Consider the following 57289-nt stretch of genomic DNA (forward strand, 5'->3'; position numbering starts at 1 on the left):
GGAGGACCATGCGGCCAGCGTGAGCCCCAGGACCACCGACGCCGCGACCACCGAGCCGACTTTCCCTCGCTTCACGACCTTCTTTCCGCTGGTGTCCGAAAGGCGTTCCACGATCTTGTTCTCGTCGACCACGAGTTCCTCCTAGGGGTACGGGACAGTCAGTGGAGATCACTTCTCCACTTAGTGGTCAGCCTAGCACTAGGTGGAGATCGAGCCTCCACTTACTGTCGTGGGGCGGACCCGTCCCGGCCGCCGACGGGGGCTGCGCTATAACATGAGGCGGAAAAAGCTCCCATGTCAGGAGACACGGCGACCCCTATGGCGGAGACTCCCCGGCCCGAGCGGCCCCCTCTGCGGCGCGACGCCGAGTTGAACCGCCGCCGCATCATCGCGGCCGCGCATGAGCTGTTCCGTGAACGGGGCCTCGGCGTCACCCTGGACGATGTGGCCCGCCATGCCGGAGTGGGTGTCGGTACCGCCTACCGGCGCTTCGCCAACATCGAGGAACTGATCGACGCGGTCTTCGACGACATGATCGACACCGTCGAGAAGCTGGCCCAGGAGGCGCTCGCCGACCCGGATCCATGGCACGGGCTGGTGGACTCGCTGGAGAAGGTCTGCGAGCTCCAGGCATTCGACCGGGGCCTGCGCCAGGTCATGCTGGGCACCGGTCGCGGCCCGCAGCGGCAGGGCCGCGTCCAACAACGCGTGAAGCCGGCGGTCGACGTCCTGATCGCACGCGCCAAGGAGCAGGGCACGCTGCGCGAGGACGTCCAGCCATGGGACCTCCCGATGATCCAGCTCATGGTCGCGTCCGTGACCGAGCAGACCGGCCACCCCGAACTCTGGCGCCGGTATCTGCACCTGATCCTCGACGGTCTGCGGAAACACCCCGACAGCAGCACCCCCCTCGTCGACGTCGGTTTCGACGAGGCTGTGCTGGTCGCCTCCCTCGACAGCGGCGCCGCACGCCAAGCACCGGCAACCGAGGGCGGACTGCGCGGACCGGCAGGCCGTACGCTCGGAAGCGCGGGACAGCGGGACAGCGGGAGGTAGGCGATGCGGGACGCGGACCCCGGGCTTTTCGGGCCGGATTCGGTGACCTGGCAGATGCACGGCGACCCGATGATGTGGATCGCCGGCGTCCGGGCGCTGTATCTGCAGGCACTGCACCCCCGTGCCGTACGCGGGGTCTTCCAGAACAGCGACTTCCGCAAGGACGCCTGGGGCCGCCTGCTGCGCACCGCCGACTTCGTGGGCACCATCACCTACGGCACCACGCTGGAGGCGGAGCGCGCCGCGGCCAAGGTCCGGGCGATACACCGCCGGCTGACGAGCACCGACCCGGCGACCGGGGAGCGGATTCCGGTGGATGCGCCGGAGTTGCTGATGTGGGTGCACTGCGCCGAGATCGACTCGTATCTCGCCGTGGCCCGCCGCTCCGGCTTCCCGCTCACCGACGCCCAGGCGGACGCGTACGTCGGCGAGCAGCGCACCGCCGCCCGGCTGATGGGCCTGGACCCGGCGGGCGTGCCGGCCGACACCGCCGAGCTCGCCGCGTACTTCGACAAGGTCCGCCCGGAACTGGCCGCCACGAACGAGGCCTTGGAGGTCTTCGCCTTTCTCCAGGCACCGCCGGTCCCCGGCGCCCTGCTGCCGGCCCGGGCCACCGTGTGGCACGGCGCGACCGCGCTCGCGTACGCCGCGCTGCCGCCCTTCGCGCAGGAGCTGTACGGCAGGCCGGTGCCGTCCGCGCCCACCGTCACGCGGCGGCTGCGGGCTACGGGCCGGGGTCTGCGGGCCGTACCGGCCTTCCTGCGCTGGCAGTTGCCGCCGGGACACATCGTGAAGGCGGTGGGCAGGCTCGGCCCGGGCACGCATCCGTCTGCGTACAGGTTGCGCAAACAGGAGAAAACGTGGCTCGCGCGTCCATACTGAGTGTGGGGAAGAAGCGGGGCGGAACGACGGGGGCGGCGGGCGCGCGATGGCGGCTGGGGCGTTGATCCAGGGCCGGTACAGGCTGCAGGAGCTGATCGGCCGGGGCGGGATGGGAGAGGTGTGGCGGGCGGTCGACGAGTCGCTCGGGCGGAAGGTCGCGGTCAAGTGCCTGAAGCCGGTGAGCACGTCGGCGGACGCCGGCTTCGCACGCGTGCTGCAGGAGCGGTTCCGGCGTGAGGCGAGGGTCGCGGCGGCGCTGCAGCACCGGGGAGTGACCGTCGTCCACGACTTCGGGGAGCACGACGGGGTCCTCTACCTCGTCATGGAGCTGCTCGACGGCCGCAATCTGCTGCAGGTGCTCCAGGACACCCAGGGCAATCCGCTGCCGGTGCCCGACGTGATGGACATCGCCGAGCAGGTCGCCGCGGCCCTCGCCTACACGCACGCGCAGGGCATCGTCCACCGCGACCTCAAGCCGGCCAACATCATGCGGCTCTCCGACGGCTCGGTGAAGATCTGCGACTTCGGCATCGCCCGGCTCGGCCACGACATCGGCTTCACGTCGCGGCTCACCGGCACCGGCGTCGCCATGGGCACACCGCACTACATGTCGCCCGAGCAGATCGGCGCGGACGAGGAGATCGACCACCGCAGCGATCTGTACTCGCTGGGCTGCGTTCTGTACGAGATCACCACCGGCGCCCCGCCGTTCGACCTCGGCGACGCCTGGGCCGTGCTCGTCGGGCACCGCGACACCGTGCCGGAGCCGCCCAGCGGCCACCGCGTCGGGCTGTCCGACGAACTGGACCGGCTCATCCTCGACCTGCTCGCCAAAGCCCCCGACGACCGCCCGCAGAACGCGGCCGACGTCGCCGGCCGCCTCAAGGCGATGCGGGCCGCGCCCTTTCCCACGTCCGTCCCCGCCGCCGCCCCCGCCGCCGGTCTGCCGTACTGGGCGCGGGACTCCGCCGTCCGCGCCGGCGGTCGGCGCACCACCGCCCCGCGTGCCGCCCGCACCCCGCCCGAGCTCACCGGCGCCTGGTCCACCCGCGCCGCGGTCCGGTCGGGCGCGCCCTCGCCGGGGCTGCTCGGCGTGCTCGCCGGACGCCATGACGCGGGCATCAGCCTCGCGCGCCTCGGCCGCTGGCAGGAGGCGGAGGAAACGCACCGCGCGGTCGCCGCCGAGCGGGAGCGGGTGTTCGGCGCCGACCACGAGGACACTCTCGCCAGCCGCTACGAGCTGGCCTTCTGCCTCAGCCGCCTCGGCCGCGCGGAGGAGGCGTTGCGCATGTACGAGTACGTCGCCGCCGCCCGGCACCGCCTCCTCGGCTCCGACCACCCCGCCACGCTGGCCGCACGGCAGGAGGCCGCGTACGTCCTCGGCCAGCTCGGCCGCCACGTCGACGCCCACCATGGCTACTCCGCCGTCCTCACCGCCCGCGAGCGCCTGCTCGGCGCCGACCACCCCGACACCCTGGCCTGCCGCCACAACCTCGCCTTCAACCTCGGGCGCCTCGGCCGGCTCGACGAGTCGTACATCATGGCCGCCGAGGTCGCCGCCGCCCGCGCCCGCGTGCTCGGCCCCGCCCATCCGGACACCCTGGCGTCGCGCTGCGAGGCCGCCTACCTGCTCGGGCAGCTCGACCGCTGGGCCGACGCGCTCGAGGCGTACCGCCAGGTCGCCGCCGTACGGGCCGAAGAGCTGGGCGACGAGCACCCGGACACCCTGGCCGCCCGCTACGAGATGGGCATCGCTCTCGGCCGCCTCGGCCGCAGCCCGGAGGCGTACGAGCTCTACCGCGACCTCGTCGCCTCCCGTACGCGCGCGAGCGGCGCCGCCGACCCCGAGACCCTGCGCGCCCGGCACGGCCTCGGCGTCAACCTCGGCCGCCTCGGCCGCTGGGAGGAGGCCCTCACCGAGGCCCGCGATGTCGCCGCCCTCCGCGAGCGGGTCCTCGGGCCCGACCACCCCGACACGCTCGTCAGCAAGCGCGAGATCGCCGTCGCCCTCGGCTGGCTCGGCCGCTGGACCACGGCCCTGTCCGTCTACCGCGACGTCGCCGACGCCCGCGAGCGGGTCCTCGGCCCCGCCCACCCCGACGCCCTCGCCAGCCGCAACGACGAAGCCCACTGCCTCGAACAGCTCGGCCGCGCCGGCGAGGCCCTCGCCCTCTACCGCCGCGTCGCCGCGCAACGGCGGGCGGAGCCCACCGGCTGACGCCGCCTACCCCCGATCCGGTGACCCGGGGTCGGGCAAAAATCTGACGCAGCGTCAGAAAAGGGGTTCCGATCACGCGCCGGCTGCGGCATCCTGCCGGGCATGGAGACGTCGCTGAGCAAGAGGCTGGGCATAGAGCACGCCATCTTCGGCTTCACGCCGTTCCCCGCGGTGGCGGCGGCGATCAGCCGGGCCGGGGGGATGGGGGTGCTCGGGGCCGTGCGGTACGCCGAGGCGGACGAGCTGGCGCGGAGCCTGGAGTGGCTGGACGCGAACACCGGGGACAGGCCGTACGGGCTGGATGTGGTGATGCCGGCGAAGAAGGTGGAGGGGGTCACCGAGGCGGACGTCGAGGCGATGATCCCGGAGGGGCACCGGCAGTACGTACGGGAGGTGCTGGCGAAGCACGGGGTGCCCGAACTGGGGCCGGACGACGTGTCGGGGTGGCGGATCACGGGGTGGATGGAGCAGGTGGCGCGGTCGCAGTTGGACGTGGCCTTCGAGCACCCGATCACGCTGCTGGCCAACGCGCTGGGCTCGCCCCCCGCGGATGTCGTCGAGCGCGCCCATGACCACGGCATCCTGGTCGCCGCCCTCGCCGGGAGCGCCCGGCACGCGAGGCATCACCAGGACGCCGGGATCGACATCGTCGTGGCGCAGGGCTACGAGGCCGGCGGCCACACCGGTGAGATCGGGAGCATGGTGCTGGTCCCGGAGGTCGTACGGGCCGTGGATCCGCTGCCGGTGCTGGCCGCCGGGGGTATCGGGACCGGCGAGCAGGTGGCGGCGGGGCTCGCGCTGGGAGCGCAGGGCGTGTGGCTCGGCTCGGTGTGGCTGACGGTCACCGAGGCCGAACTCCCCTCCCCGGCGCTGATAGCGAAGCTGCTGGCCGCCGGCTCCGGGGACACCGTCCGGTCCCGGGCGCTGACGGGCAAGCCGGCCCGGCAGTTGCGTACCGAATGGACCGAGGCCTGGGAGGACCCGACCGGCCCGGGGCCGCTGCCGATGCCACTGCAGGGGCTGCTGGTGGCCGACGCGATCAGCCGGATCCAGAAGTACGAAGTGGAGCCGCTGCTCGGCACACCGGTCGGCCAGATCGTCGGCCAGATGACCGAACAGCTCAGCGTGCAGGCCGTGTTCGACGAGCTGACGCGCGGCTTCGAGCGCGCCATCGACCGCCTGAACCGCGTGGCGGGCCGCTCATGACCGCCCCCCGGACCGCCCCCAACGGCTTCTGGGCCCAGGCCGCCGCCGACCCCGACCGCGTCGTGCTGACCGCCCCGGACGGCGAGCAGTGGACCGCCGGCCGCCTGCACGACGACGCCAACCGGCTCGTCCACGGGCTGCGAGCGGCCGGACTGCGGCCCGGTGACGCGGTCGCCGTCGTCCTGCCCAACGGGGTCGAGTTCTTCACCGCCTATCTGGCCGCCTTCCAGGCCGGGTTCTACCTCGTTCCCGTCAACCACCACCTGGTCGGCCCCGAGATCGCCTGGATCGTCGCCGACTCCGGCGCCAAGGTGCTGATCGCCCACGAGCGTTACGCCGACCAGGCCCGCGCCGCCGCCGACGAGGCCGGACTCCCGGCCGACCGCAGGCACGCCGTGGGCCGGGCCCAGGGCTTCCGCCCGTACGAAGACCTCCTGGCCGGCCGGCCGGCCACCCCGCCGGCCGACCGCACCAGCGGCGGCATCATGAACTACACCTCCGGCACCACCGGCCGCCCCCGCGGCATCCGCCGCCCGCTGTCCGGAAAGCCCCCGGAGGAGACGTATCTCGGCGGATTTCTCGGGGTGTTCGGCATCAAGCCCTTCGACGGCAACACCCACCTGGTCTGTTCGCCGCTCTACCACACCGCCGTGCTCCAATTCGCGGGCGCCGCCCTGCACATCGGCCACCCCGTCGTCCTCATGGACCGGTGGACCGCCGAGGAGATGCTGCGGCTCATCGACCGCCACCGCTGCACCCACACGCACATGGTGCCGACCCAGTTCCACCGCCTCCTCGCCGTCCCCGACGACGTCAAGCGGCGATACGACGTCTCCTCCATGCGCCACGCCATCCACGGCGCCGCGCCCTGCCCCGAGCACATCAAGCGCGCCATGCTCGACTGGTGGGGCCCCTGCGTTGAGGAGTACTACGCCGCCAGCGAGGGCGGCGGCACCTTCGCGCCCGCCGCCGACTGGCTCAAGAAGCCCGGCACGGTCGGCAAGGCCTGGTCCTTCAGCGAGATCGCCATCCATGACGACGACGGCAACCGCCTCCCGCCGGGTGAACTCGGCACTGTCTACATCAACATGAAGACCGGAGGCTTCCGCTACCACAAGGACGAGGACAAGACCCGCAAGAACCGCATAGGCGACTTCTTCACGGTCGGCGACCTCGGCTACCTGGACGAGGACGGCTACCTCTTCCTCCGCGACCGCAAGATCGACATGATCATCTCCGGCGGGGTCAACATCTACCCCGCCGAGATCGAAGCCGCCCTCCTCACCCACCCCGCCGTCGCCGACGCCGCCGCCTTCGGCATCCCCCACGCCGACTGGGGCGAGCAGGTCAAAGCCGTCGTCGAGGCCGCCCCCGGCCACACCCCCGGCCCCGAACTCGCCGCCGCCCTCCTCGCCCACTGCGAACAGCGGCTCGCCGGCTACAAGCGCCCCAAGTCCGTCGACTTCATCGCCGAGATGCCCCGCGACCCCAACGGCAAGCTCTACAAGCGCCGCCTGCGCGAGCCGTACTGGGCCGGCCACGACCGTCCGCTGTGAGCGGACCGTCGGTCCGGCCCCGGGCCGGGTGGGTAGCGTCAACCGTGTGACAGATCTTCCGACGGTCGAAGCGAACGGCATCAAGCACGCCTACCGCGTCTCGGGCGCGCCCGACGGACCGCCGGTCCTGCTGCTGCACGGCCTCGGCGGGAACGGCGCCGACTGGGACGAGGTGGTGGCCGCACTCGCCGCGACCCACCGCGTCCACGTCCTCGACCAGCGCGGGCACGGCCGCAGCGACTGGCCGGGGGAGTACTCGCCGGAGCTGATGCGCGACGACACCCTGGCCTTCCTCGACGCGCTCGGCCTCGGCGAGGTGGCCCTGATCGGCCATTCGATGGGCGCCCTCGTCGCGTATCTCGTGGCGGCCGCCGAGCCCGCACGGGTCACCCGGCTGGTGCTGGAGGAGCCGCCCGCGCCGGACCCCGTCCACCCCAGGCGCGTCGTGCCCACCGGGCCCGCCGCCGACGACACCTGCGACTGGCGTGCCGTAGCCGCCGTACGGAGCCGGCTCAACGCCCCCGACCCGAGCTGGTGGAAGCTCTTCGACGCCATCACCGCGCCCACCCTCGTCGTCGCGGGCGGCGCGGCCAGCACCCTCTCGCAGGACGGAATGGCCGCGATCGCCGACCACGTCCCGGACGGCCACCTGGTCACGATCGAGGCCGGCCACCTCGTCCACGCCACGCGCCCCGCCGAATTCCTCGCCGAGGTGAAGGGGTTCCTTCTTGTGACGGCCTAACGGACCGGCAGCCCCGCCCGCTGCCACGCCTGGAATCCGCCTTCCAGGTCGGTGGCCCGGGGCAGGCCGATGTCCAGCAGCGAGGCCGCCGCCAGACTCGACGTATAGCCCTCCTGGCACGCCACGATCCACCGCACGTCGTGCCCCGTCGCCTCCGGGATCCGGGCGTCGCTCAGCGGGTCGAGCCGCCACTCCAGCACATTGCGCTCGATCACGAACGCCTCCGCGAACTCACCCTCCGCCGCCCGCTGCGCCGCCGGCCGGATGTCCACCAGCAGGGCCTCCCCGGCCGCGAGCTCCTTCGCCGCCTGGTGCGGCCCGACGCGCTCCAGACGGGTCCGCGCCCGCTCCAGCATCCGGTCGATTCCCGAGGTGGTCATCGTGCGCTCTCCAGCAGGGGCTCGGGCTCCGGCTCGTCGGTGAGCACGGTGCGGGTGCGGCGCAGCGAGCCGGCCTCGTCCACCGCGTAGTACGACATCGCGGTCAGCGGCGGCGAGTACGCGTGCACGCTCACCGCCGGTTCGCCGGCCGCGTTCACCACATCGTGCACATGGCCGAGCGGAAACGCCGCGCCACGTCCCGCGCCCAGTTCCCGGGTCACGATCCCGCCGCCGCCCCGGCCGTCGTAGGCCCAGCGGTGCTCGGTGAGGCGGCCGCGTACGACGCTGAGCGCGCCGAGCGAGCCGGCGTGGTCGTGCAGCTCGGTGGAGGTGTCGCCGGGCCAGGTGATCAGCCATACGTCGACGTAGGGATCCCGGTGCAGCCGGGTGAACCAGCGGCGGGCCGGGTCATGGGTCGGCAGGTGCGCGCCGCCCTCGACGGCGGCGGCGTAGCCGCGCACGAGTGTCTGAAGCTGGGAGAGGACGAGCGGGGTGGGACCGCCCGCCCGGTCGGACAGGGCCATGGGCATTGCTCCGGAGCGTTACCGCGACACGCCCGGCCGGCCGCGCTTCGGCGGTGCGGGACACGGGGGAGGTCGCTGGGTGGTCGGGGGGCGGAATCAGCCCCGACGACAGCTCTGGTCGAAATGATGCGCACGACGACCTGGCCACAGCGGCCCCAGGTTCCAGATGTTCGTACGCATAGTGCTTATGAAAGCACACCTCCGGCCGTTCGCAGGGTCAGGTCCGGATGGTGGTCAGGTCCTCCGCTCAGCCTCCGGCGACACGCGAGGCGATCTGCCGGGCGCACTCGAGGGATTCCGTATGCCCGGTGTCCACGACCAGGTCGTACGACACGCCCCGGTGCACCAGCTCCGCCTGTGACCGTGCCATTCCCGCCGCCCGGTCGCCCCGGGCGGTCTCGCGTCCCGCCGCGATCGCGGCGTCGCAGCGCACCCCGACCCACAGCACGTCCAGCCCCCGCAGGGCCTTGCGCCACCGCTCCTGCGAGGCCGGGCCGCCGAGGAAGACCTCGTCGACGATGATCCGCGCCCCGGCGTGCGCCATCGCCCCGATGCCTTGCGCCCACGCCTCGTCCAGCGCCTTGAAGGCGTCGCCGATCGTGACCTCGCCGTTCGGGCCGAACTCGATCCCGGCGCCGGAGGACTCCATGGCGGCAGGCATCGCGGCGATGAGCGTGTCGACGCCGAAGGTCAGCCACGGATCCGGCAGCACGACCTGGAGGCATCGCGCGATGCCGGACTTGCCGGAGCTGGAACCGCCGTTCAGAACGATCACTTGGGTGGGCATGGTGTGAGGCTAGTGCTGCTGCCCCGCGCGGTGGGCGGCGACGGTGGTGCGGCCGGCGCAGATGTTGCCGCAGCAGCGGCGGCTGCGGTTGCATGACTGGTCGACGAAATCGGCGAGACGGAGGAGGCCCGGGAACTGCGGGCGATCGTCGCTGTGACGGCGGAAGAGCTGGACCTGGAGTGGCTCAAGCAGAAATGATCGTCGGGTGCGCGTGATGACGTGGAATCTCTGGTGGCGGTTCGGGCCCTGGGAGCAGCGACGGGACGCGATTCTCGCCGTGCTGCGCGAGGAACGGCCCGACGTGGTCGGGCTGCAGGAGGTGTGGGCGCAGGGCGACGACAATCTCGCCGGCTGGCTCGCCGAGCAGCTCGGCATGCACTGGACCTGGGTCGCGTCGGATGCCCCCGAGCGCTTCCACAAGCGGCTGGGGGACTCGACGGTCGACGTCGGGAACGCGGTGCTCAGCCGGTGGCCGATCGCCGGGCGCGACACGCTGCGGCTGCCGGTCGGGGACGGTCAGGACGACGGACGGACGGCGCTGTACGCGCTGTTGGACGCGCCGGGGCAGCGGATTCCCTTCTTCACGGCCCATCTGAACTCCGCACCCCATGAGTCGGACGTGCGGTGCCTGCAGGTCAGGGCCATCGCCCACTTCATCGCGGCGAAGCGTGCGGTGTCCGACTTCCCTCCGGTCATCACCGGGGACTTCAACGCCGAGCCGGACTCCGACGAACTACGGCTGTTCGGCGGCCTCAAGACGGCGCCGGTCGTCAAGGGCCAGGTGTTCATCGACGCGTGGCGGCTGGCCGATCCGTCGGCGCCGGAGGTGACCTGGGACCTGGTCAACCCCTATGCCGCGCAGACCTTCGAGTGGGGCTCGCGCATCGACTACGTCCACGTCGGCACGGCAGGTCCCGGCGGCATCGGCCACATCCGCACCGCCCGCCGCGCCGCCGACGCCCCGGTCGACGGCGTCTGGCCGTCGGACCACACGGCGGTCATCGCGGAGCTCGCCCAGTGACGTACGTACTGGAAGCGCTGGTCGCCGACGCCGACCTGCTCGACGTGCTCACCCAGGACCTCGCCGCCTCCCGCCTGGCACCCCTCGCCCAGGGGCTGGCCCTCATCCCGATGACCCGGGCGCTCGCCCACGCCCTCGACGACGGCCGCGACGACCGGCCGCTCGGCTTCTGGCAGTTGCCCAGCGGCTTCGACCGGGTCCTCGCCGACCGCTCCCAGGACGGTCCGATCGCCTACGTCGAGGCCGATTACTTCGGCGGCACCGGCGAGCAGCGCTCAGCCGTCTGGGACGCAGGCGCCCTCGTCCTCGGGCCGCTCCACCTCCCCGAGTACCAGCCCTTCCCCGCCGACGGCAGCCCGATCTCCCAGGCACTGCGGCGCCTCGGCGCGTCGGCGGGGGACGCCTTCGACGAGTTCGCGGCGGTGAGCCTCGCGTCGCACCGCCATACGGAGGACTGGGCCGCCGCCTAGCCACCCCGCCGCTCCTCATCCGGCCCCGCGCAAGATCGGCGGGACAGGCCCTCACAGCTAGGGTGGAGCGGTGATCGTTCAAGCCACAGGGGAACGTCGTGCCCGGGGCTGGTACCTCGCGGCCGCCGGGGTGTTCGCGGTCGGGATGGCCGGGACCACGCTGCCGACGCCGCTGTACGGGCTCTACGAGGAACAGATCGGTTTCTCCGAACTGATGGTGACGGTCGTCTTCGCGGTCTACGCACTCGGCGTGATCGCCGCGCTGCTGGTCGCCGGTGACTTCTCCGACATTCTCGGCCGCCGCCCGGTGCTGCTGTTCGCTCTGGGGCTGTCCTTCCTGAGCGCGGTGTGCTTTCTGAGCGAGGGCGGGCTGCCGCTGCTGTTCCTGGGCCGGCTGCTGTCGGGATTCTCCGCGGGACTCTTCAGCGGGGCGGCGACAGCTGCCGTACTGGAGCTGGCGCCCCCGGAGCTGCGCGGACGGTCGGGATTCGCCGCCACGGCCGCCAACATGGGCGGCCTCGGCTGTGGTCCCCTGTTGTCGGGTTTCCTGGCGCAGTACGCGCCGTGGCCGCTCAAGCTGCCCTTCCTGGTGCACATCGCGCTGCTTGTCGCGGCCTTCGCCGTCACCCGCGCCCTGCCGGAGACGGTGGCGCGTCGCGATCCCCGTCCGCCGCTGCGCCCTCAGGGCATGGTCGTACCCCAGGAGATGCGCGGAGTGTTCGTGACGGCCGGGCTGGCCGGCTTCGCCGGCTTCGCCATGCTGGGACTGTTCACCGCGGTGGCGCCGAGCTTCCTCTCCCAGACCCTGGGGGAGGACAATCTGGCCGTCACCGGCCTGGTCGTCTTCTCGGTGTTCTGCTCCTCCACGGCCGGCCAGTTCCTGATGAGCCGGGTGGGCGTGCGGCGCGCCCTGCCCACCGGTTGCCTGGTCCTGACGGCCGGTATGGCCCTCGTGGCAGTCTCCCTCTGGGTGGAGTCCCTGCCCGTGCTGGTCGTGGGCGCCGTGGTCGGGGGCCTCGGCCAGGGCCTGGGTTTCCGCGCCGCCCTGACCAGCGTGAGTGCGGCGGCCCCGGACGAGCACCGTGGCGCGACGATCTCGGCCTTCTTCGTCGTCGCCTACGTCGGAATCTCCCTGCCGGTGGTCGGAGTCGGGGCCCTCACCCTGGCCCTGGGGCTGCGCGACGCGGGTCTGATCTTCGCAGGGTGCGTGATTCTGCTGTCGGCGGGTGTGGGCGTGTTCCTCCTGCGCCGGCCCCCGCAGACGGAAACGGCCTAGCCGATCAGGCTCTTCTTCGGCCGGACCACGCAGAACTCGTTGCCTTCCGGGTCGGCGAGTACGGTCCACGACTCGGTGCCGCCCTGCCCGATGTCCACCCGGCGGGCGCCGAGCGCGAGGATCCGCTCGATCTCGGCGTCCCGGTCCTCCGGGTCGGATGTCAGATCGAGGTGGAGGCGGTTCTTGACCCTCTTCCTGTCCGTCACCGGCATGAAGCAGATACCCACCGGCGCCGTCTCGTCGGGGCCGATCACGACCTCCCGCTCCCGCTCGGACAGGATCCGCCAGTCCAGCACCTGGGCCCAGAAACGGGCCAGGGCGGGCAGGTCGTGGGCGTCGACGACGATGTGATGCAGCGACAGAGGCATGCCGCCAGTGTGAGACCTAGGGTCTGTCTTCCGGATCAGGCTGGATCAGGGAGCGGGGTCTGGTGCGGTGCATCGCAAGGCGGAGGTGGGGGCACCCCCAGCCGTCAGGGCTGGGGGAGGAGACGACGCGGTGGGGGCACCTCCCAGCCGCCAGGCTGGGGGACGTCGGCGACCGACGACAACGCCGCGAGGCGCCGTGCCTGGGGGCACTCCCCCAGCCTTCGGCCGGGGGGACCCCCACCCAGCGTCCAGCTGGGGGAGCGTCGCGAGCCCAGCATGATCCGGAAGACAGACCCTAGAGACGGAAGCCGTAGGCCCGCTCGACGCGCGCGATCTCGATGCTGTACGCCGAGTACCAGCGATCGCGGCCGAGCCGCTGCGCCTCCAGGTGCTCGGGGTGTGCCTTCCAGGCGGCTATGGACTCCTCGTCCGCGTAGTAGATGACCACCAGGTCGCGTCCGTCCGCGTCCGTCAGCGACTCGCGGCCCAGATAGCCCGGTTGGGCCTCACCGAGCTCGGCCATGCGCGTGCCCATGGTGGCGTAGCCCTCGGGGTCCTCGCCGCTGGGCCAGGAGCTGATGATGACGGCGTAGTACGGCGGCTCGGGGCGGGCGAAGGACAGAGGTGAGGACACAGGCCGACGGCTCCATTCGGTAAGGAACGTAGTCCGCTGATGCTACTGGCGGGCGCCCTCGGTCGCGATGTCGCGGGCCCAGCGGTAGTCGGCCTTGCCGCTGGGGGAGCGTTGGATGCGGGGGGTGATGACGAGGCTGCGGGGGATCTTGTAACCGGCGAGGCGGGCGCGGCAGTGGGTCTGGATCTGCTCCAGGGTGGGCCGGGGGGCGCCGGCGCGGAGCTGGACGACGGCGGCGACGTGGTTGCCCCACTTCTGGTCGGGGACGCCGGCGACCAGGGCGTCGTAGACGTCGGGATGGGCCTTGAGGGCCTCCTCGACCTCCTCGGGGTAGACCTTCTCGCCGCCGGTGTTGATGCACTGGGAGCCGCGGCCGAGGACGGTGACGACGCCGTCCTCGCCGACCGTGGCCATGTCGCCGAGCAGGACCCAGCGTTCGCCGTCGCGCTGGAAGAAGGTCTGGGCGGTCTTGGCCGGGTCGTTGTAGTAGCCGAGCGGCACGTGTCCGCGCAGCGCGATCCGGCCGGGCTCGCCCGGGGCCACGGGGGCCAGGGTGGCCGGGTCCACCACCGCGATGTGGGAGTTGACGCGCAGCCGGAAGCCCTTGGCCGGGCCGGAGTCGGCGGTGGCGGTGCCGTTGAAGCCGGATTCCGACGAGCCGAAGTTGTTGAGGATCACGGCGTTCGGCACCAGCTCCTGGAACTGGTCCCGTACGGTCTCCGACAGGATCGCACCGGAGCTGGAGACGCTGAACAGCGACGAGCAGTCGGTGCCCTTGAGCGGCCCGGCGAGCGCGTCGGCCAGTGGCCGCAGCATCGCGTCGCCGACCAGGGAGACACTGGTGACCCGTTCCCGGTCGATGGTGCGGAGCACCTCCTCGGGCACGTACTTACGGTGGATGACGACCTTCTGGCCGAAGTTGAAGGCGATGAACGCGGTCAGCGTCGACGTCCCGTGCATCAGCGGCGCGGTGGGGAAGAACACCAGCCCCTCGCCGCCCGCCGCGACCCGCTCCGCCAGCTCCTCGGGCCGCTTGACCGGTTCGCCGGTCGGGGCGCCGCCGCCGAGGCCGGAGAAGAAGAGGTCCTCGTGGCGCCACATGACGCCCTTGGGCAGACCGGTCGTGCCGCCGGTGTAGATGATGAACTGGTCGTCGGCGGACCGCGGCCCGAAGTCCCGCCCCGGTGAGCCCGAGGCCTCGGCCTCGGCGAACGGCACCGGCGCGACCGCCGGTTCGGGCGTGTCGTCCGGCGCGGCCCCGACCCGTATGAGGTGCCGCAGCTTCGGCGCGTGCGGGAGCGCGGCGGCCACGCGCCCGGTGAACTCGGAGTCGAAGACGAGGGCGGCCAGGTCCGCGTCGCGGTAGAGGTAGGCCAGTTCGTCCTCCACGTAGCGGTAGTTGACGTTGACGGGGACGGCGCGGATCTTCATGCAGGCGAACGCGGTCTGCAGATACTCCACGCAGTTGTAGAGATACAGCCCGACATGCTCTCCTGGCTTGATGCCGCTGTCGGCGAGATGGTGCGCCAGCCGGTTCGCAGCGGCGTCCAGCCCGGCGTAGGTGAGCCGGCGTTCGGCGCCCGTGCCCGGATGGTCGGCATGCACCAGCGCCTCGCGGTCCGGAACGGTGTCGACCACCGACTCGAAGAGGTCGGCAAGGTTGTACTCCACGGCTCCTCCTGACCCGAACACGGTCCCGGCGCCCGTCATTAGAGCGCCCTCCGCGTGGGCTGTGAAGGGGGTTCGCACGAAGAATCTGACTGGTAGTCAGAAAAGTATTGAACTTGACCTGCGCCTACTGCAACCTGTTAGGGCCTGGCCGCCAGGCCCTGGGTCTGCGATGGGAGTACGCCATGGGCGGCACCGAACACCTCACGGTGGAGCGCGTCGGCGCGACACTCGTACTGACCCTCAACCGGCCGGAGGCCAAGAACGCGCTGTCGCTGCCGATGCTCGTCGGCCTCTACGACGGCTGGGTGGAGGCCGACGAGGACGACGCGATCCGTTCCGTCGTCCTCACCGGCGCCGGCGGCTGCTTCTGCTCCGGCATGGATCTCAAGTCCCTGGCCTCGGACGGCGGTCTGGCCGGGCAGCAGTACCGGGACCGGCTCACCGCCGACCCCGATCTCCACTGGAAGGCCATGCTCCGCCACCACCGCCCCCGCAAACCGGTCATCGCGGCCGTCGAAGGGCCCTGCGTGGCCGGCGGCACGGAGATCCTCCAGGGCACGGACATCCGCATCGCCGGGCGCAGCGCGGTCTTCGGGCTGTACGAAGTCCGGCGCGGGCTCTTCCCGATCGGCGGCTCCACGGTTCGGCTCGCCCGGCAGATCCCGCGCACGCACGCGCTGGAGATGCTGCTGACCGGGCGCCCGTACGACGCGGAGGAGGCGGCGCGGATCGGTTTGATCGGATCCGTTGTGTCGGACGGCACGGCGCTCGACAGGGCGCTGGAAACGGCCGAACTGGTCAACGCCAACGGTCCGCTCGCGGTGGAGGCGGTCAAGGCGTCCGTCTACGACACCGCCGAACTCAGCGAGGCGGACGGCCTCCGTCACGAACTCCGGTCCGGCTGGCCGATCTTCGGTACGGCCGACGCCAAGGAGGGGGCCCGCGCTTTCGCGGAACGGCGGGCGCCGGTGTTCCGCCGTGCGTGAGGCGTGCGGTCGCTGTGGCGGGGGCTCATCCCCCACCCCGCCCCTTCCCGAAACCAGGGGGCAAGCCCCCTGGACCCCCGGGTTGCGATGGTGGGGCCGCGCCCCATGCCCCTCGGGGTTGCCGCCCCGGGCACTTCCCGCCGGGGGCCCAATCATCACCCGGCGGCGCCACCTCGGCCGTCAACAAGGAGAAGGACAGGCCCCATGACATCATCCCCCGCGCCGGCGGAGACGCTGCGTGCGCCGCTGGTCGTCGAGTTCCCGTTCACCCGTTCGCTGGGGCCGGTGCAGAGCGCTTTCCTCACGGGCCTCCGGGAGCGCACGGTGCTGGGCGTGCGCACGGCCGACCGCCAGGTCCTCGTGCCGCCGGTGGAGTACGACCCCGTGACGGCGGAGGAGATACGGGAGTTGGTCGAGGTCGCGCCGACCGGCACCGTGACGACGTGGGCCTGGAATCCGGCGCCGCGGGCGAACCAGCCGTTGGGGGTGCCGTTCGCGTGGGTGCTGGTGCGGCTGGACGGAGCGGATACGGCGCTGTTGCACGCGTTGGACGCGCCGGGGGGACCGGAGGCGGTGCGGACAGGGATGCGGGTGCGGATCCGGTGGGCGGAGGAGCGGGGCGGAGCGATCACGGACATCGCGTGCTTCGAGCCGTACGACGGAGAAGAGACCGGCGAAGCCACGCCGCACAGGGGGGAGTTCGCGGATCCGGTGACCGGGATCGTGGCTGCGGCTCGGCTGGACTACACGTACAGCCCGGGCCGGGCCCAGTCCCGCTATCTGAACGCCCTCGTGGCGGAGCGAAAGACGCTGGGGGAGCGCTGCCCGTCGTGCCGCAAGGTCTATGTGCCTCCCCGGGGGGCCTGCCCGACCTGCGGGGTGGCGACGGACGAGCAGGTGGAGGTCGGCCCGCGCGGGACGGTCACGACGTACTGCATCGTCAACATCAAGGCGCGGAACCTGGACATCGAAGTCCCGTACGTCTACGCCCACATCGCGCTGGACGGCGCCGACCTGGCGCTGCACGGCCGGATCGGCGGGATGCCGTACGACCAGGTCCGGATGGGGCTGCGGGTCGAGGCGGTGTGGACGGAGGAGGGCCGGTACCCGGACCACTACCGGCCGACCGGGGAGCCGGACGCGGACTACGACATGTACAAGGAGCTGCTGTGAGGGATGCCGCCGAGGTCGCCGTCGTCGCTTTCGCCCAGACCCGGCACGTGCGCGACAGCGCCGACGTGTCCGAGGTCGAGCTGCTGATGCCGGTCCTGCACGAGGTCCTGGACCGGACCGGCCTGAAAGCGGGCGAGATCGGGTTCACGTGCTCCGGGTCGTCCGACTACCTGGCAGGCAGGGCGTTCTCCTTCACCATGGCGCTGGACGGGGTCGGGGCCTGGCCGCCGATCTCGGAGTCCCATGTCGAGATGGACGGGGCGTGGGCGCTCTACGAGGCCTGGGTCAAGATCCTCACCGGCGAGGCGGAGACCGCGGTGGTCTACGCGTACGGCAAGTCGTCGCCCGGCGACGTGCGCGACGTGCTGACCCGCCAGTTGGACCCGTACTACGTCGCCCCGCTCTGGCCGGACTCGGTCGCGCTGGCCGCGCTCCAGGCCCGGGCACTCATCGACGCGGGCGCGACCGACGAACGCGAATTGGCCGCCGTCGCCGTACGCAACCGCACCGCCGCCACCGGCAATCCGTACGCGCAGCTCACCGGCCCCCAGCCGCCCGGCGACTACGTCGTGGCCCCGCTGCGCCGCGCCGACTGCCCGCCGGTCGGGGACGGCGCCGCCGCCGTGATCCTGGCCGCCGGGGACACCGCGCGGCGGCTGTGCGCGCGCCCGGCGTGGATCAGGGGCATGGACCACCGGATCGAGGCGCACAGCCTGGGCGTACGCGACCTCACCGACTCCCCGTCGACGCGCCTGGCCGCGCGGAACGCCGGGCTCTTCGACGCGCCGGTCGACACCGCGGAGCTGCACGCCCCCTTCAGCTCCCAGGAAATCGTGCTGCGCCGGGCGCTCCGCCTCACCGACGACGTCACCGTCAACCCCTCCGGAGGGCCGCTGGCCGCCAACCCGGTCATGGCCGCCGGGCTGATCCGCCTGGGCGAGGCCGCCGCCCGCATCCACCGCGGGGAGTCGGACCGGGCCGTGGCGCATGCCACCTCGGGGCCGTGCCTTCAACAGAACCTCGTCGCCGTCCTGGAAGGGGAAGACCGGTGAAGGAGCCCGTGGCCGTCGTCGGGATCGGCCAGACCAAGCACACCTCGGCGCGCCGGGACGTCTCGATCGCCGGGCTGGTCCGCGAGGCCGCCGTGCGGGCCCTGGAGGACGCGGGCATGACCTGGCAGGACATCGACGCGGTGGTCATCGGCAAGGCCCCGGACTTCTTCGAGGGCGTGATGATGCCGGAGCTCTACCTCGCCGACGCCCTCGGCGCGGTCGGCAAGCCGATGCTGCGCGTCCACACCGCCGGTTCGGTCGGCGGCTCCACGGCCCTGGTCGCCGCGAACCTCGTCGCCGCCCGCGTCCACCGCACCGTACTGACCCTGGCCTTCGAGAAGCAGTCCGAGTCCAACGCCATGTGGGGCCTGTCGCTGCCCATCCCCTTCCAGCAGCCGCTCCTGGCCGGGGCGGGCGGCTTCTTCGCGCCCCACGTACGTGCCTACATGCGGCGGACCGGCGCGCCCGACAGCATCGGCTCGCTCGTCGCCTACAAGGACCGCCGCAATGCGCTGAAGAATCCGTACGCGCACCTCCACGAGCCGGACATCACCCTGGAGAAGGTGCGGGCCTCGCCCATGCTCTGGGACCCGATCCGCTACTCCGAGACCTGCCCGTCGTCGGACGGCGCGTGCGCCATGGTCCTCACGGACGCGGCGGGCGGCCGCCGCGCCCCGCACGCGCCGGCCTGGGTGCACGGCGGCGCCATGCGCAGCGAGCCGACCCTTTTCGCGGGCAAGGACTTCGTCAGCCCGCGCGCGGGCCGGGACTGCGCGGCGGATGTCTACCGGCAGGCCGGGATCGCCGATCCGCGCCGGGACATCGACGTGGTCGAGATGTACGTGCCCTTCTCCTGGTACGAGCCGATGTGGCTGGAGAACCTCGGCTTCGCCGCCGAGGGCGAGGGCTGGAAACTCACCGAGTCCGGCGTCACCGAACTCGACGGCGACCTGCCCGTCAACCCCTCCGGCGGCGTCCTGTCCACCAACCCCATCGGCGCCTCCGGCATGCTCCGCTTCGCCGAAGCCGCCCTCCAGGTACGCGGCCGGGCCGGCGACCACCAGGTCCCCGGCGCCCGCCGCGCCCTGGGGCACGCGTACGGGGGAGGGGCACAGTTCTTCTCGATGTGGCTCGTGGGATCCGACCGGCCGGGCGCGTGAAACCGGGCCCGGGGCTGGGCAGGTTGTTCCTGGACCTGTCCGGCGCCAGGCGGGCTGTATACGCTGGGCCGGACGACGATGTCGGGAGGAGCGGACGTGTCAGAAAGCACGATCGACAAGCGGCTGCACGGCGAACCGAAGCCGGAGCTCGACCTGACGAACGCGGACTGGCTCTCCAGCGGACGAGGTATCGGCGACGTCCAGGTCGCCTTCGTCGAGGGCTTCACCGCCATGCGGGACCGGCGTGACCCCGACGGGCCCGCCCTGATCTTCACCCCGGCCGAATGGCGGGCCTTCGTACTCGGCGCCCGCGACGGCGAGTTCGACCTGACCTGACGTCATGCGGCAGCTCGCCCTCGTACGACGACGGCGAGCTGCCGGACGAACCGTTACGGCCAGGGCCCCAGCTCCGGGACCTCCGCGCCCGAGAAGGCCAGAGTCCCGGCCGGCTCGCGGCCCGCCATCCACGCGGTGAGATCGGTCAGGGCCCCGCGTACCACCACGGTCTCGCCGCTGCCGAGGACCCGCTTGTCCGGGCCGTCGACCGCCGTCAGCTCCAGCCGGATGCCTTCGGGCGTGCGGGGCGCGAGATGGTCCAGGACGTGGCCGCAGAAGTCCCGCGACCAGTCGGACGAGCCGTACCCCAGATCGGCGTCCGCCGTATGGATCCCCAGCTCCCGCCACCAGGCCGCCAGGACGGCCGCCACGTCCGCGTCGCGGTAGCGCACCGCCCGGCCCCGGTCCTGCGGGCCGACGGCCGACCACGTCTCCCGCGTCTGCGCGAGCGCCGCGCCCACGGCGTACGTCAGTTCCTTGGCCGAACGGGAGGCTCCCGCCTCGATCGCCGCGTCCCGGGCCGGTCGGCCCCCGTCGTACGGGTCGATCAGCTCGCCCCTGAGCGCGAAGCGCGCCTGGCGGGCGAGTGCGAGGCTGACGCCTTCGATGTGCGAGAGGACGTGCGCGCGGCTCCAACCGGGCAGGGCGCTCGGGCCGCGGGCGGTGTCGTCGGTGAGGGCGGCGACCAGGGTGAGCAGCCGGTCGTGGCCCTCGAAGATCGTCGGCAGCAGATTGCCCGGATTCACGGCCACAGCAGTTCTTTCTCCCAAGCGCCGTCCACGCGGCGGTAGTCGAGGCGGGTGTGATTGCGGTACCGATCGCCCTGCCAGAATTCGGCCTGCTCGGCCCGCAGGTTGTAGAGCGTCCAGCCGGGGGCGACGAGCCCCGGGTCGCGGTCGAGGGCGGCCAGGGACTCCTTCACGGCGGCTTCGCGGGCGGGCAGGTCGGTCAGCGGCCGGCTCTGCCGGCCCAGAAGTGCCTCGGCGCGGGCGGCGGCCCCCCGGGCGAGGAAGTCGGCGGCGCTGTCGGTGGGCGGGGCCGTGGTGACGCGGCCGCGCACCCGCACCTGGCGAGCCTGGGCCGGCCAGTAGAAGGTCAGTGCCGCGGACGGGCGTTGGGTGAGATCGCGGCCCTTGCGGCTGCCGGAGTGGGACGCGAATTGCCAGCCGTGCGGCGACACGTCCTTGAGGATCAGCACCCGCGCCGAGGGTTCGCCGTCCCCGTCCGCCGTCGACAGCGTCATCGCGTGCGGCTCCGGCACCCCGGCGCGTACGGCGCGGAGCAGCCAGTCGGTGAACAGTTCGACCGGATCGTCCGGGGCGGCCCCGGGATCGAATCCGGGAAGTTCACCCGCGAAGACCTCCAGACCCCGCAGTAGTTCACGCATGGTCGGCGACGACATGCGGCCCCCCTCCTACGTAATGGTTAGTCGAGACGATAGCATTAGCCTCATGCCAGGAGAACGCGATCTGACCAAGCTGCTGAGCGGCATGAAGCCCCAGCTCAACCCCGGCCGGTACGTCTTCACGACGGTCCCTGGCAGCCGTGAAGTCCCCGGCGGCGTCCGGCCCGTGGCGACCGTCGCCGAGGACGAGGGGCTCACGCTCGTCGTGCCGCAGGAGGAGGCCGACCGGGCGGGTCTGGGCTACGACTACGTGGCGGCGTGGATCACGCTGCGCGTGCACTCGGCGCTGGACGCCGTCGGGCTGACCGGCGCCTTCGCGACCGCGCTGGCGGAGGCCGGACTGAGCTGCAACGTGGTGGCCGGCTTCCATCACGACCACCTTTTCGTGCCGTACGAGCACGCTGAGGAGGCTGTGGTGATCCTCAAGGCCCTCACCGGACAAGGCGCCTGAAACAGCGTCAAGATTCGGCCACCAACACCTCACGGACCGTGCTCCCGGGCGTTACGCTGAGGCGCACCGGAGCTGGGGGTGCACGATGTCGCAGCGGGCGACGACACCGGGACAACGGCGGCTGCTCGAACGCGAGGCAGAGCTGGTAGCCGTGGACGAGGCGCTGAGCGCCCTCACCGGTGCGGGAGGCAGCGACGGCGGAGCGAGGCCGCGCGGCGGACTGCTGGCGTTCGCCGGACCGGCGGGGCTCGGCAAGACCACCCTGCTGGCCGAGACCCGGCGCCGGGCGGCCGCCAGGGGCTGCACGGTGCTGTCGGCGCGCGGCGGCGACCAGGAACAGCGGGTCGCCTTCCACGTGGCCCGGCAGTTACTGCAACCGCAACTCGCCGGCACCGGCGAGGCCGCGCTCCGCGCCACGCTGGGCAGTTGGTACGGGATCGTGGGCCCCGCCCTCGGGCTGTGCGTGCCGGAGACGGGCGCACCGCCGGACCCGCAGGGCATCGGCGACGGCCTGGCCTGGGTGCTCACCCATATCGCGGTGCAACGCGCCCCCGTCGTCCTGGTCCTGGACGACGCGCACTGGGCGGACCCGGAGTCCCTGGCCTGGCTGGTGGCATTCGCACCGCGCGCCGAGGATCTCGCGATGCTGATCGTCGTGGCCTACCGCCCTGACGAACTGCCGCCCGCTGCCGAGTCGTTCCGGGGCCTGCCCGGCCGGGCAGGCACCCGGCCCATCGACCTCGAACCGCTCAGCGCCCGGGCCATCGGCCGGCTCGTACGCGACTCGGTCGGCCCGCACGCCGACGACGCCTTCTGCCGCGAGTGCTGGGCGGTCACCGCGGGCAACCCCTTCGAGGCCGTCGAACTGACCGCCAAGGTCCGCGACCGTGGCCTGCGGCCCGACGAGTCCAGCGCCCACCTGCTGCGGGACCTCGCCGCCGCCGTCAAGGGACACGGCCTGATCACCCGTCTGGAACGGCTCGGACCGTCCACCGTGCGCCTCGCCTGGGCCGCCGCCGTACTCGGCACCTCGATCCCGCCCGCGCTCGCCGCGAGCGTCGCAGGACTCGGCGGCGAGCAGGCGGCCGACGCCGTGGACCGGCTGCGCCAGGTCCGGATCCTCACCGGCGGCGACACCCTGGAGTTCGTCCACCCGCTCATCGCCACCGCCGTCTACCGGGCGATCCCGGACGCCATCCGGGTCGCCCTGCACGGCCAGGCCGCCTGGTCGGTCGTGGACGCCGGCCTCGGCCCCTCGACGGCCGCCCGGCACCTCCTGGAGACCCACCCCGAGGGCGACCCCTGGGTCGTACAGCAGCTGCGCAAAGCCGCCGGCGAGACCCTGCGGGCCGGGGCCCCCGCCGCCGCCCGCCGCTACCTGGCCCGGGCGTTGCGCGAGCCGCCGTCCTTCGACGAGCGGGCCGCCGTCCTGTACGAACTGGGCTGCTCGTCGCTGCTCACCGAGCCCGCCACCACCGTCAACCACCTGCGCGCCGCCCTGGAGGAGCCGATCGCCGACCCGGCGCTGCGCGAAGGCATCGTCTACCGGCTCTCCCAGGCCCTCGCCCACAGCGACCGGCTCGGCGAGGCCGCCGACACCATCGGCCTGGCGGCCCGCACCGCCACCAGCGCCAGGGCCCGGCTGCGGATGAAGTCCGAGCAGTTCATGTGGGACGCCTTCCGCGCCGACGAACCCGACTCGCCCGCCCGCTCCCGCCGGCTGGCCAATCTCGCCGACCGCCTCACCGGCCGCGACCTCACCGAGCGCTACATCATCGGGCTGCGCGCCTGGGACGCCACCCTGCGCGCCGAGCCCGCGCACGTGGCCATCCAGCACGCCGAACGCGCCCTGCGCGGCGGCCTGCCCTGGGCCCTTGAGGACCGGGGCTTCGAGGTCCCCGTCCTGACCGCCCTCACCTTCATGTACGCCGACCGGCCCGGCCGCGCCGAGGAGCTGTTCGCCGCCGGCATCTCCGACTTCGAACGCCAGGGCTGGCGCGGCGCCCACCTCGCCTTCGGCTACGCGCTCCTCGGCTACATCCGCTACCGGCGGGGCCGCCTCACCGAGGCCGAGGACTTCGCCCGCGACGGCCTGCGGCTGGCCGAGCGGGTCGGCCGGGGCACCCCCGTCCAGTGGTACTGCGTCGCCATCCTCGTCCAGGTCCTGATCGCCCGGGGCCGGGTCCGCGAGGCCGGACAACTCGCCGAGGAGTACGACTTCGGCGCGCCCTTCCCGGCCGCCGTGGTCTTCCCGGACGCGCAGGCCGTGCACGGCGAACTGCTGCTCGCCCAAGGCCTGCACCGGGAGGCCGCCACCGAGCTGGCCGCCGTCGGCCGCCGCCTCGACCCGCGCGGCATGCGCAACCCCGCCTGGTGCCCCTGGCAGCTCCACCTCGCGCTCGCCGAGGCGCACGACGCGCCGGAACGGGCCCGCGTCACCGCCGGGGAAGCCGTCGAGCGCGCCCGGCAGTTCGGCACCGCCTCGGCGATCGGCACCGCGCTGCGGACCGCCGCCGAGGTGGCCGCGGGGCCCGCCGAACGGGCCAAGACGCTGGAGGAGGCCGTCGGGTACCTGGAAGGCTCCCCCTCCGGCTACGAACTCGCCCGCGCCCTGGTCGACCACGGCACCGCCCTGCGGCGCACCGGCAGCGTCCACGACGCCGCCGAGCAGCTCTACCGCGGCCTGGAGGGCGCCCTCCTCTGCGGCGCCGACGGCCTCGCCGAACGCGCCCGTGAGGAACTCGCCGCCGCCGGACTGCGCCCCCGCAGGCTCCGTACCACCGACACCGACACCGACGCCCTCACCGCCCAGGAACGCACCGTCGCCGCCCGCACCGCCCGGGGCGCCGGCCCGGCCGACATCGCCCACGAGCTGGGCACCGACGAGCGCGCCGTGGCCCGGCTGCTGTCGGCCGTCTACCGCAAGGTCGGCACCGACGCGTCCGGCCTGGCCCAGGCGCTGGGCGAGGGGATCCTCGATCCGCCGTAGAGGCTGCCCGTCCCGGCCACCCGGGGTCACCACCCCGGGGCACGCAGGGGCGCGGGCCACGTACGATGGGCCCATGTCGTTCCTCCGCCGCCGCAGCGCCGCCATGCCGACCGGACCGGATTTCGACGTCCTGGCCATGGACCCCGGAGACTGGCCCGGCAATCTCGGCGCCGGGCTGCTGCCCGGTGAGGACGGCAGCTGCCAGGGCATCTTCCTGCGGTACGACCTCTTCGGCGGGCGCGGCCCCGCCATGCTGATCGGCAACCTCCCCGAGGGCTCCCCGGCCCGCGAGCTGGAGGAGGGCCAGGTGCCCTTCGAGGTGGCTCAGCTGCTGGTCGCCCTCGGCAACGAGGAGCCGGTGACGGTCGTCGGCACCGAGGACACCCCGGTGATGCAGGGCGACAATCTGCTCATCGTCCGCCGGGTCAAGCTCTCCGAGGGCCGCATCGCCTGCTCCCAGTTCGACCGCAGCGACGGTGTCCTGGTCACCATCGCCACCTGGGACCGGCCCATCACCGACGACCTGTACCAGCTGCTCAAGCCGCTGCCGGCGGAGATGTTCCAGCAGGGCTGAGCAGCCGGCACGACATCGGTCAGCTCTGCGTCGAGCGCAGTACGGTCACATCCTCTGCCTTCACGTAGGCGACCCGGTGCCCGAACTGGATCTCGTAGTACTGCTGGGTGCCCTTCACCACCACGTGCTGGGAGGCGTCGAAGGTCACCGACCGGTAGTACTCGCCCGTCGTCTTCTGCCCGAGCACATAGCGCTGGCCGGCGAGCAGCTTGTACGACAGCGCCGAGATCGACTGCACCGGCACGGTCGACGGATACGCCGACGCCTCCGGGTAGGCGCGCCCGTACACCGGAATGTCGGTCAGGCCCTGCTTCGGGGTGACAACCCAGCCCTGGGCATTGACGGCCGTCGGCTGCGTCTTCGGGTTGTGGAACCAGGCCTTCTGGCCGAGGTACCAGATCGCCGTCCAGTCGCCGTCGCGGTCGGCGACCGCGTACTGCTGGCCGGTGGAGGCGCGGGCGCCGGTGTCGTTGACGCCGGTGGTCGACGTGCCGGTGGTGGTGTGCAGCCCGATGTCCTTCACCAGCGCGGAGTCCTCGCTGGGCTCGGTGTACAGGCGTACGGCCTCGGAGCCGCGCGCCGGGCAGGTGTCGCCGGCGGCGGAGCAGCTGGTGTAGACGGGCTGGTTGGTCTCGTAGTCCGGGCGGATGGTGACCAGGCCGCCGCCGGGTCCGGCGGTGGCGTGCAGCGGGGCGCCCATCAGCTCGAAGTAGTGCGCCCAGTCCCAGTAGGGGCCTGGGTCGGTGTGCATCCCGGCGATGTACGAGGTGGTCGGGCCCGGCACATTGTCGTGGCCGAGAATGTGCTGCCGGTCCAGCGGGATGTCGTACTTGTGCGCCAGGTACCGCACCAGACGGGCGGAGGAACGATACATCGCCTCCGTGTACCAGGTGCCCGGGTCGGTGAGGAAGCCCTCGTGCTCGATGCCGACCGACTTGGCGTTGACGTACCAGTTGCCCGCGTGCCAGCCGACGTCCTTGGTCTTGACGTGCTGGTCGATGTGGCCGTCGGAGGAGCGGACGGTGTAGTGCCAGGCCAGATAGGTGGGGTCCTGCACGAGCTTGAGAGCGGTGTCCCAGGTGCCCTCGGTGTCGTGGATGACGATGTAGTCGACCGACTGGTCGTTGGGACGGTCGGCGAGGTCGTGGTTGCCGTAGTCGCCGGCGCCGAACTCCTCGTACGGGGCCGGCAGCCACTCGCACGCCACGCTGAGCGGGCACTCCGTGTCGGCGGCGTTGACCTTCCTGAGCCCGAGGCCGCGCACTTGCGCGGTGTCCGGGGCGAGACCGGGGTGGCCGGCCAGCGTGATCCGCTCGCCGGTGTCGGTGGTGCGGGCCTCGCCGTCGCGGACCACCTGGAAGACGTCGTCGGCGAAGGTGGCCGCCGTCGCGGAGTCGTCCGCGCCGGAGTACGCCGCCACCGCCCCGTACCAGGCGGCCGGGTCGGAGGACGAGCCGAGCGGCCGGTTCGAGGCCTTCTGGGCCGCCGCCAGCAGCGCGGCGCCGCCGGCCACATTGCTGGCCGGGTCCTCGCGCAGAGCCTTGGCCGACAGGCCGCTGACGTCGGCCGCCCGGTCGAGCGTGGTGAGCGAGGCGGGCAGGTCGGATGCGGCGGGGGCGGCCGTGCCGGCCGTGGTGACCAGCGGCCGCGTGGTGTCGCCCCGGGCGTCGTCACCGCCGTCACCCGTCTGGGGGTAGTCGGCCAGGGCGGTGGCGGCGTCGGTCAGATGCATGGGGCCGTAGCCGGCGGTGACACTAGGCAGGCCGTTATGGGTGTCCCAGCGCGACTCCATGTACGAGACACCGAGCAGCACGCTTTCGGGGACCTGATAGCGATCGGCCGCGTCGGCGAACGCCTGCTGAAGCGTTAACGCTCCCGGGGCGGCCGCGCTCGCGGCGGGTGCGGCCATCGGCAACAACGCGGCGATGGCGACCGCCGCCGTCGCCAGTCGGGCGGATCTGGGCGAGCCTCGCACTTGTGAGCCTCCTGTGGTGGTGAGAACCACAGAGGTATCTGCTTGTCAGCGATCCGTCAACTACCCCTCGGCGTGTGTGTTTACGCACGTCAGCGCCCGTACCGGGAACCACCCCGGTACGGGCGCTGTGGCCTGCGGCGCGTCAGTTGTCTGGACCACGGGCGGCGCGGTCCAGACCCCGTCAACGCGTGCCGACGGCCGCCCGAACAGCCCGCCGGGCGAGACCGCAGTCGTCGTGCAGCCGGCGCAGCAGCAGCCGCTGCTCCTCGCCGATCTCGGCCGCGTTCGCCGCCGCCGGGACCGTGCCGCGCATGGTGCGCTGCACCGCGGTCTCGTACGTACGGATCTCACGCGTGAGCACGAGCATCAGGTTGACCAGGAAGGAGTCCCGGGCCGCCGGGCCCGCGGCCTGGGCGGACTGGCTGATCTGGCGGCGGGTGGCCGGGTCGTCGCCCAGGATCGACCACAGCGTCGCGAGGTCGTACCCGGGCAGGTACCAGCCGGCGTGCTCCCAGTCCACCAGGACCGGGCCCGCGGGGGAGAGCAGCACGTTCGACAGCAGGGCGTCGCCGTGGTTGAACTGCCCCTGTACGTGGGCGAGTCCGTGCAGCAGCTTCTGCAGGTCGCCCATGTCACGGTCAGTGAGCAGCCCCAGCTCGTGATAGCGGGAGATACGGGCCGGATAGTCGATCGGCGCTTCGAACACGCCCGACGGCGGCCGCCACAGATTGACCCGGGAGAAGGCGGACAGCACCGCCCGTACGTCTCCGCGGGCCGGGGCCTCGGTCGGGTGCCGCCGCTGAGCCGCGACCCTTCCGGGCATCCGCTCCAGGACCAGCGTGCAGCTCTCGGGGTCGGCGGCGATCAGCCGTGGCACCCGGGCCGGTGGGCGGTGTCGTACGAACGCGCGGTATGCCGCTATTTCGTGCTGGAAGCGCTCGACCCACGCGGGCGAATGGTCCAGCAGGACCTTGGCCACGGCGGGGCTTCGCCCGGACGTGCCGACCAGCAGGACCGACCGGCTGCTTCGCCGCAGCATCTGAACAGGGGTGAACTCCGGGCAGATCCGCTGCACCGAGGCGATGGCCGTGCGCAGCTGCGCGCCCTGTGGGCCGGTCAAGTCGAGTCTCCCGCTGAGCGGATGGGAGGTGCCCGCGGGCATGGGCCGCCTGGCGGCCGGGATGAGACGGGGGCGCAGTCCGGCGTCGGTCCCGGAGACGTGGGACGGCCGGGGCGGAGCGGACACGGAGGACGATGCTGAATACATGAGGGGGAGACAGATCCCTTCGTGTGCCTGCGAGCTCTGAGGGTGTCGTGCTGATTGCAGGGACGGCGGACAGGTGGCCGGGGCCGGCGCGTGGACGGGACCGAATCCGGTGTCGGCGTCCGGTCCCGCACCCTGGGGAATGCGGGTTCCGGGCCGGTGGTCCGGTCGTCCACGCGCCGTACGCCCTTCCCGGACAAGTACGCACCACCAGCATCAGATGTTCAACGGTGACCGAAGAATGTTCTGAAGTGTTCGTACGTGACCATCCGGGACCGGCTGCTGCCGGCCGGGGTGGCGCAATCTCACCTGACCACCGCGCGCGGGTGGCAGACCATGTGGCGCACCCTGGCGAACCCTGGCGAATGCTCGCGAGGCACTGGACCGGCCATTACTGTCATGTGTGCCGAGGAACCTGGGGGCTTGACGTGGCCAAGGAATCCAACACACGACTTGCGGACCTTTTCGCCCTTACGGGCTGGTCCAAAGGCGAACTCGCACGACTGGTCAACCGGCAGGCGGCCGCAAGCGGCCACCCGCAGCTGGCGACCGACACGTCGCGCGTGCGCCGCTGGATCGAGACCGGTGAATCACCGCGCGAACCCGTCCCGAGTGTGCTGGCAGCCTTGTTCACCGAGCGTCTCGGCCGTGTCGTAACCATCGAGGATCTCGGGTTCGGCCGGCATCGGCGTACGGGAAAGAAGCAGGCCGTTGACGACCTGCCCTGGGCACCGGAACGGACAGCCGCGGTCCTCACCGAATTCACGGGAATGGACCTCATGCTCAACCGACGCGGTCTGGTGGGCGCGGGTGCCGCGCTCGCCGCCGGCTCCGCGATCAGCGGCGCCATGCACGACTGGCTGCGCGCCGACCCGGCGCTCGCTGCCGACAACCCCTCGTTCGGCGACCCCTTCGCCGGCGAGATCATCTCGTCCGACCGATACGAAGCGGCGCCCGTGGGCTCCGAGGAGATCGAGGCGCTCGAGCGCTCGGTCGAAGTCTTCCGCGCCTGGGACGCGGCCCGCGGCGGCGGGCTGCAGCGCAAGGCGGTCGTGGGACAGCTCAACGAGGTGGGAGGCATGCTCTCCTACCACCACCCGGCGCACCTCAAGCGCAGGTTGTGGGGGGTGGCCGCCAACCTGGCCGTCCTCGCCGGGTGGATGTCCCACGACGTGGGCCTGGAGCCCACCGCCCAGAAGTACTTCGTGATCGCCGCCCACGCGGCCCGCGAGGGCGGCGACCGGCCGCGCGCCGGTGAGGCGCTGTCCCGCGCCGCCCGCCAGATGGTGCACATCGGCCGGCCCGACGACGCGCTGGACCTGATGAAGCTCGCGAAATCCGGCTCCGGCGAGGCGACGCTGCCACGCACCCGCGCCATGCTCCACACCATCGAGGCCTGGGCGCAGGCCTCCATGGGGCGCGGACAGGCGATGCGCCGCACCCTGGGCGAGGCCGAGGAGCTGTTCGTCTCCGACAACGGCGATGTGCCACCGCCGAGCTGGATGCAGAACTTCGACGAGGCGGATCTGCACGGCATGGAGGCCCTGGCCTTCCGTACCCTCGCCGAACACGATCCGACGGCCGCCAACGCCGCACAGCACCACGCCAAGCAGGCACTGGAGCTGCGGTCCACCGGCCACAACAGGTCGCAGATCTTCGACTACATCTCGCTCGCCTCGGCCTGCTTCATCGCCGACGATCCCGAACAGGCCGACAGCTACGCGCGGTTGGCACTGCTGGCCATCGGGCAGACCTCGTCCCATCGCACCTGGGACCGGCTGCGGGAGATGTACCGGCTGACCGGGCGGTACGCGGACTACACCAGGATCCAGGACCTACGGGCCGAGATCCAGACCGCGCTGCCGAGGGCCCCGAAGAGCCGGAACACGTCCATCTAGCCCCCGGCCGGCGTCAACAAACCAGTCCCCACACCCGTACGGGCACGAGCCGACTCGACGCCGAACGAGCCGGCCCGGACTCACACGAACCTGGCGACCAGTACGCAGGCGTCGTCCTCGCGCTCCGGCGTGCCGAGCTCCTCGACGACGATCCGTACGCAGTCCTGCGAGGTACGGGCCTCCGCGAAGCGCGGGCCCAGATCGAGCAGCCGCCGTGCGGCCGCCCCGGCGTCCGTCGCCGAGCCGAAGGCGGTGCGGCGCGGCACCAGGCCGTCGGTGTGGAGCACCAGCAGGTCACCGGGTGCGAGCTGCTCGGTGACCTGGGCGTAGCGCGCGCCGGAGGTCGCGCCGAGCAGTACGCCCTCGGGCGGATCCAGGACGCGCCCCGTCCCGTTGCGGAAGAGCAGCGGGGCGGGGTGCCCTGCCTGTGCCCAGACGAGGGTCCGGTCCGCCGGGTCGTAGCGGCAGCACAGCGCGCTGCCCAGAGCCGGCTGGGCCGAGGTGTCCAGAAGCTGGTTGAGCCAGCCCATCAGCGGTCCCGGTTCGAGCCCGGCCACCGCCATGCCGCGCAGTGCGCCCAGCAGCATCGCCATGCCTGAGGTCGCGCTCACCCCGTGCCCGGTCAGGTCGCCGACGGTCAGCAGCGTCGAGCCGTCCGGCAGCGGGAGCGCGTCGTACCAGTCACCGCCGATCAGCGCACTGGTGGCGGAGGGAAGGTAGTGCGCCGCGAGGTCCACGGTGGTCGGGCCGCCGCTCTGCGGGAACCGCAGGGAGCCACGCCACGGCGGCAGCACGGCCTCCTGCAGCTCAACCGCCAACCGGCGCTCGGTCTGCGCGATCTGCCGCTGGCGCTGCAACGAGTCACGGGTCTCGCGCAGCGTCCGCTGGCTGCGGCGCAGCTCACTCACGTCCCGGAGCACCGCCCACATCGAGGCGGTGCCGCCGGTGGCGTCGAGCACCGGCTCGCCCACCATGTGCACGGTACGTACCGAGCCGTCCGTACGTACGATGCGGAACTCGCAGTCGATGGGCCTGCCGTCCACCAGGCACCCGGTCACGGCCTCGGACAGGATCTGCTGGTCCTCCGCGAACAGCCAGGACGGCATCTCGTCCAGGGTCAGCGGGCCGTCCGCCGGGTCACGCCCGAAGATGCGGTACAGCTCGCCGGACCAGTCGACCGCGTCCGTCAGTAAGTCCCACTCCGCGCTGCCGGCGCGGCCGAGGGCGTGGACGGCCGAGGCGGCCGGCGGCTCGCCGGTCGCGTACGCCGCGCCGTCTGATTCCTCCGGAGGCAGACCGTCCCGCAGCTGGCCGAGGTGCGCGCCCAGGTCGTCGAGCTGGTGCACCGCGAGATCGCACAGCGCGCGCTGCCAGCGCAGCTGGGGGTCCTCGTCGTCCATCGCGGAATCGCGACGTACGGCGTCGACCTTGCCGCGCAGCTGGCGGGTCTGGCTGATGAGCGAATCCACCGCGCCGGGCTCTGGCGGCTGGGCGGCGGAATGATCCTCATGCAGATGGGACGGCATGACGCTCTCCGAACATATCTCCGATGCAGGCGCTGGGCGGCTGTGCCGGACGGAAGGGCCAGTCACGACTGTGTCACAGCGCGCGACGCCCTGTAAGTGTTTCGGCGATACCTGATCCGGTGGTGTCGCGGGCATATGCCGGGAGCCTGGCAGTGGAATGGACGGGTCCGCTGAGCGCGGAAGAGTTTGAGCCGTGGCCGATCTGCGAAGATACCTCGCAACCGGCAGCGGGAAATCCCGTTGCCAGCCCCACCCCCGGCACCGGATGCTGACCTCATGTTCGATCCCGACATAGCGCCCAGTGGGACCCTTCTCGGCCTCCTCCAGCGAGGACGCGGAGACGGGACCCTGCACGCCCTCGCGGCGCAGCGAGCCGAAGCGCTCGCCGCGCTGGAGAGCTGCGTCCTGCGCGACCCACGCCACGACTGGCGCGTGGAGTCCCGCTCCCTTTATTACGCGCGGCTCTACTCCGAGCTGGAGGGCCCGCTCGACGGGATCGAACAACATCTCTTCTGCCCGGACGGCCTCCTCCCCGGCGTCGCCGTCGACGACGAGCACCGCTGCGGCCTCGCCCTGTCCGTCCTCGGTCACCTCGCCGGCTACGGCCGCCGTGACGCGCTGCACCTGCTGCGCCGGTACGCAGCCGTGGGCGGCTGCTGGGAGTGGGCGCTCGACGAGCTCGCCGTCCACGACGACGACGAGGACCTGCGCGCGCTCGGCCCCGCCGTCCTCGCCCGCTTCCCCCGCACCCCCGAGGGCGACGCACAGCTCGCCGACGCGGTGCGCGAGGCGTACGAACCCCGGCCCTGGCGGCTCTGGTCGGAACACCCGGATCCCGAGGTCGCCGTACGGGTCCGCAAGGCCGCCGAACAGACCTCCTTCGACCGCTGGCAGCGCCAGTTGCGGCCCGCCGGGCCCACCCCCGGGTGGAGTGTGCGCGCCGTACTGGACTGGGCCCAGCAGGGCCTCGACGACCACCCCACACAGCTCCGCGACGCCCCCGCCGCCCGCTGCCTCGCCGCCGTCGCCGGCCCCGAGGACCGCCCCGAACTGCTGGCCGCCGCCCGCAGCGGCCCCGACGCCGCCCGCGCCGCGGCCCTGCGTCACCTGGCCGACCGCCAGGACCCGGACATCCTCGACCTCATCGAAGCCGCCGCCGGCGGCCCGGCCGACATCGTGACCCGCGCCGCCCTCGAATCCTTCGAACGCATGCGCAGCACCGCCGCCATCACCCGCGCCCGCGTCTGGTCCTCCCGCGAGGACGCCCTCGGCTCCGCCGCCGCCCGCGTGCTCGCCTGCCGTGGCGGCACCCATGACTCGCAGCGCGTACTCGGTGCCCTCCGCCGGCTCGTCCAGCAGGACGGCGCCGACGCGGACGGCCTCGCCGCCCTGGTCGAAGGCGCCGGCCGCCTCTCCATCGACTGCGCCGCGCCCGTCCTGCGCCACATCTACCGCGAGACCTCCTCCTCCCAGCTCCGCGGCATCGCCGTCCAGGCCCTCGCCGCCACCGACCCCTCCTTCCCCTCCGGCTTCGCCGTCGAATGCCTCTGGGACTGCGAAGAGACCACCCGCGGCCTCGCCGCCCACCACGCCGCCACCGCCGACATCCGCGTCCTCGCCCAACTCCGCCGCCTCGCCGCGGACCCCGCGGAAGAAGCCGACGTCCAAACCGCGGTCCGCGGCCGCCTCCGCACCGACATCTGACCTCCCACCCCGCCCCTTCCCGAAACCAGGGGGCCAGCCCCCTGGACCCCGGAACGCCCCTTTGGGGGAGTGTCCTCAAACGCCCGAGGGGCTGAATTCGCGCCGTACCCAAAGGCGCGGAGTGAAGGATTGGCGGCGCGTTCCCCCGCCGGAAAGATCGACGTGGCCGGAATCACGCACGGGGAGCCGACAACGTCGGTATGCGTGTCGCCATCGTCACCGAATCCTTCCCGCCCGATGTCAACGGCGTAGCCCACTGCGCCCTGCGTACGGCCGAACACCTCGTCCGCCGCGGCCACGACCCGCTCGTGATCGCGCCGGCAGGACCGGCGGGCCCGCAGGACCCGCCGGCCGGCCACCACGACCCCTGCCCTGTCATCCGCGTACCGTCCCTCCCGCTGCCGGGCTATCCGCAGGTGCGGGTCGCGCTGCCGAGCCGCCGCACCGCTGCCGCGATCGCCGCGCACCGGGCGGACATCGTCCACCTGGCGAGCCCCTTCGTGCTCGGGGTGCGCGGCATGGCCGCCGCGACGCGCCAGCGGATCCCGGCCGTGGCGGTCTACCAGACCGACCTGGCCGGCTATGCCCGCACGTATCTCAGCCTCGGCGAGTCCACCGCCTGGCGCCGGATACGCACCGTCCACGCCGCCGCCGACCGCACCCTCGCACCGTCCTCCGCATCGCTGCGGGACCTGGAGACCCACGGCATCCCCCGCGTGCACCTGTGGCCGCGTGGCGTGGACTCCGTACGCTTCCACCCCGCGCACCGCGACGACGCGCTGCGCGCACAACTCGCCCCGAACGGCGAGATCCTGGTCGGCTACATCGGCCGGCTCGCCCCGGAGAAGCACGTCGAGCTGCTGAGCGGCGTGAGCGCGCTGCCGGGGGTGCGGGTGGTCGTGGTCGGGGACGGGCCGAGCGCGCCCGGGCTGCGGGAGACGCTGCCGGGGGCGGTCTTCCTGGGCCGCCGTACCGGCGACGAGCTGGCGCGGATCTTCGCGTCGCTGGACGTCTTCGCGCACACGGGGCCCTTCGAAACCTTCTGCCAGACCGTGCAGGAGGCGATGGCCAGCGGTCTGCCGGTCGTCGCGCCCGCCGCCGGAGGCCCGCTGGACCTGGTGGACCACGGACGTACCGGCCTGCTCGTCCCGCCGGGGGACGCGGACGCCGTCACCGGCGCGGTACGGCTGCTGGCCGGGGCGCCCGGGCTGCGCCAGGAGTTCGGGCAGGCCGGGCGGGCCGACGTCGAGGGCCGGACCTGGGCCGCGGTCGGGGACCTGCTCCTGGGCCACTACGACCAGGTGCTCAGCGCCAGGACGGCAGTGGCCGCATGAACGCCTCGCTGCGGATCGTACGGCTCGCCAACTTCGTCACGCCCGTCTCCGGCGGCCTACGCACCGCGCTCCGCCACCTCGGCGCCGGATACCTCACCGCCGGCCACGACCCCGTACTGATCGTCCCCGGGGAGCGGTACGCCGACGAACTCACCGACCAGGGCCGGGTGATCACCCTCCCGGGACCGGTCGTGGCCGGCACCGGCGGCTACCGGGTCCTCACCAACCGTGCCCGCGTCGAACGGCTCCTCGAAGGGTTGGACCCGGACCGCATCGAGGTCTCCGACCGGACGACGCTGCGCTGGACGGGGCAGTGGGCGCGGCGGCGGCGCGTCCCGGCCGTGATGGTCTCCCACGAGAGCGTCGACGGTGTGTTGCGCACCTGGGGCGTGCCGACCGGGCTCGCCCAGAACGCCGCCGACCGCATCAACAGGCGCAGTGCCTACGCCTATTCGCGCATCGTGTGCACCACCGGCTGGGCGGCCGCCGAGTTCGAGCGGATCGGAGCACGCAATCTCGTACGCGCTCCGCTCGGCGTCGACCTCGACCGCTGCCACCCGGTGTACCGCGACGACGCGCTGCGCGACCGGTACGCCGGAGGGGCGCAGGTCCTGCTGGCGATGTGCTCACGGCTCTCGCAGGAGAAGCGCCCCGGGCGGGCCCTGGACGCGCTCGCGCACCTGCGGCGTCGGGGTGTGGACGCGGCGCTGGTCGTGGTCGGCGAGGGGCCGCTGCGGCCCCGGCTGGAGGAGCGGGCCCGGACCACCGGGCTGCCCGTCACCTTCCTCGGCCATGTCGGGGACCGCGACCGGCTGTCCGCGGTCCAGGCCACCGCCGACGTCGTGCTGGCCCCCGGCCCGGTCGAGACCTTCGGCCTGGCCGCCATCGAGGCCATGGCCTGCGGCACCCCGGTCGTCGTCAGTGCCCTGTCCGCCCTGCCCGACCTGATCGGCCCGGCCGGCACCGCCGCCACCGACGACGGCCCCGCCTTCGCCGAAGCCGTCGAGTACCTCCTCGCCCGCCCCGAGCAGATCCGCCGTGCCGTCGCCCGCGCCCAGGCCGAGCGCTACGGCTGGCCCGCCGCCGTCAACGCCTTCCTCACCGCCCACGACGCGCTGCCGCGGGTCACGGCACAGGGGAGCGCCAGATGACGCAGCTGCGGTTCGTCGCGCTCGGCGACTCGCTGACCGCCGGCCTCGGCGACCCGCTGCCGGGCGGCGAATGGCGGGGCTGGGCGGCGCTGCTGGCTCCGGCCCTCGCGGAGCAGCCACACCGCTCGCGGTTGCTCAACTGCTCGCGCAGCGGTGCGCTCACCGCCGACGTGGCGGGCGAGCAGCTCACGGAGGCGCTGAACCACCGTCCGCACCTCGCCTCGGTCGTGGTCGGGGCGAACGACACCCTGCGCGGCTCCTTCGACATCGAAGCGGTCGCCCAGCACCTCGACTCCGTCTTCGGCGCGCTGCGCGCACAGGGCGCCGGACTGCTGACGGCCTGCCTGCCGGACCCGGGCCGGATGCTGGGGCTGCCCTGGCCCCTGGCACGGCCGCTGGGCCGGCGGATGCGGGCGGTCAACCACGTCGTCCACGCACTGTCCGACCACTACGGAGCCGTGCATCTGCACACCGCCCACCACCCCTGGGTCTTCGACCGTGCCTCGTGGAGCGCCGACCGACTGCATCCGAGCGAGCTGGGCCACCGGTTGCTGGCCAGGGAGTTCCACGCGCTGCTGGCGACGGCCGGGCTGGCACACGGTGCACCGCCGTCCGTCGTATCCGACGGGCCCGGTCCCGGCCGGGCGGCGAGCGCGTACTGGATGGCCACACGCGGCACCAAATGGGTGTGGGACCGCTGTACAGATCTGCTGCCCGACCTGCTGGGACTGGCCGTCGCCGAGTGCCGCCACCAGGCCTCCGGCACCGGCACCGCCCTGGAGCTGAACGCGCACCGGGCGACCGTGCGGGCCATAGCCTCGCTCAAGCTTTCGTCGTACGAACCGCTGGAGGCAGCCTGACCGCTGATGAGCGGCCCGGCTGCCACAATGGGCCCATGACCGGACGCTGGGAGTTCTGGGTCGACCGCGGCGGCACCTTCACCGACATCGTGGGCAGACGGCCCGACGGCCGCCTCGTCACCTGCAAACTGCTGTCCCACGACCCCGAGCGCTACCGCGACGCACCCGTCGCGGGGATCCGCCGGGTGCTCGGGCTCGGCCCCGACGACCCCATCCCGGCCGACTGCATCGCGGCCGTCAAGATGGGCACCACGGTCGCCACCAACGCCCTCCTGGAACGCAAGGGCGAGCCCACCGTCCTGGTGATCACCGAAGGCTTCCGCGACGCCCTGCGCATCGCCTACCAGAACCGGCCGCGCCTCTTCGACCGCCGCATCGTCCTCCCCGAGGCCCTGTACGAGCGGGTCGCCGAGATCCCCGAGCGCCGCGACGCCCACGGCGGCATCGTCCGCCCCCTCGACCTCGACGCCGCCGACGCCGCGCTGCGCGAGGCCCGAGACGCCGGCATCACCAGCGCCGCCATCGTCCTCATGCACGGCTACCGCCACCCCGAGCATGAGCAGGCCCTCGCCGAAACCGCCCGCGACCTCGGCTTCACCCAGATCAGCTGCTCGCACGAGGTCAGCCCGCTCATCAAGCTGATCCCGCGCGGCGACACCACCGTCGTGGACGCCTACCTGTCGCCCATCCTGCGCCGATACGTCGACGAGGTCGCCAAGGAGCTGGACGGCGTCCGGCTGATGTTCATGCAGTCCAACGGCGGCCTGCGCGAGGCCATGCACTTCCGGGGCAAGGACGCCGTGCTGTCGGGGCCCGCCGGGGGAGTGGTCGGCATGGCCCGTACGAGCGAACAGGCCGGCCACGACCGGGTCATCGGCTTCGACATGGGCGGCACCTCCACCGATGTGTCGCACTATGCGGGCGAGTTGGAGCGGGTCTTCGGCACGCAGGTGGCGGGGGTGCGGATGCGCGCCCCGATGATGAACATCCACACCGTCGCGGCCGGCGGCGGCTCCGTCCTGCACTTCGACGGCCAGCGCTACCGCGTCGGCCCCGACTCGGCCGGCGCCGACCCCGGGCCCGCCTGCTACCGGCGCGGCGGCCCGCTCACCGTCACCGACGCCAACGTCATGCTCGGCCGCGTCCAACCCGACCATTTCCCGGCCGTGTTCGGTCCCGGCGGCGACCAACGGCTCGACGCGGCGGTCGTGGCCGAGAAGTTCGCCGAACTGGCCGCGGCCACCGGCGACAGCCGCGGCCCCGAGGAGGTCGCGGCCGGCTTCCTGGAGATCGCCGTCCTCAACATGGCGAACGCCGTCAAGAAGATCTCCGTACAGCGCGGTTACGACGTCACCCGCTACGCCCTCACCAGCTTCGGCGGCGCCGGCGGCCAGCACGCCTGCGCCGTCGCCGACGCGCTGTCCATCGGCACCGTCATCGTCCCGCCGCTGGCCGGGGTGCTCTCGGCGTACGGCATCGGGCTCGCCGACGCCACCGCGATGCGCGAGCGGTCCGTGGAGGCCGAACTCGGCGAAGGCGCCTTGCCGTCGGTGCGCGAGGTGGCCGAAGACCTGGCCGAACAGACCCGCAGCCAGCTCCACGACGACGGCGTGCCCGACGACACGGTCCACACCGTCGCCCGGGTCCATCTCCGCTACGCGGGCACCGACTCCAGTCTGCCCGTGGACCTGGGCAGTGCAGCCGACATGCGGGAGACCTTCGAGCGCGCCCACCGCGGCCGCTACGCCTTCACCATGGACAAGCCGCTCGTCGTCGAGGCCGTCTCCGTCGAGGCCGTGGGCGCCGCCGGACCGCCCGCCCGGCACGAGCTCGAACGGCCGCCGCGCGAGGGCGACCTGAAGCCCGTCGCCGACGTCCGGATGTTCGCCGAGGGCCGCCCGCAGTCCACCGGGCTCTACCTGCGCGACGACCTGCGCCCCGGCGACACCGTCACCGGGCCCGCCATCATCGCCGAGCCCGACGCCACCACCGTCCTCGAACCCGGCTGGCAGGCCGTCGCGGGCGAGCAGGGCCACCTGCTGCTGACTCGCGTCCGTCCCCGCCCGGGCCGGGTCGCGGTCGGCACGGACGTCGACCCGGTCCTGCTGGAGGTCTTCAACAACCTCTTCATGGCCGTCGCCGAGCAGATGGGCGTGACCCTGGAGAACACCGCCCACTCCGTCAACATCAAGGAGCGGCTGGACTTCTCCTGCGCCCTCTTCGACGCCGACGGCAACCTCATCGCCAACGCCCCCCACATCCCCGTACACCTCGGCTCCATGGGCGAGTCCATCAAGGAAGTGCTGCGCCGCAACGCGGACACGATGCGCCCGGGCGACGTCCACGCCATCAACGACCCGTACCACGGCGGCACCCATCTGCCCGATGTGACGGTGGTCAGCCCGGTGTTCGACGAGCGCGGCCACGAGTTGCTCTTCCTGGTCGCCTCACGTGGCCACCACGCCGAGATCGGCGGCCTCACCCCCGGCTCCATGCCCGCCTTCAGCCGTACGATCCACGAAGAAGGCGTCCTCTTCGACAACTGGCTCCTCGTCCGCGACGGCCACATGCGTGAGGAGGAGACCCGCGCCCTCCTCACCGGCGCCCCCTACCCGTCCCGCGACCCCGACTCCAACCTCGCCGACCTGCGCGCCCAGATCGCCGCCAACGAAAAGGGCATCAGCGAACTGCGTCGCATCACCGAGCAGTTCGGTCTCGACGTCGTCCACGCCTACATGCGGCACGTCCAGGACAACGCCGAGGAGTCCGTCCGCCGCATCATCGCCACCCTGGAGGACGGCTCGTACGCGTACGAGACCGACAACGGCGCCGTCATCCATGTCTCCGTGACCGTCGACCGCGAAGCGCGCAGCGCCGTCCTGGACTTCACCGGCACCTCCCCCCAGCAGGACGGCAACTTCAACGCCCCCCAGTCCGTGGTCATGGCCGCCGTCCTCTACGTCTTCCGGACCCTCGTCGCCGACGACATCCCCCTCAACAGCGGCTGCCTCAAGCCCGTCGAAGTCCGCATCCCGGCCGGATCCATGCTGGCCCCCGAGTACCCGGCCGCCACGGTCGCCGGCAATGTCGAGACCTCCCAGGCCGTCACCGGCGCGCTCTACGCCGCCCTCGGCGTCCAGGCGGAGGGCTCCGGCACGATGAACAACGTCACCTTCGGCAACGAACGCGTGCAGTACTACGAGACCGTGGCGAGCGGATCCGGGGCCGGCGCGGACTTCGACGGCGCCGACGCCGTCCAGACCCACATGACCAACTCCCGCCTCACCGACCCCGAAGTCCTCGAATGGCGCTACCCCGTCCGCGTCGACAGCTTCGCCATCCGCGACCCCAGCGGCGGCCCCGGGCGTCACCGCGGCGGTCACGGCGTCGTCCGCCGGCTCCGCTTCCTCGAGCCCATGACCGTCGCCCTCCTCTCCAGCCACCGCCGCGTCCCCCCGTACGGCATGGCGGGCGGCGACCCCGGCGCGCTGGGCGTCAACTCCATTGCCCGCGCCGACGGTTCGGTGACCTCGCTGGGCGGCTGCGACTCGGCCGAGGTCGCCCCCGGTGACGTACTGGTCATCGCCACCCCGGGCGGCGGCGGTTACGGCACGCCCTAAGCTTTCGGCCGTGAGATCTACCTACAACCACGGGATCGACGTCGAGCGCATGCAGGCGTTCGCGGACGCGGTCATAGCCATCGCCATCACGCTGCTCGCCCTGGACATGAAGGTTCCGGAGGGACTCGCCTCGTCGGAACTCGGCCACGCCCTCCGTGAGGCGCTTCCGACGGTTGGCGGTTACCTCCTCAGCTTCGTTGTCATCGGTGTGCTGTGGATCTCCCACCACCGCCTCTTCAGCATGGTCGCGGAGATGGACCGCTGGCTGCTCCGCCTGGACCTCGCTCTGCTCGCCGTCATCGCCGCCCTGCCGTTCCCGACCAAGCTCATCAGCGGATACCAGAGCAGTGCGGTCGCGACGTCGGTGTACGCCGGGACGATCGCCTTGTCCGTTCTGCTGATCGCGATGATGTCCGCCCACCTCCTGCGGCATCCGGCGCTGTGCCGTCCCCATGTGTCCCGCGACCGGATCCTGCTGTCGATTCGCCAGGCGGCGGCGACCGCGGCGGTCTTCACCACTTCGGTGCCGATGACGCTGATCTCGCCCGGAGTGGCGGAGTACTGGTGGATCCTGAGCGCTCCTCTTCAGTACGTCATCGCGCGCCGGACCAGGTCGGCCGACTCCGTCGAGCGGGCCGGAACCGACCAGCCGGACCTGGCCTAACGGCGGCGCACCGGCACGAACCGCACCGGCGTCCCCGGTGCGGCCTGGGCTGCCGCCGCGAGGTCGCGGCCACGCACGACGCCGATCACGGGGTAGCCCCCGGTCGTCGGATGGTCGGCGAGGAAGACGACGGGCCGCCCGTCCGGGGGGGCCTGGACGGCGCCCAGGACCATGCCCTCGCTGGGGAGTTCGTCGTTCCGGGCGCGGCTCAGGGGCGGGCCTTCCGTACGGAGGCCGATGCGGTTGCCGGCGGAGGCCACCCGGTAGGCGCCGATGGCAAGCGTGCGCAGCGCGGCCGGGGTGAACCAGTCGTCCCGTGGCCCGAGCAGAACGCGCAGGACCAGCTCGTCCGGCGGGCCGGGGGCCGGCGCGACGTCGACCGGAGAAGGCGGCCCGGCCACCTCGCCCAGCGGCAGCACTGCGCCGTCCGTGAGGGGCGCCGGGCCAAGCCCGGAGAGCAGGTCGGTGGAACGGCTGCCCAGCACCGGTTCGACGGCGACCCCGCCACCGAAGGCGAGGTAGCTGCGCACCCCGCGCACCACCGCCCCCGCCTCGACCACCGCCCCTGCGGCCACGGCCACCGGGGCACCCCAGGCCACCGGCCGGCCGTCGACCGTGACGGGGCACGGCGCGCCCGTGACGGCGACCGTGGCGGCGCAACGCAGCCGCACCGCACAGCCGTTGAGCGTCGTCTCCAGGACCGCGGCCTCCACGCCGTTGCCGACCAGCCGATTGGCCAGTCGGCTCGCGGGCAGGTCGAGCGCCCCGGAGCCGGGCACACCCAAGTGCGCATGCCCGGGCCGCCCGAGATCCTGCACCGTGGTCAGGGCACCCGCCCGTACGACCACGAAAGCCCGGTCCGTCACCGCACCCCCTCCGCCGTGATGGACACGAACCGCACCGGCGTCCCCGGCGCGAGCAGCGCCGCGGGCTCCCGCGCCGGATCCCAGAGCACGGCATCCGTGGTGCCGATCAACTGCCAGCCGCCGGGGGAGGAGCGCGGATAGACGCCGGTGTACGGTCCCGCCAGGCCGACCGAGCCCGCCGGGACAGCGGTCCTGGGGGTGGCCCTTCGCGGCACGGAATACCGCTCCGGCAGCCCGGTCAGATAGCCGAAGCCGGGGGCGAATCCGCAGAACGCGACCCGGAATCGGGCCGCCGAATGGATGCGCGCCACCTCTTCGACGGACCCCGCGCCCCACAGGTCCGCCACCTCGGCGAGATCGGGCCCGTCGTACCGTACGGGGATCTCGACGGTGTCCAGAAGGGTGGCCGTGGGCGGCGGCACCTTCCACTCCGTGAGTCGTGCGGCGAAGCGGCCCGGGTCGTCGAGTCCGCGGATGAGTACGGTCCGGGCCGCCGGCACGATCTCGCGGACGGCGGGAAGCGTCCCTGCGGTGCGCCGCCGCAGCAACTCGGCGTGGAGTGCCTCGGCTTCCGCCCCTGAGCCGCACTCGATCAGCAGCGCGTCCTCGCCCACCGGCAGCGGCCTCATGCGAAGCTCTCCACCCGTACGCCCGCCGCCTCCAGGGCGGACCGGACCCGGCGGGCGAGTTCGGCGGCCCCGGGGGTGTCGCCGTGCAGGCAGAGCGACCTGGCCTGTACGGCGATCCGCCGGCCGTCGTGCGCGACGACCGAGCCGGTGCCGGCGATGCCCACGGACCGCTGGACCACGGCGTCCGGATCGGTGACCACCGCGCCCTGCTCCCGCCTGGGCACCAGCGTGCCGACGGCGGTGTAGGCGCGGTCGGCGAACGCCTCGGCCACGACGGGCAGTCCGGCCTTCCCGGCGGCCTCCAGCAGCCGGGATCCGGGCAGCCCGAGGACGGGCAGGTCCGCGCCCGCGCCCGCGAGGAGCACGCCGTCGACCACGGCGGCGGCCTGCTCCTCGTCGTGCACGGTGCGGTTGTAGAGCGCGCCGTGCGGTTTGACGTACGACACCCGGGCCCCGGCGGCCCGGGCGAAAACCTCCAGGGCGCCTATCTGGTAGGCGACTTCGGCGGTGAGTTCATCGGGCGGCACGTCCATCGACCGCCGGCCGAAGCCCGCCAGGTCCCGGTAGGAGACCTGGGCGCCGATCTCCACGCCCTTCTCGGCCGCCAGGTCGCAGACGCGGCGCATGGTGGCCGCGTCCCCGGCGTGGAAGCCGCAGGCGACGTTGGCGCTGGTCACGACCGACAGCAGCGCTTCGTCGTCGGTCAGCCGCCAGCGGCCGAAGCCCTCGCCGAGATCGGCGTTGAGGTCGATCAGGGCCTGGGTCATGGTGGTCGTGCTCCTTGCTTTGCTCTGATTTGTGGGGGGCGTTTGGCGGCAACTGCGGCCGGGGCTCGGTGTGCCGGACGGTTACCGCTTTCTCCCTTTTTTGTGGGCTCGGTTCGCCTCCGCTGCGCTCAGTCACTGTCGACAGTCGATCGTGCTCGCTCGCTCGTTCCTCGCGAACTGCGCGCGTTCTCCTTTTCGACAGCGACCGCTCCGCTTCGGCTCACTCGCCCCGTGGGCACCGCAGGTGCCGTGGCGGCCGTCGGCCGTATGGTCGTGATCACCCCGCCACGCGGTACTCCTCGTCGCGTACGTCCGTGACCAGCATGTACCCCGGGGCGTGGGTGATGGCGAAGGGGGGTCGCGAACTCATCACGGCGGCCTGGAGGGTGACGCCGCAGGCCCAGAACATGGGGACGTCGCCGGGTTCGGGGTGGACGGGGTCGCCGAAGTCGGGGTGGGTGAGGGTGCGGATGCCGAGGGCGGAGGGGTCGCCGGTGTGGATGGGGCTGCCGTGGACGTCGGGCATGGTGCCGCTGACGCTGCGGGCGGTGGCGACCAGTTCGGGGGGGACGGGGCGCATGGAGACGACGAGGGGACCGCTGAGGCGTCCGGCGGGGCGGCATTGACGGTTCGTCACGTACATGGGGACGTTGCGGCCCTGTTGGGTGTGGCGTATCGGGACTCCGGCGTCGGCAAGGGCGCTCTCGAAGGTGAAGCTGCATCCGATGAGGAAGGAGACGAGGTCGTCCCGCCAGTGGCCGGTCGCGTCGGTGGGCTCGTCGATGAGTGCGCCGTTCTCCCAGACGCGGTAGCGCGGGAAGTCGGTGCGCAGGTCCGCGCCGGGGGCCAGGGGGGTGGTCCAGGAGCCGGGGTCGGTGAGGTCGAGTACGGGACAGGGCTTGGGGTTGCGCCGGCAGAAGAGCAACACCTCGTCGGCCCAGTCCGCCGGGACGGTGATGAGGTTGGCCTGGGTGTGGCCCGGGGCCCAGCCGGCCGTGGGGACGGAGAGGCCTGCCCGGAAGCGCTCGCGGGCCTGGGAGGGGGTGAAGGCGGTCACAGCAGCTCCTTGCCGCGCGTCTCGGGGAGCCCCAACAGGGCGATGACGGCGATGGCGTAGCCGATGGCGCCGAACACCAGCGCGCCGCCGACGCCCCAGCTGCCGGCCAGGAAGCCGACCAGGGTGGGGAAGAAGGCGCCGACGCCTCGGCCGACGTTGTAGGTGAAGCCCTGCCCGGCGCCGCGTACCGGGGTCGGGTAGAGCTCGCTCAGGAAGGACCCGAAGCCGCTGAAGATGGCCGACATGGAGAAGCCGAGCGGGAAACTCAGCACCAGCAGCAGGCCGTTCGCACCGGACGGCAGATGTGTGTACGCGAGGATGCAGGCGGCCGCCAGGACCGCGAACAGGGCGATGGTCTTCTTGCGGCCCAGGCGGTCGGTGAGGAAGCCGCCGGTCAGATAGCCGGTGAAGGCGCCCGAGATGAGGGTGGTGAGGTAGCCGCCGGTGCCGACCACCGTCAGGCCGCGCTCGGTCTTGAGGTAGGCGGGGAGCCAGGTGGCGAGCGTGTAGTAGCCGCCCTGCACGCCGGTGGCCAGCAGCGAGGCGAAGAACGTGGTCTTGCCGAGCCCCGGCTTGAAGATCTCGGTGAAGGAGCCCTTGGCCGGGCTGGTGAGCCGTTTGGCGGCGGCCTCGGGGGCGTCCTTGACGTTCTTGCGTACGTACAGCACGAGCAGCGCGGGCAGCGCGCCGGTCCAGAACATCACCCTCCAGGCCGTGCCCGGCCCGACCAGCTGGAAGACGACGGTGTTGACGATCACCGCGAGCGCCCAACCCACCGCCCAGGAGCTCTGGATGAAGGCCAGCGTGCGGCCCCGGTGCTTGGCGGAGGCGTACTCGGCGACCAGGATCGCCCCGACCGCCCACTCGCCGCCGAAGCCCAGGCCCTGGAGGCCGCGCAGCACCAGCAGCGAGTCGTAGGTCGGCGCGAAGCCGCACAGCACGGTGAAGACGGCGTACGTGACGACGGTGATCATCAGCGCCCTGACCCGGCCGATGCGGTCGGCCAGCACACCGGCGATCGCACCGCCGACGACGGCGGAGACGACCAGGGTGACGGTGGTGAGCAGCCCGGTCTGGCCGGTGGTCAGTCCGAAGTACGCCGCGATCGCGACCATGCTGAGCGGCAGCGTGAAGAAGTCGTACGAATCCAGGGCATAACCGCCGAACGCGCCGGCGAAGGCGCGTCGGCCGCGCGGGCCGAGGTCGTGGAACCAGGTGAAGGCTCCGGAGTCCTCGTGGGTGTCGTCGGGAGTGGTGCTGGTGACGGGGGGCGTACTCATGGGCACCTCGCAGCGATGGAGGGTGCGGCTCTGGGGACGGGGCGATGCGAGCTTCAAAGTAGGGGATTGTTGAACGATCCTGCAATACCCGTGTTGTTTCGTTCTCGTTTCTGCGATTGACTTTCGGACAACGCACAGCGGCGAGAAGAAGGAAGCAGTGGGCGACCAAGAGGACGTGCTCGACAAGCTCAAGGAAGACAGCGCCCGTCAGGAGCGCACCAGTGTCGCGGAATGGACCGCCCGCGTGCTGCGCGACCGCATCGCCGAGGGGCTCTTCCCGCCCGGCACCCGGCTCTCCGAGGACACCATCGGCGGGGCGCTCAACGTCTCGCGCAACACCCTGCGCGAGGCATTCCGGCTGCTCACCCACGAACGGCTGCTGGTCCACGAGCTCAACCGGGGCGTCTTCGTACGCATCCTGGAGGTCGAGGACCTGGAGGACATCTACCGCGTCCGCCGGCTGATCGAGGGCGCCGCCCTGCGCTCCCTCGGGCAGCCCCCCTACCCGCTGGCCGCCCTGGAACAGGCGGTGGAAGAGGGCCGCAAGGCCGTCGAGGAGAACCGCTGGCGGGACGTGGGCACCGCGAACATCGGCTTCCACCAGGGGATCGTCGCCCTGGCCGGGAGCCCGCGCACGGACGAGCTGATGCGCGGCATTCTGGCCGAACTTCGCCTGGTCTTCCACGTCATGGACGACCCCCGGGCCTTCCACGAGCCCTACGTCGGCCGGAACGGGCAGATACTGCGCACCCTGCAGGCCGGCGACGCGCGCGGCGCCGAGCGGGTCCTCGCCGCCTACCTGGACGACTCGCAGCGCCAGCTCGTCCTCGGCTATGCCGCCAGGCTCGGCTGACCAGGCCGGTACGCGCCGTTTGGGCCGTTGTCGGTGCGACCGCATAACCTGTGCGTCGTGACCGTTACCGTCCCCCACCAGCACAGCAGTGCTGCACGCCTCGCCCCGGGGCCGGCCGCCGACGAGGGTCTGGCCCGCCGGCTCAAGGCCCTGGCCTGCACCGCGCCGTTGCACGACCTCGACGCGCGCAAGGCCAACCTCGCGGGCGAGTACGGGGTGTACGCGATGGCGGAGGTCGCCCTGGCCGCCATCGACCTGGTCACGCTCAACATGGACTTCGACACCGGCGCCGACCACGACCAGATAATCCAGCGCCTCCTCCCGCGGGTCGCCGCCCAGGCCCCCCGCCGCGACACCGCCGAGCACGAACGCGTCGCCCGCTGGGTCCTGGAGAACCTGATCAACGTCGGCAGCGTCGACCGCGGCTTCCGCGCCGTCTACGGCACCTTCGGGCCGGACGGCGCGTACGTCAGGCGGGACTACGACTTCAAGCTCATCGAGGAGGTCGCCGGTCCCGGCGGCAGCATCTACCTGCGTACGACCGACGAAGCCGTCAACGTCCTGGTCGGCGCTCTCGACACCGACGTCACCAGCGCCCAGATCGCCGCCGAGGTCAAGCTCGAGGTCCTCATCAACCGCGGCCGCCTCGCCGACGCCCAGCTCGCCGCCGAGCAGGCCCGCTACCGCACCGTCCAGTACGCCGAGATCCTCCGCCGCACCCTGGAGGCCACCCGGCGCAACGTACGGGCGGTCGACTGGCTGCGTACGGTGCCCGACATGATCGCCGAGGCCCTCGACCACGTCGCCGACCGCTACCGGCACGAGAACGCGATCCTGACCAACATCCGCAAGGCGAGGGACGAGGCCGAGGACCCTGAGCACAAGCGCCGCGCCGCCGAGCTCGTCGACATCGTCAAGGACTGCATCCGCCGCCACACCCAGCTCCAGTCACGCCTGTTGGAAGCCGGCCCCCTCTTCCGCGCCGAACAGGACCGCCAGGCCTTCGCCGCCCCGGCCTCCCGCGCAGGCCTCGACCTCTACGGCCAGCTCGTCGCCCCCGTCCTCCCCCTCCCGGTCGAGCACGCCATCCGTGTGACCGATGCCTTCTTCGCGCGCGGCACGGGGCTGCGTACGCCCGCGTCCGTCCGCATCACCGACCTCGTCGACGGCCTCCTCACCCCGCCCGTCGAACGCGAACACCTCGGCGCCGAAATGCCCGAACCCGACCTCGTCGCCACCCCCGACGACTCCCGCTTCTCCGACGAACAACTCGACTCGGCCCTCGCTCTGCTCGACCTTCCCCACGACGCCCCCCGCCGCCTCTCCGGCCTGCTCGCCGAGGCCCGCCGCACCGACCCCGAACTGCCCTACCTGGTAGCCCTGCTGGCCGTCCACGCCGCCAGCCCCCCGGTCGGCACCGCCTACCGCCAGGGCGAGCAACGGCTGCTGTTCGCCGTCGACGACGGGACGGAGCTGGACGACCCGGAATTCGGCGGCGCGGACCTGATCGTGGGGACGGCGCGGCTGGACCATTCAGCCCGTCCGGCATCTGAGGACTTGGCGGCCCCTCCCAGCCGTCAGGCTGGGGGAGGGTCCGGGGGCAGAGCCCCCGGTTTCGGGAAGGGGCGGGGTGGGGGAGTCCCGCTGGCCCAGCCCACCACCGCCCGCACGACACCGACCGAGGAGCAGCGTCCGTGACCGACTACCGCGAAGCGGAAGCCCCGGCGCAGCCGGACATGCCGTCGGCCGCACAAGGCGGCACCGTCACCCCGGCCGACGCCGCGGACGCCGCGCGGCTCGTCTCCTTCGGCCTCCAACCGAAGCTGCTCCCCGCCCGCGACGCCGAATACGCCGACCTCATCCGCCGCCACCGCGAGGACCCGCCCTTCGCCCGCCTCGCCGACGCCGTCGCCGCAGGCCTCGGCCTGGTCGTCCTCGAGGTGTCCCCCCGGGCCGGCATGGCCGTGGCCGCCGCCGAGGACTCCGTCTTCGCCGTCCGCATGGGCGACTACTCACGCCGCGCCGCCTCCGACGCCGCCGACCGCTTCCTGCACGGCCTGGCCCACCTTGCCACCGCCGCCATGGCCTTCCCCCGCCCCGAGGACCTGGCCGACGACGGCTACGTCGGCCGGATCACGGTCAACGGCATCGACACCTTCGTACGCCAGGCCTGCCGCCGCCTGCAGGAGACCGCGGACGCCAACGGGGAGAACACCGACCCGGCCACCGAGGCCCCCGGCCTGGAAGCCGCCTGGCGGGTCTACATGCGACGCAGCGCCACCGGCGCGACCAAGGACGCCCGCCGCCTCGCCGGGTCGACGACCGGCATCATCGGCAAGGCCGTCGCCTTCCTCGTGGAGTCCGGTTTCCTCCAGCGCACCGGCGACGAGGCCGGAGGCACGTACCGCACCACCGCCCGCTACCAGTTGCAGGTCCGCGACATGGCGGGCAGCGCCGCGATGGCCGAGCTCCTCGAACTCGGCATAGTGCCGGTGACCGACGGTAGCGCGACGCTCCTGCCGCCGGACGACGCCGAGGCACTCGACCTCGCCGCCGACGCCGGCCTGCCCTTCCACTCCTGACGCCCCTGACACTTCTGACGCCCCTGAAATCCTGAGCATCCCGAACGCAACCGAAAGCCCCTGCCGCCATGTACGAGCTGTCCCGGGTCCGCCTCTACTCCATCGGGCCTGCCGGTGCGCGCTACGCCGACACCGTCCTGGACCTGCGCGGGGTGGGCGAGCCGGTGCCGCAGCCGGCGCCCGCCCAGGCCGAGTTCTTCGAGGACGAACCGACCGGGCCGCCGCGCCGGCCGGCCCCGGCGGGCGTGCTCTTCCTGGAGAACGGCGGCGGCAAGTCCGTTCTCCTCAAGCTGATCTTCTCGGTCATGCTGCCCGGCCACCGCAACACCCTCGGCGGCGCCAGCTCCGGCGTCCTGCGCAAGTTCCTGCTGGCCGAGGACTGCGGGCACGTCGCCCTGGAGTGGCAGCACACCGTCACCGGCGAGCTGGTCGTCGTCGGCAAGGTCAGCGAGTGGCGCGGCCGCCAGGTCTCGTCCGACCCGCGCAAGTTCGCCGAGGCCTGGTACTCCTTCCGGCCCGGCCCCGGACTGAGCCTGGACTCCCTCCCGGTCGCCGAGTCCACCGCCGTACGGCCGGCCGTCGAAGGCGCCTCCGGTGCCAAGGGCCGCCGCCGTACGATGAAGGGCTTTCGCGACGCGATCACCGAGGCCGGGAAGTTCTACCAGCACCTGGACGTGGTCTGGGAGGAGATCCACGACCGCTGGAACGAGCACCTCGGCGAGCTCGGCCTCGACCCCGAACTCTTCCGCTACCAGCGGGAGATGAACGCAGACGAGGGCGAGGCGGCCGGCCTCTTCGCGGTCAAGAAGGACTCCGACTTCACCGACCTGCTGCTGCGCGCGGTCACTGACACCCGTGACACGGACGGCCTGGCCGACCTTGTCCACGGCTTCGCCGGGAAGCTCGGCCGCCGCTCCGAACTCACCGCCGAACGCGACTTCACGGCGGGCTCTCTCGAACTGCTCCAGCGCATCGTGGACGCCACCGCCGTCCGCGAGCAGGCGCGCGGTGTGCACACCCAGTCCGAGCGCCGCACCCGTGGCCTGGCCCGCCGGCTGTCCGCCCGGGGCAAGGAGGAGCGGGGCCGCGCCACCGAACTCGCCCAGCGCATGGCGACCGCCGCCCACGCCGTCACCGACGCGGAGCAGGCCCGCAGCCGGGGCGCCCTGGTCGCCGCCGAACTCGCCTACCGCCACGCCTCGCTGGCCCTGGCCGCCGCCGACAAGGGCGCCGCCGGCCTGAAGCGGGAGCTGGGCGACGCCCGCACCCTGCACTCCGCCTGGCAGGCCGCCGAGACCGTCCTGCGGCACCGTGCCGCCGCCGACCGGCTGGCCAGGGTCACCAGCGCCATCCGCGAGGCCGAGCGGGACGCCGCCCCGGCGCTGGCCGCCCGGACGAAGGCGGCCGGCGACCTCGTACGCGCCCTGCACGCCGCCGCCGACACCGCCGACGCGCAGGCCGACGCCGAGGAGGAGCGGTCCGCCGGGCTCCAGGCGGCCGGCGAGGCGGCGCACCGCGACGCCACGGCCGCCGCCACCGGGGCCCAGCGCGCCCGCAGCGAGGCCGGCCACCTCGGCCAGCGGCTCGCCGAGGTCGAGCAGGAGACGGCCGAGGCCGTACGGGCCGGATGGCTCGACGACACCGCCCCCGACGCCGACCCGGCCCGCGCCGCCCTCGAAGCCTCCGACGCCGAGCGCGCCGCCACCGCCGCCGCCGAGGAAGCCCGCGAAGCCGCCCGCCGCGCCGCCGACCACGCCCGCGAGGCCGCCGCCGAGGACGCCCGCGCCGAACTCGCCGCCGCCCGCGCCTCCGACGCCCTGGCCGCCGCCGAAGCCGCGTACGAAGCCGAGACCCGCGTCGCCGAGTCGCTGGCCGCGGAGCCGCGGCTGGCGGAACTCCTGAGCCTGCCGACGGACGGTGAGCGTGGCGGGGGCGCGGTCGACACGGCGCCGGGGCAGCCGAGTTCGCCGCACAGCCCCATCCCTGCGCAGCCCACCGCAGCCCGACGGCGCAGTCCGGCAGTGCCGGACAAGCCGGACGCCGCAGCTTCCCTCAGCCCCGCCGAACTCGACGCCTTCGCGGAGCCCTTGCAGGAGCTGCTGGACGGCACCGTCGGCTCAGCGGAGCGCCAGCTGTTCGAGCTGCGTACGGCCGCCGCCGACGACGCCCGCATCCTCGGCGCGCTCGGCGACGGTGGACTGCTCCCGCCCGGCCCCGACGTCCTCGCCACCGTCGAGTACCTCGGCGAGCACGGCATCCCGGCCCTGCCCGGCTGGCGTTACCTCGCCCAGGCCGTGCCGGCCGCCGACCACGCCGCCGTGCTGGCCGCCCGCCCCGAGTTGGTGGACGGCGTCGTGGTCACCGACCCGGGCACCCACGCCCGGGCCCGCGACGTCCTCGCCCAGGCGGCGCTGCTGCCCCGGTCCACCGTGGCGGTCGGCACCGCGGCGGCGCTGCTCGCCCCGCCGCCCGCCGCGAGCGGGGAAGAGCGGGACGTCTTCCTCGTACCGCCGAACCCGGCCATGCACGACGAGCAGGCGGCCGACGGCGAACGACAGGCCCTGCGTGCCCGGGCCACCGCCCGTGAAGAGGAGATCCGCACGCTGGCGGCACGCCTCACGCACGACCGCACCCTCGCCGCCCGCCTCACCTCCTGGCGCACGGGCTGCCCGCGCGGCCGGCTCACCGAGCTGGCCGAAGCCGTGGAAGCCGCCCGCGACACCGCCCGTACCGCTCGCGAGGAGCTGACCGCCGCCCGCGCCGCCCGCGCCGAGGCGGAGGAGACGGCCGCCGAGGCAGCGAAGGTCCGCGACGCACGGCAGGAGAGCGCCCAGCAGGCCCGCCGGGCCGCCGACGCGCTCGCCGGCCTGGCCTTCCGGCTGCGCGAACGCACCAACTGGCAGCGCCGGATGCGCGAGCTGGCCGAGGACGCGGCGGAGGCCGAGACCCGCGCCGAGACGTGCCTGGCCATGGCCCGCGCGGCCGACGAGGACCGCCGCGCCGCCCAGCGTGCCGCCGACGACGCCCGCCGCACCGCCCGGGTCCTGCGCGCCGAGCGCTCCGAGATCGCCGGGGCCCCGGACGAGGTCGCCGAGGACGATGCCGCACCCCTCACCGCCGCCCTGCCCGCCCTGCGCGAGGCCTACCGGGCGGCCTCGCAGTTGTACGAGAAGGTCGGGGTCGGCGCCGACCTGCGCGCCGAACAGGCTCGCGCCGAAAGCACGGAGAACTCGGCCCTGACCGAGCTGGAACGCCTCAGCAACAAGGTCCGCACCCGTGCCGCCCAGCTCCTGGAGGGCCCGGACGGCGCCGACGGTCCCTCCCGCCAGGCCGCCGCCGCCCGGGCCGAACAGCTCGTCCAGACCATCGAGTCCCGCGCCTCCACCGCCAGCGAGCAGCTCGGCCGGCTGCGCGGCGAGGCCGAGCGCCACGCCCCCGCGACCGGCGAGTCCCACACCGACCTGCCCGACGACCTCGTCCCCCGCGACGCCGACCACGCCCAGGAGTTGCTGCGCGGCGCCAACACCGAACTCGCCGCCCGTACCGACGCCTTGGACCAGGCCCGCGCCGAGCACGCCGGACTGGTGCGCGCCCACCGCGCCGCCGAGGACGCGGCGGGCGGCTTCGACGAGCTGGCCGCCCTGCTGCGCGACCTGCTCCGGGACGGGACGGGTACGGCGGCACAGCAGGGCGCAGAAAAGGACGACGAGCAGGAACCCGAGCCCTACGCCGGCTCGCTGGACGAGGCTCGCACAGCCGCCGCCGAGGCCCGCCGCGGCCTGCGCGGTTGCGCCGCCGACCTCTCCTCCGCCGAGTCGCAGCTGCGCGAGGCCTCGGACATCCTCGTACGGCACGCCAACGCGGCCCGCTACGAGCAGGTGAAGACCCCGGCCCGGCAGCAGATCCGCGAACTGCCCGCCGCCGCACTGCCCGAGCACGCGGCCGCCTGGGCGGCGGCCTTCGCACCCCGCCTGCGCGTCCTGACCGACGAGCTGGAGCAGCTGGAACGCAACCGCGACAGTATCGTCGCCCGGCTGCGCGGCCTGGTCGAGTCCTCGCTCGCGACGCTGCGTGCCGCCCAGCGGCTGTCCCGCCTGCCGGAGGGCCTCGGCGAATGGTCGGGACAGGAGTTCCTGCGGATCCGCTTCGAGGACCCGGACCACGCGACGCTCACCGAACGCCTCGGCGAGGTCATCGACGAGGCGACCCGAGCGGCCGTCCGCAAGAACTCCGACCTGCGCCGCGACGGCATGTCCCTGCTGTTGAGCGGCGTCTCGGCGGCCCTGCGCCCCAAGGGCATCGTGGTGGAGATCCTCAAGCCGGACGCCGTGCTGCGCGCCGAGCGCGTCCCCGTCGGGCAGATGGGCGACGTGTTCTCCGGCGGCCAGCTGCTCACCGCCGCCATCGCGCTGTACTGCACCATGGCGGCCCTCCGCAGCAACGACCGGGGCCGCGACCGGCACCGCCACGCGGGCACGCTGTTCCTGGACAATCCGATCGGCCGGGCCAACGCCACGTACCTGCTGGAGCTGCAACGGGCGGTGGCCGACGCGCTGGGCGTCCAGCTGATCTACACGACAGGCCTGTTCGACACGACCGCGCTGGCCGAATTCCCGCTGGTCGTACGGCTCCGCAATGACGCCGACCTGAGGGCCGGCCTGAAGTACATCAGCGTCGAGGAGCACCTGCGGCCGGGGCTGCCCTCGCAGGACCCGGAGAGCGAGCCGGTGCACGGCGAGATCACCGCCACGCGGATGTTCAAGAGGCCCGCCGAACAACCGGCATAACGCGGAAGAAGGTGAGGACAAAAAGGTAAGACGGGGTCAGGCGCGGGACAGCTGCCCGTCCGGCCGGGCATGGGCGGGGCGCGCGGCCCGGCGGTCCCGGCGACGGGCCTGCCGCCGCTCCCGGCGCAGGGCGCGTGCCGCGCTGCTGGGGCTGGAGACCACCCCGTTGCGCTGGTTCCAGACCTGGCGGGTGATCCACACGTCGAGCACGGACCAGGTGGCGACCACCGTACTGATCACCGTGCAGAGCATCGCGGGGGCCGACAGCCAGGACGAGGCGACCGCCGCGAGCATGGCCACCACCGCCTGGATCAGCGTCAGCGACGTTATGAGCACGGCCCGGACGGCCGCATTCCGCACCGGATCGGGCATCCTGGGCGTGCCGACCGGATCCTCGGTCCACACGGAGCGGCGTGCGGTCGTCGCCGGAATGTCGCGATCCAGTGCGTTCTCGACAAGATCGCCGTAGTCGGGTGCGGACAGACGCGGTTCGGTGTCCATGAAAGCTGCTCCCTGCGGCCTACCGATGCGTGCGGCGCCGGACGCGTGGTGTCCGACTGAATGGTGGCTGCCCGTTTTCACCGGTTCCATTCCGGAGTCATTCCGGACTCGGGCCGGCACGGTGGCCCCGCTGACAACACGACCGGCGATCACCAAAAGTTCCCGCCACGGTGCCATTTCGGCCAGTCGTGGCCGTCCAGCATCCGCCCGAACCCCCGCGAGCCCGTACAACAGGGGCACGCGCACGTTCGAGTTAGTCATGGTGCAGTAGTAGGCTCGCGCCGATTCTTGATGAACCACGACGGAACTCGACCACCCTTGAACAGGGTTGACGTTGGGGAGGCCATGCGCTTTCGCGGTACGACGATCCGGCGGAAGATCGTGGCGCTGCTGCTCGTCCCGCTGCTGTCCCTCACGGCCCTCTGGGCCTTCACCGCCGCTCTGACCGGCAGCCAAGTGTGGGGCATGCTCGGCATCACGCAGACGGTCGACAATCTCGCCCACCCCGTGGAGGACTCCGTCCAGGCCGTCCAGAGCGAGCGGCGTGCCGCCCTGGTCTTTCTGGCCGATCCGCGCCGCTCGGACGCCAAGAGCGCCCTGCAGCGCCAGGAGGACGTCACCGACAAGGCCGTCAGTCTGCTGCGCACCCAGGCCGGTTCCTCGGACAACCGGGGCCGACTCGACTCGGAGTCCAAGCGCCGGCTCGACCTCGTCATCAAGGGCTACGCGACCCTCGACGCGCTGCGCGCCAAGGTCGCCGACGGCAACATCAGCCGACTCGACGCCTACGCGGCCTACAACGCGACGGTGGACCCCTGCTACGGCTTCATGGCTTCCCTCAGCCCGATCGACAGCACCACCATCGACCGGCAGATCCAGGCCCTGACCACCATCGTCCGGGCCGGCGACGACATCAGCCGCGAGGACGCCCTGATGGCCGCGGCCATCACCGCCGGCCGGACCAGCGCGGCCGAGCAGCGCGCCTTCACCTTCGCCGTCGCCGAGCACCGGGCGTACTACCGCGACAACGCCGACCGCCTCGGCAGCCAAGAGCGTGCGCTGTTCGACGACTTCTGGAACGGCACCGACGGACGGTCCCTCACCACCGCCGAGGACTCGGTGATCGCGGCCGGGACCAGCGGCTCCCCGCTCGCCGCCGACCGGGCCGCCTGGCAGAAGACCGCGTCCACCGCGCTCGCCGACCTCCACGACATCTCCAACCAGGCTCGTGACCTGCAGAAGAACCGCACCCACCCGTACGCGGTCCGGCTGGTGATCCAGGCGGCGGTGGCCGGCGGCCTCGGCCTGGTCGCCGTCATCGCGACGCTCGTCGTCTCCACCCGCGTCGCACGCGGCCTGATCCGCGACCTGTCCCGGCTCCGCAAGGAGGCCCAGGAGGTCTCCGGCACCCGCCTGCCCCGCGTCATGCGCCGTCTCGCGGCCGGCGAGGAAGTGGACGTCGAGACCGAGGCGCCCCGCCTGCAGTACTCCGAGGACGAGGTCGGCCAGGTCGGCAAGGCCCTCAACACCCTGCAGCGGGCCGCCGTCGAGGCCGCCGTACGCCAGGCCCTCATGCGCCGCGGCGTCTCCGAGGTCTTCGTCAACCTCGCCCGCCGCAGCCAGGTCCTGCTGCACCGCCAGCTCACCCTCCTCGACGCCATGGAACGCCGCACCGAGGACACCCGCGAACTCGCCGACCTCTTCCGCCTCGACCACATGACCACCCGCATGCGGCGACACGCCGAGGGCCTGGTCATCCTGTCCGGCGCGGCGCCCTCCCGGCAGTGGCGCAAGCCCGTCCAGCTGATGGACGTGGTGCGCGCCGCCGTCTCCGAGGTCGAGGACTACGAACGCGTCGACGTCCGCAGGCTGCCCCGGCTGGCCGTCACCGGACCGGCCGTCGCCGACCTCACCCACCTCATCGCCGAACTCATCGAGAACGCCACCGTGTTCTCGCCGCCGCACACCAGCGTCCAGGTGCACGGCGAGCCGGTCGCCAACGGCTTCGCGCTGGAGATCGACGACCGCGGCCTCGGACTGACCCCCGACGCGATGCTCGAGGCCAACCTGCGGCTCGCCGAGACCCCCGAGTTCGAGCTCTCCGACACCGACCGGCTCGGCCTCTTCGTGGTCAGCCGGCTCGCCCAGCGCCAGTCGGTACGCGTCTCCCTGCGGCCCTCCCCGTACGGCGGCACCACCGCCGTCGTCCTGGTCCCGACGGCCCTGCTCGCCGAGGGCGGCGAGGACACCGGCAGCTTCCGTACCGGCGAACTGGAGCTGGCCAAGGCCCTCGGCGACGTACCGGACGACGAACCGGTGGGCACCGAGCACAGTTTCCGCCAGTGGGGACTGGCCCGCGACGAGCAACTGGGCGCGACCCCCGGCCTCCAGGCCGGCGGAGAGCCGCCCAGGGAGCACAGCCGCACCCTGCACCCGGCCGTCCCCGCCCAGGCGGCCGACGACCCGGACGGCCTCTCCGTACTGCCGCGCCGGCGCCGCCCACCGGTGCTCGTCGCCGACAACGGCCGCCCCGTCGACGCGATCCCGCGTCAAGGGGGACCGGCCGGACGGCCGGACGCCCGGAAGGCCGAGCCCGAGCCGGCGCCCGCGCCCCAGGCACTGCCGCGCCGCGTACGGCAGGCCAGCCTGGCGCCGCAACTGCGCGCCGACGCCACCGAGGAGACGGCCGCCCCCGCCGCACAGGCGCAGGGCGACGGCGAGTCGCGCGAGCGCAGCCCCGAAGAGGTCCGGGCGCGCATGGCATCGATCCAGAGCGGCTGGCAGCGCGGTCGGCGGCACTCCGACGAAGGCCCAGACGTTACACCCGCAACACCCGCACCAAGAACGATCACGGAGGGGAACGGTCCATGACCGCACCATCGAGTACGACCCGCGAGCTGAGCTGGCTCCTCGACGATCTGGTGAGCCGGGTGGCCTCGATCCGCAAGGCCCTCGTCCTGTCCGGCGACGGGCTGGCCACCGGGGCTTCCGAAGGCCTCAGCCGTGAGGATGCCGAGCACCTCGCCGCCGTGGCCTCCGGCTTCCACAGCCTCG

At 72.8% G+C, this 57289-nt stretch carries 47 protein-coding genes (1 of these 47 cut by a window edge); 30 read left to right on the forward strand and 17 right to left on the reverse strand.

The window, feature by feature from the left end; genetic code table 11:
• The first annotated feature begins 318 nt into the window (after positions 1 to 318).
• The 6 genes from ACFXJ5_RS31070 (at position 319) to ACFXJ5_RS31095 (ending at position 7660) form a co-directional block, all read left to right on the forward strand.
• A complete protein-coding gene (locus tag ACFXJ5_RS31070) occupies positions 319 to 1056 on the forward strand; it encodes a TetR/AcrR family transcriptional regulator (protein WP_384638366.1) in 738 nt (245 codons plus the stop codon).
• A 3-nt stretch (positions 1057 to 1059) separates the two neighbouring features.
• Positions 1060 to 1938, forward strand: a complete 879-nt coding sequence (locus tag ACFXJ5_RS31075; RefSeq protein WP_384638369.1) for an oxygenase MpaB family protein — start codon at positions 1060 to 1062, stop codon at positions 1936 to 1938.
• A 46-nt stretch (positions 1939 to 1984) separates the two neighbouring features.
• Positions 1985 to 4156 (forward strand): tetratricopeptide repeat protein, encoded by a 2172-nt coding sequence (locus tag ACFXJ5_RS31080; protein WP_384638372.1) that lies wholly within the window; start codon positions 1985 to 1987, stop codon positions 4154 to 4156.
• A gap of 102 nt (positions 4157 to 4258) precedes the next feature.
• Entirely contained in the window at positions 4259 to 5362 is a 1104-nt protein-coding gene (locus ACFXJ5_RS31085; protein ID WP_384638375.1) for an NAD(P)H-dependent flavin oxidoreductase, read from the forward strand.
• Positions 5359 to 6918 carry an acyl-CoA synthetase gene (locus tag ACFXJ5_RS31090; protein ID WP_384638378.1) on the forward strand — a complete coding sequence of 520 codons (1560 nt, stop codon included), beginning with the start codon at positions 5359 to 5361 and terminating at the stop codon, positions 6916 to 6918. Before ACFXJ5_RS31085 ends, ACFXJ5_RS31090 begins: the two co-directional genes overlap by 4 nt.
• 46 nt (positions 6919 to 6964) lie before the next feature.
• Positions 6965 to 7660, forward strand: a complete 696-nt coding sequence (locus ACFXJ5_RS31095; protein ID WP_384638381.1) for an alpha/beta fold hydrolase — start codon at positions 6965 to 6967, stop codon at positions 7658 to 7660.
• Here ACFXJ5_RS31095 and ACFXJ5_RS31100 read toward each other — a convergent pair.
• The 3 genes from ACFXJ5_RS31100 to cpt form a co-directional block, all read right to left on the reverse strand.
• Positions 7657 to 8040 (reverse strand): rhodanese-like domain-containing protein, encoded by a 384-nt coding sequence (locus ACFXJ5_RS31100; protein ID WP_384638384.1) that lies wholly within the window; start codon positions 8038 to 8040, stop codon positions 7657 to 7659. The two genes, ACFXJ5_RS31095 and ACFXJ5_RS31100, sit on opposite strands and share 4 nt — an antisense overlap.
• A complete protein-coding gene (locus tag ACFXJ5_RS31105) occupies positions 8037 to 8564 on the reverse strand; it encodes a cysteine dioxygenase (protein ID WP_384638387.1) in 528 nt (175 codons plus the stop codon). The genes ACFXJ5_RS31100 and ACFXJ5_RS31105 overlap by 4 nt, the downstream gene beginning before the upstream one ends.
• A gap of 247 nt (positions 8565 to 8811) precedes the next feature.
• A complete protein-coding gene (cpt, locus tag ACFXJ5_RS31110) occupies positions 8812 to 9351 on the reverse strand; it encodes a chloramphenicol phosphotransferase CPT (protein WP_384638390.1) in 540 nt (179 codons plus the stop codon).
• A 214-nt stretch (positions 9352 to 9565) separates the two neighbouring features.
• On the opposite strand from cpt, the gene ACFXJ5_RS31115 reads away from it, so the two are divergent.
• From ACFXJ5_RS31115 to ACFXJ5_RS31125, 3 genes are all read left to right on the forward strand, one after another.
• The gene (locus ACFXJ5_RS31115; RefSeq protein ID WP_384638393.1) at positions 9566 to 10372 is read left to right on the forward strand and encodes an endonuclease/exonuclease/phosphatase family protein; all 807 of its coding nucleotides are present in this window, start codon (positions 9566 to 9568) and stop codon (positions 10370 to 10372) included.
• Complete coding sequence (locus ACFXJ5_RS31120) at positions 10369 to 10842, forward strand: hypothetical protein (protein WP_384638395.1); 474 nt, start codon at positions 10369 to 10371, stop codon at positions 10840 to 10842. Before ACFXJ5_RS31115 ends, ACFXJ5_RS31120 begins: the two co-directional genes overlap by 4 nt.
• 145 nt (positions 10843 to 10987) lie before the next feature.
• Positions 10988 to 12118, forward strand: coding sequence for an MFS transporter (locus tag ACFXJ5_RS31125; RefSeq protein WP_384638538.1), 1131 nt, complete (start codon positions 10988 to 10990; stop codon positions 12116 to 12118).
• Here the strand turns inward: ACFXJ5_RS31125 and ACFXJ5_RS31130 are convergent.
• The 3 genes from ACFXJ5_RS31130 to ACFXJ5_RS31140 form a co-directional block, all read right to left on the reverse strand.
• On the reverse strand, positions 12115 to 12486 hold the full coding sequence (locus ACFXJ5_RS31130) for a VOC family protein (RefSeq protein WP_384638398.1): 372 nt from the start codon (positions 12484 to 12486) through the stop codon (positions 12115 to 12117). The two genes, ACFXJ5_RS31125 and ACFXJ5_RS31130, sit on opposite strands and share 4 nt — an antisense overlap.
• Positions 12487 to 12781: 295 nt before the next feature.
• Positions 12782 to 13120, reverse strand: a complete 339-nt coding sequence (locus ACFXJ5_RS31135) for an antibiotic biosynthesis monooxygenase family protein (protein ID WP_384638400.1) — start codon at positions 13118 to 13120, stop codon at positions 12782 to 12784.
• Positions 13121 to 13162: 42 nt separating this feature from the next.
• Entirely contained in the window at positions 13163 to 14791 is a 1629-nt protein-coding gene (locus ACFXJ5_RS31140) for an acyl-CoA synthetase (protein WP_384638403.1), read from the reverse strand.
• A gap of 182 nt (positions 14792 to 14973) precedes the next feature.
• On the opposite strand from ACFXJ5_RS31140, the gene ACFXJ5_RS31145 reads away from it, so the two are divergent.
• The 5 genes from ACFXJ5_RS31145 to ACFXJ5_RS31165 all read left to right on the forward strand — a co-directional run bounded on the left by ACFXJ5_RS31145 (position 14974) and on the right by ACFXJ5_RS31165 (position 19498).
• Positions 14974 to 15777, forward strand: coding sequence for a crotonase/enoyl-CoA hydratase family protein (locus tag ACFXJ5_RS31145; protein WP_384638406.1), 804 nt, complete (start codon positions 14974 to 14976; stop codon positions 15775 to 15777).
• A gap of 204 nt (positions 15778 to 15981) precedes the next feature.
• Positions 15982 to 16950, forward strand: a complete 969-nt coding sequence (locus tag ACFXJ5_RS31150) for a Zn-ribbon domain-containing OB-fold protein (RefSeq protein ID WP_384638407.1) — start codon at positions 15982 to 15984, stop codon at positions 16948 to 16950.
• Positions 16947 to 18002, forward strand: a complete 1056-nt coding sequence (locus ACFXJ5_RS31155; protein ID WP_384638410.1) for a thiolase domain-containing protein — start codon at positions 16947 to 16949, stop codon at positions 18000 to 18002. Before ACFXJ5_RS31150 ends, ACFXJ5_RS31155 begins: the two co-directional genes overlap by 4 nt.
• Positions 17999 to 19162, forward strand: coding sequence for a thiolase domain-containing protein (locus ACFXJ5_RS31160; RefSeq protein ID WP_384638413.1), 1164 nt, complete (start codon positions 17999 to 18001; stop codon positions 19160 to 19162). The genes ACFXJ5_RS31155 and ACFXJ5_RS31160 overlap by 4 nt, the downstream gene beginning before the upstream one ends.
• Before the next feature lie 78 nt (positions 19163 to 19240).
• Complete coding sequence (locus ACFXJ5_RS31165) at positions 19241 to 19498, forward strand: DUF397 domain-containing protein (protein WP_384638416.1); 258 nt, start codon at positions 19241 to 19243, stop codon at positions 19496 to 19498.
• Positions 19499 to 19551: 53 nt separating this feature from the next.
• Here ACFXJ5_RS31165 and ACFXJ5_RS31170 read toward each other — a convergent pair whose 3' ends face one another.
• Positions 19552 to 20250, reverse strand: coding sequence for a maleylpyruvate isomerase family mycothiol-dependent enzyme (locus ACFXJ5_RS31170; protein WP_384638418.1), 699 nt, complete (start codon positions 20248 to 20250; stop codon positions 19552 to 19554).
• Positions 20241 to 20900, reverse strand: coding sequence for a pyridoxal 5'-phosphate synthase (locus tag ACFXJ5_RS31175; RefSeq protein WP_384638421.1), 660 nt, complete (start codon positions 20898 to 20900; stop codon positions 20241 to 20243). Before ACFXJ5_RS31175 ends, ACFXJ5_RS31170 begins: the two co-directional genes overlap by 10 nt.
• A gap of 49 nt (positions 20901 to 20949) precedes the next feature.
• Here ACFXJ5_RS31175 and ACFXJ5_RS31180 point away from each other — a divergent pair, with 49 nt between their 5' ends.
• From ACFXJ5_RS31180 to ACFXJ5_RS31190, 3 genes are all read left to right on the forward strand, one after another.
• Positions 20950 to 21354, forward strand: a complete 405-nt coding sequence (locus ACFXJ5_RS31180) for an ACT domain-containing protein (protein ID WP_384638424.1) — start codon at positions 20950 to 20952, stop codon at positions 21352 to 21354.
• An 85-nt stretch (positions 21355 to 21439) separates the two neighbouring features.
• Positions 21440 to 24343 carry an ATP-binding protein gene (locus tag ACFXJ5_RS31185; protein WP_384638427.1) on the forward strand — a complete coding sequence of 968 codons (2904 nt, stop codon included), beginning with the start codon at positions 21440 to 21442 and terminating at the stop codon, positions 24341 to 24343.
• A 73-nt stretch (positions 24344 to 24416) separates the two neighbouring features.
• Entirely contained in the window at positions 24417 to 24917 is a 501-nt protein-coding gene (locus tag ACFXJ5_RS31190) for a hypothetical protein (RefSeq protein ID WP_384638430.1), read from the forward strand.
• A gap of 19 nt (positions 24918 to 24936) precedes the next feature.
• Here ACFXJ5_RS31190 and ACFXJ5_RS31195 read toward each other — a convergent pair whose 3' ends face one another.
• Together ACFXJ5_RS31195 and ACFXJ5_RS31200 are read right to left on the reverse strand one after the other, a co-directional pair.
• A complete protein-coding gene (locus tag ACFXJ5_RS31195; RefSeq protein ID WP_384638541.1) occupies positions 24937 to 26826 on the reverse strand; it encodes an N-acetylmuramoyl-L-alanine amidase in 1890 nt (629 codons plus the stop codon).
• A gap of 247 nt (positions 26827 to 27073) precedes the next feature.
• On the reverse strand, positions 27074 to 28159 hold the full coding sequence (locus ACFXJ5_RS31200) for an aminoglycoside phosphotransferase family protein (RefSeq protein WP_384638433.1): 1086 nt from the start codon (positions 28157 to 28159) through the stop codon (positions 27074 to 27076).
• Between the two features lie 425 nt (positions 28160 to 28584).
• On the opposite strand from ACFXJ5_RS31200, the gene ACFXJ5_RS31205 reads away from it, so the two are divergent.
• Positions 28585 to 30054, forward strand: coding sequence for a DNA-binding protein NsdB (locus ACFXJ5_RS31205; protein ID WP_384638436.1), 1470 nt, complete (start codon positions 28585 to 28587; stop codon positions 30052 to 30054).
• Between the two features lie 80 nt (positions 30055 to 30134).
• Here the strand turns inward: ACFXJ5_RS31205 and ACFXJ5_RS31210 are convergent, their stop codons facing one another.
• Positions 30135 to 31580, reverse strand: a complete 1446-nt coding sequence (locus tag ACFXJ5_RS31210) for a PP2C family protein-serine/threonine phosphatase (RefSeq protein ID WP_384638439.1) — start codon at positions 31578 to 31580, stop codon at positions 30135 to 30137.
• Positions 31581 to 31856: 276 nt separating this feature from the next.
• Here ACFXJ5_RS31210 and ACFXJ5_RS31215 point away from each other — a divergent pair, with 276 nt between their 5' ends.
• The 6 genes from ACFXJ5_RS31215 to ACFXJ5_RS31240 all read left to right on the forward strand — a co-directional run bounded on the left by ACFXJ5_RS31215 (position 31857) and on the right by ACFXJ5_RS31240 (position 40913).
• A complete protein-coding gene (locus tag ACFXJ5_RS31215; RefSeq protein ID WP_384638442.1) occupies positions 31857 to 33284 on the forward strand; it encodes a HEAT repeat domain-containing protein in 1428 nt (475 codons plus the stop codon).
• Between the two features lie 200 nt (positions 33285 to 33484).
• Positions 33485 to 34618, forward strand: a complete 1134-nt coding sequence (locus ACFXJ5_RS31220; protein ID WP_384638445.1) for a glycosyltransferase family 4 protein — start codon at positions 33485 to 33487, stop codon at positions 34616 to 34618.
• Complete coding sequence (locus ACFXJ5_RS31225; protein ID WP_384638448.1) at positions 34615 to 35769, forward strand: glycosyltransferase; 1155 nt, start codon at positions 34615 to 34617, stop codon at positions 35767 to 35769. Before ACFXJ5_RS31220 ends, ACFXJ5_RS31225 begins: the two co-directional genes overlap by 4 nt.
• Entirely contained in the window at positions 35766 to 36629 is an 864-nt protein-coding gene (locus ACFXJ5_RS31230; RefSeq protein ID WP_384638451.1) for an SGNH/GDSL hydrolase family protein, read from the forward strand. The genes ACFXJ5_RS31225 and ACFXJ5_RS31230 overlap by 4 nt, the downstream gene beginning before the upstream one ends.
• A 35-nt stretch (positions 36630 to 36664) precedes the next feature.
• Positions 36665 to 40249, forward strand: a complete 3585-nt coding sequence (locus tag ACFXJ5_RS31235; RefSeq protein WP_384638454.1) for a hydantoinase B/oxoprolinase family protein — start codon at positions 36665 to 36667, stop codon at positions 40247 to 40249.
• Positions 40250 to 40259: 10 nt separating this feature from the next.
• Entirely contained in the window at positions 40260 to 40913 is a 654-nt protein-coding gene (locus tag ACFXJ5_RS31240; RefSeq protein WP_384638457.1) for a TMEM175 family protein, read from the forward strand.
• Here ACFXJ5_RS31240 and ACFXJ5_RS31245 read toward each other — a convergent pair.
• The 5 genes from ACFXJ5_RS31245 to ACFXJ5_RS31265 form a co-directional block, all read right to left on the reverse strand.
• Entirely contained in the window at positions 40910 to 41779 is an 870-nt protein-coding gene (locus tag ACFXJ5_RS31245) for a biotin-dependent carboxyltransferase family protein (RefSeq protein ID WP_384638460.1), read from the reverse strand. The genes ACFXJ5_RS31240 and ACFXJ5_RS31245 overlap by 4 nt on opposite strands.
• On the reverse strand, positions 41776 to 42408 hold the full coding sequence (locus ACFXJ5_RS31250; RefSeq protein WP_384638463.1) for an allophanate hydrolase subunit 1: 633 nt from the start codon (positions 42406 to 42408) through the stop codon (positions 41776 to 41778). Before ACFXJ5_RS31250 ends, ACFXJ5_RS31245 begins: the two co-directional genes overlap by 4 nt.
• Positions 42405 to 43175 (reverse strand): LamB/YcsF family protein, encoded by a 771-nt coding sequence (locus tag ACFXJ5_RS31255; protein WP_384638466.1) that lies wholly within the window; start codon positions 43173 to 43175, stop codon positions 42405 to 42407. The genes ACFXJ5_RS31250 and ACFXJ5_RS31255 overlap by 4 nt, the downstream gene beginning before the upstream one ends.
• A 277-nt stretch (positions 43176 to 43452) precedes the next feature.
• Positions 43453 to 44232: a putative hydro-lyase gene (locus tag ACFXJ5_RS31260; RefSeq protein ID WP_384638468.1), complete on the reverse strand. Its 780-nt coding sequence runs from the start codon at positions 44230 to 44232 to the stop codon at positions 43453 to 43455.
• Entirely contained in the window at positions 44229 to 45512 is a 1284-nt protein-coding gene (locus tag ACFXJ5_RS31265; RefSeq protein WP_384638470.1) for an MFS transporter, read from the reverse strand. Before ACFXJ5_RS31265 ends, ACFXJ5_RS31260 begins: the two co-directional genes overlap by 4 nt.
• A gap of 157 nt (positions 45513 to 45669) precedes the next feature.
• On the opposite strand from ACFXJ5_RS31265, the gene ACFXJ5_RS31270 reads away from it, so the two are divergent.
• The 4 genes from ACFXJ5_RS31270 to ACFXJ5_RS31285 all read left to right on the forward strand — a co-directional run bounded on the left by ACFXJ5_RS31270 (position 45670) and on the right by ACFXJ5_RS31285 (position 53734).
• Positions 45670 to 46365 (forward strand): GntR family transcriptional regulator, encoded by a 696-nt coding sequence (locus ACFXJ5_RS31270; RefSeq protein ID WP_384638472.1) that lies wholly within the window; start codon positions 45670 to 45672, stop codon positions 46363 to 46365.
• Between the two features lie 57 nt (positions 46366 to 46422).
• Positions 46423 to 48063, forward strand: a complete 1641-nt coding sequence (locus ACFXJ5_RS31275) for a hypothetical protein (protein WP_384638475.1) — start codon at positions 46423 to 46425, stop codon at positions 48061 to 48063.
• A 38-nt stretch (positions 48064 to 48101) separates the two neighbouring features.
• On the forward strand, positions 48102 to 48947 hold the full coding sequence (locus ACFXJ5_RS31280) for a hypothetical protein (RefSeq protein WP_384638544.1): 846 nt from the start codon (positions 48102 to 48104) through the stop codon (positions 48945 to 48947).
• Positions 48948 to 49015: 68 nt separating this feature from the next.
• A complete protein-coding gene (locus ACFXJ5_RS31285; RefSeq protein WP_384638478.1) occupies positions 49016 to 53734 on the forward strand; it encodes a hypothetical protein in 4719 nt (1572 codons plus the stop codon).
• A 36-nt stretch (positions 53735 to 53770) separates the two neighbouring features.
• Here ACFXJ5_RS31285 and ACFXJ5_RS31290 read toward each other — a convergent pair whose 3' ends face one another.
• Entirely contained in the window at positions 53771 to 54235 is a 465-nt protein-coding gene (locus ACFXJ5_RS31290; RefSeq protein WP_384638481.1) for a hypothetical protein, read from the reverse strand.
• Between the two features lie 345 nt (positions 54236 to 54580).
• On the opposite strand from ACFXJ5_RS31290, the gene ACFXJ5_RS31295 reads away from it, so the two are divergent.
• Together ACFXJ5_RS31295 and ACFXJ5_RS31300 are read left to right on the forward strand one after the other, a co-directional pair.
• Positions 54581 to 57106, forward strand: a complete 2526-nt coding sequence (locus tag ACFXJ5_RS31295; RefSeq protein ID WP_384638483.1) for a nitrate- and nitrite sensing domain-containing protein — start codon at positions 54581 to 54583, stop codon at positions 57104 to 57106.
• Positions 57103 to 57289, forward strand: partial view of a roadblock/LC7 domain-containing protein gene (locus tag ACFXJ5_RS31300; RefSeq protein ID WP_384638486.1) — the beginning only. It continues 236 nt past the right edge of the window; only the first 187 of its 423 coding nucleotides appear in the window; the start codon lies at positions 57103 to 57105; its stop codon lies beyond the right edge, outside the window. The genes ACFXJ5_RS31295 and ACFXJ5_RS31300 overlap by 4 nt, the downstream gene beginning before the upstream one ends.

It is taken from the genome of Streptomyces sp. NPDC059373, from assembly GCF_042751495.1.
GTDB lineage: Bacteria > Actinomycetota > Actinomycetes > Streptomycetales > Streptomycetaceae > Actinacidiphila.

Bases quoted from the DNA above. Each gene is read 5' to 3' on its own strand.
- ACFXJ5_RS31070 (WP_384638366.1), top strand. From the start codon at position 319: ATGGCGGAGACTCCCCGGCCCGAGCGGCCCCCTCTGCGGCGCGACGCC.
- ACFXJ5_RS31075 (WP_384638369.1), top strand. From the start codon at position 1,060: ATGCGGGACGCGGACCCCGGGCTTTTCGGGCCGGATTCGGTGACCTGG.
- ACFXJ5_RS31080 (WP_384638372.1), top strand. From the start codon at position 1,985: ATGGCGGCTGGGGCGTTGATCCAGGGCCGGTACAGGCTGCAGGAGCTG.
- ACFXJ5_RS31085 (WP_384638375.1), top strand. From the start codon at position 4,259: ATGGAGACGTCGCTGAGCAAGAGGCTGGGCATAGAGCACGCCATCTTC.
- ACFXJ5_RS31090 (WP_384638378.1), top strand. From the start codon at position 5,359: ATGACCGCCCCCCGGACCGCCCCCAACGGCTTCTGGGCCCAGGCCGCC.
- ACFXJ5_RS31100 (WP_384638384.1), bottom strand. From the start codon at position 8,040: ATGACCACCTCGGGAATCGACCGGATGCTGGAGCGGGCGCGGACCCGT.
- ACFXJ5_RS31105 (WP_384638387.1), bottom strand. From the start codon at position 8,564: ATGGCCCTGTCCGACCGGGCGGGCGGTCCCACCCCGCTCGTCCTCTCC.
- cpt (WP_384638390.1), bottom strand. From the start codon at position 9,351: ATGCCCACCCAAGTGATCGTTCTGAACGGCGGTTCCAGCTCCGGCAAG.
- ACFXJ5_RS31115 (WP_384638393.1), top strand. From the start codon at position 9,566: ATGACGTGGAATCTCTGGTGGCGGTTCGGGCCCTGGGAGCAGCGACGG.
- ACFXJ5_RS31125 (WP_384638538.1), top strand. From the start codon at position 10,988: ATGGCCGGGACCACGCTGCCGACGCCGCTGTACGGGCTCTACGAGGAA.
- ACFXJ5_RS31130 (WP_384638398.1), bottom strand. From the start codon at position 12,486: ATGCCTCTGTCGCTGCATCACATCGTCGTCGACGCCCACGACCTGCCC.
- ACFXJ5_RS31145 (WP_384638406.1), top strand. From the start codon at position 14,974: ATGGGCGGCACCGAACACCTCACGGTGGAGCGCGTCGGCGCGACACTC.
- ACFXJ5_RS31150 (WP_384638407.1), top strand. From the start codon at position 15,982: ATGACATCATCCCCCGCGCCGGCGGAGACGCTGCGTGCGCCGCTGGTC.
- ACFXJ5_RS31165 (WP_384638416.1), top strand. From the start codon at position 19,241: ATGTCGGGAGGAGCGGACGTGTCAGAAAGCACGATCGACAAGCGGCTG.
- ACFXJ5_RS31175 (WP_384638421.1), bottom strand. From the start codon at position 20,900: ATGTCGTCGCCGACCATGCGTGAACTACTGCGGGGTCTGGAGGTCTTC.
- ACFXJ5_RS31180 (WP_384638424.1), top strand. From the start codon at position 20,950: ATGCCAGGAGAACGCGATCTGACCAAGCTGCTGAGCGGCATGAAGCCC.
- ACFXJ5_RS31185 (WP_384638427.1), top strand. From the start codon at position 21,440: ATGTCGCAGCGGGCGACGACACCGGGACAACGGCGGCTGCTCGAACGC.
- ACFXJ5_RS31190 (WP_384638430.1), top strand. From the start codon at position 24,417: ATGTCGTTCCTCCGCCGCCGCAGCGCCGCCATGCCGACCGGACCGGAT.
- ACFXJ5_RS31195 (WP_384638541.1), bottom strand. From the start codon at position 26,826: ATGGCCGCACCCGCCGCGAGCGCGGCCGCCCCGGGAGCGTTAACGCTT.
- ACFXJ5_RS31200 (WP_384638433.1), bottom strand. From the start codon at position 28,159: ATGTATTCAGCATCGTCCTCCGTGTCCGCTCCGCCCCGGCCGTCCCAC.
- ACFXJ5_RS31210 (WP_384638439.1), bottom strand. From the start codon at position 31,580: ATGCCGTCCCATCTGCATGAGGATCATTCCGCCGCCCAGCCGCCAGAG.
- ACFXJ5_RS31215 (WP_384638442.1), top strand. From the start codon at position 31,857: ATGTTCGATCCCGACATAGCGCCCAGTGGGACCCTTCTCGGCCTCCTC.
- ACFXJ5_RS31220 (WP_384638445.1), top strand. From the start codon at position 33,485: ATGCGTGTCGCCATCGTCACCGAATCCTTCCCGCCCGATGTCAACGGC.
- ACFXJ5_RS31225 (WP_384638448.1), top strand. From the start codon at position 34,615: ATGAACGCCTCGCTGCGGATCGTACGGCTCGCCAACTTCGTCACGCCC.
- ACFXJ5_RS31230 (WP_384638451.1), top strand. From the start codon at position 35,766: ATGACGCAGCTGCGGTTCGTCGCGCTCGGCGACTCGCTGACCGCCGGC.
- ACFXJ5_RS31235 (WP_384638454.1), top strand. From the start codon at position 36,665: ATGACCGGACGCTGGGAGTTCTGGGTCGACCGCGGCGGCACCTTCACC.
- ACFXJ5_RS31250 (WP_384638463.1), bottom strand. From the start codon at position 42,408: ATGAGGCCGCTGCCGGTGGGCGAGGACGCGCTGCTGATCGAGTGCGGC.
- ACFXJ5_RS31255 (WP_384638466.1), bottom strand. From the start codon at position 43,175: ATGACCCAGGCCCTGATCGACCTCAACGCCGATCTCGGCGAGGGCTTC.
- ACFXJ5_RS31265 (WP_384638470.1), bottom strand. From the start codon at position 45,512: ATGAGTACGCCCCCCGTCACCAGCACCACTCCCGACGACACCCACGAG.
- ACFXJ5_RS31280 (WP_384638544.1), top strand. From the start codon at position 48,102: ATGCCGTCGGCCGCACAAGGCGGCACCGTCACCCCGGCCGACGCCGCG.
- ACFXJ5_RS31285 (WP_384638478.1), top strand. From the start codon at position 49,016: ATGTACGAGCTGTCCCGGGTCCGCCTCTACTCCATCGGGCCTGCCGGT.
- ACFXJ5_RS31290 (WP_384638481.1), bottom strand. From the start codon at position 54,235: ATGGACACCGAACCGCGTCTGTCCGCACCCGACTACGGCGATCTTGTC.
- ACFXJ5_RS31295 (WP_384638483.1), top strand. From the start codon at position 54,581: ATGCGCTTTCGCGGTACGACGATCCGGCGGAAGATCGTGGCGCTGCTG.